This is a genomic window from Colwellia sp. KU-HH00111, from assembly GCF_040362745.1.
Lineage (GTDB): Bacteria > Pseudomonadota > Gammaproteobacteria > Enterobacterales > Alteromonadaceae > Colwellia.
In genome coordinates, this window is record NZ_BAABWO010000003.1 from 1 (window position 1) to 57,671 (window position 57,671).

General features: G+C 37.5%; 49 protein-coding genes and 1 tRNA gene (1 of these 50 running past the window's edge). 9 read left to right on the forward strand and 41 right to left on the reverse strand.

Annotated features, from left to right (window positions below):
- Positions 1-20 precede the first annotated feature (20 nt).
- The 6 genes from ABXG98_RS07090 to aroG all read right to left on the reverse strand — a co-directional run bounded on the left by ABXG98_RS07090 (position 21) and on the right by aroG (position 6,614).
- Complete coding sequence (locus ABXG98_RS07090) at positions 21-425, reverse strand: hypothetical protein (RefSeq protein WP_353538006.1); 405 nt, start codon at positions 423-425, stop codon at positions 21-23.
- Between the two features lie 726 nt (positions 426-1,151).
- Positions 1,152-1,242, reverse strand: a tRNA-Ser gene (locus ABXG98_RS07095).
- Between the two features lie 156 nt (positions 1,243-1,398).
- On the reverse strand, positions 1,399-3,477 hold the full coding sequence (locus ABXG98_RS07100) for a transglutaminase TgpA family protein (protein WP_353538007.1): 2,079 nt from the start codon (positions 3,475-3,477) through the stop codon (positions 1,399-1,401).
- Between the two features lie 3 nt (positions 3,478-3,480).
- Positions 3,481-4,482, reverse strand: a complete 1,002-nt coding sequence (locus tag ABXG98_RS07105; protein WP_353538008.1) for a DUF58 domain-containing protein — start codon at positions 4,480-4,482, stop codon at positions 3,481-3,483.
- Between the two features lie 11 nt (positions 4,483-4,493).
- Positions 4,494-5,474 (reverse strand): AAA family ATPase, encoded by a 981-nt coding sequence (locus ABXG98_RS07110; RefSeq protein ID WP_353538009.1) that lies wholly within the window; start codon positions 5,472-5,474, stop codon positions 4,494-4,496.
- Positions 5,475-5,558: 84 nt separating this feature from the next.
- On the reverse strand, positions 5,559-6,614 hold the full coding sequence (gene aroG / locus ABXG98_RS07115; RefSeq protein ID WP_353538010.1) for a 3-deoxy-7-phosphoheptulonate synthase AroG: 1,056 nt from the start codon (positions 6,612-6,614) through the stop codon (positions 5,559-5,561).
- A 196-nt stretch (positions 6,615-6,810) separates the two neighbouring features.
- Here aroG and add point away from each other — a divergent pair, with 196 nt between their 5' ends.
- The 3 genes from add (at position 6,811) to deoD (ending at position 9,000) form a co-directional block, all read left to right on the forward strand.
- Positions 6,811-7,809, forward strand: a complete 999-nt coding sequence (add, locus tag ABXG98_RS07120; RefSeq protein WP_353538011.1) for an adenosine deaminase — start codon at positions 6,811-6,813, stop codon at positions 7,807-7,809.
- A 76-nt stretch (positions 7,810-7,885) separates the two neighbouring features.
- A complete protein-coding gene (locus ABXG98_RS07125; RefSeq protein ID WP_353538012.1) occupies positions 7,886-8,056 on the forward strand; it encodes a XapX domain-containing protein in 171 nt (56 codons plus the stop codon).
- A gap of 239 nt (positions 8,057-8,295) precedes the next feature.
- Complete coding sequence (gene deoD, locus ABXG98_RS07130; RefSeq protein WP_353538013.1) at positions 8,296-9,000, forward strand: purine-nucleoside phosphorylase; 705 nt, start codon at positions 8,296-8,298, stop codon at positions 8,998-9,000.
- Between the two features lie 96 nt (positions 9,001-9,096).
- On the opposite strand, the gene ABXG98_RS07135 is transcribed toward deoD, so the two are convergent.
- Positions 9,097-11,364: a TonB-dependent receptor gene (locus tag ABXG98_RS07135; protein ID WP_353538014.1), complete on the reverse strand. Its 2,268-nt coding sequence runs from the start codon at positions 11,362-11,364 to the stop codon at positions 9,097-9,099.
- A gap of 76 nt (positions 11,365-11,440) precedes the next feature.
- A complete protein-coding gene (locus ABXG98_RS07140; RefSeq protein WP_353538015.1) occupies positions 11,441-12,709 on the reverse strand; it encodes a phosphopentomutase in 1,269 nt (422 codons plus the stop codon).
- 165 nt (positions 12,710-12,874) lie between these two features.
- Here ABXG98_RS07140 and udk point away from each other — a divergent pair, with 165 nt between their 5' ends.
- The 4 genes from udk (at position 12,875) to ABXG98_RS07160 (ending at position 16,506) form a co-directional block, all read left to right on the forward strand.
- Positions 12,875-13,513 carry a uridine kinase gene (udk, locus tag ABXG98_RS07145; RefSeq protein ID WP_353538016.1) on the forward strand — a complete coding sequence of 213 codons (639 nt, stop codon included), beginning with the start codon at positions 12,875-12,877 and terminating at the stop codon, positions 13,511-13,513.
- 62 nt (positions 13,514-13,575) lie between these two features.
- The gene (locus ABXG98_RS07150) at positions 13,576-14,820 is read left to right on the forward strand and encodes a NupC/NupG family nucleoside CNT transporter (RefSeq protein ID WP_353538017.1); all 1,245 of its coding nucleotides are present in this window, start codon (positions 13,576-13,578) and stop codon (positions 14,818-14,820) included.
- 23 nt (positions 14,821-14,843) lie between these two features.
- Positions 14,844-15,647, forward strand: a complete 804-nt coding sequence (gene deoC, locus ABXG98_RS07155) for a deoxyribose-phosphate aldolase (RefSeq protein WP_353538018.1) — start codon at positions 14,844-14,846, stop codon at positions 15,645-15,647.
- A gap of 277 nt (positions 15,648-15,924) precedes the next feature.
- Positions 15,925-16,506 carry a thymidine kinase gene (locus ABXG98_RS07160; RefSeq protein WP_353538019.1) on the forward strand — a complete coding sequence of 194 codons (582 nt, stop codon included), beginning with the start codon at positions 15,925-15,927 and terminating at the stop codon, positions 16,504-16,506.
- 48 nt (positions 16,507-16,554) lie between these two features.
- Here the strand turns inward: ABXG98_RS07160 and ABXG98_RS07165 are convergent, their stop codons facing one another.
- The 3 genes from ABXG98_RS07165 to ABXG98_RS07175 all read right to left on the reverse strand — a co-directional run bounded on the left by ABXG98_RS07165 (position 16,555) and on the right by ABXG98_RS07175 (position 19,799).
- On the reverse strand, positions 16,555-17,211 hold the full coding sequence (locus ABXG98_RS07165) for a sortase domain-containing protein (protein WP_353538020.1): 657 nt from the start codon (positions 17,209-17,211) through the stop codon (positions 16,555-16,557).
- Positions 17,205-19,412 (reverse strand): marine proteobacterial sortase target protein, encoded by a 2,208-nt coding sequence (locus ABXG98_RS07170; RefSeq protein WP_353538021.1) that lies wholly within the window; start codon positions 19,410-19,412, stop codon positions 17,205-17,207. The genes ABXG98_RS07165 and ABXG98_RS07170 overlap by 7 nt, the downstream gene beginning before the upstream one ends.
- Positions 19,413-19,538: 126 nt before the next feature.
- Positions 19,539-19,799, reverse strand: coding sequence for a DUF5062 family protein (locus tag ABXG98_RS07175; protein WP_353538022.1), 261 nt, complete (start codon positions 19,797-19,799; stop codon positions 19,539-19,541).
- Between the two features lie 172 nt (positions 19,800-19,971).
- Here ABXG98_RS07175 and ABXG98_RS07180 point away from each other — a divergent pair, with 172 nt between their 5' ends.
- Entirely contained in the window at positions 19,972-21,087 is a 1,116-nt protein-coding gene (locus tag ABXG98_RS07180) for a DUF3083 family protein (protein WP_353538023.1), read from the forward strand.
- Between the two features lie 95 nt (positions 21,088-21,182).
- Here the strand turns inward: ABXG98_RS07180 and ABXG98_RS07185 are convergent, their stop codons facing one another.
- The 30 genes from ABXG98_RS07185 to ABXG98_RS07330 all read right to left on the reverse strand — a co-directional run bounded on the left by ABXG98_RS07185 (position 21,183) and on the right by ABXG98_RS07330 (position 56,418).
- Complete coding sequence (locus ABXG98_RS07185) at positions 21,183-21,452, reverse strand: hypothetical protein (protein ID WP_353538024.1); 270 nt, start codon at positions 21,450-21,452, stop codon at positions 21,183-21,185.
- Positions 21,453-21,509: 57 nt separating this feature from the next.
- The gene (locus ABXG98_RS07190) at positions 21,510-21,911 is read right to left on the reverse strand and encodes a SpoIIAA family protein (RefSeq protein ID WP_353538025.1); all 402 of its coding nucleotides are present in this window, start codon (positions 21,909-21,911) and stop codon (positions 21,510-21,512) included.
- Positions 21,912-22,043: 132 nt separating this feature from the next.
- Complete coding sequence (locus tag ABXG98_RS07195) at positions 22,044-22,523, reverse strand: hypothetical protein (RefSeq protein WP_353538026.1); 480 nt, start codon at positions 22,521-22,523, stop codon at positions 22,044-22,046.
- A complete protein-coding gene (locus tag ABXG98_RS07200; RefSeq protein WP_353538027.1) occupies positions 22,523-23,335 on the reverse strand; it encodes an NlpC/P60 family protein in 813 nt (270 codons plus the stop codon). Before ABXG98_RS07200 ends, ABXG98_RS07195 begins: the two co-directional genes overlap by 1 nt.
- Before the next feature lie 71 nt (positions 23,336-23,406).
- A complete protein-coding gene (locus tag ABXG98_RS07205) occupies positions 23,407-24,099 on the reverse strand; it encodes a transposase (RefSeq protein ID WP_353538028.1) in 693 nt (230 codons plus the stop codon).
- A 131-nt stretch (positions 24,100-24,230) separates the two neighbouring features.
- The gene (locus tag ABXG98_RS07210; protein WP_353538029.1) at positions 24,231-24,473 is read right to left on the reverse strand and encodes a hypothetical protein; all 243 of its coding nucleotides are present in this window, start codon (positions 24,471-24,473) and stop codon (positions 24,231-24,233) included.
- A complete protein-coding gene (locus tag ABXG98_RS07215) occupies positions 24,460-29,031 on the reverse strand; it encodes an RHS repeat-associated core domain-containing protein (RefSeq protein WP_353538030.1) in 4,572 nt (1,523 codons plus the stop codon). The genes ABXG98_RS07210 and ABXG98_RS07215 overlap by 14 nt, the downstream gene beginning before the upstream one ends.
- An 84-nt stretch (positions 29,032-29,115) precedes the next feature.
- The gene (locus ABXG98_RS07220; RefSeq protein ID WP_353538031.1) at positions 29,116-30,225 is read right to left on the reverse strand and encodes a hypothetical protein; all 1,110 of its coding nucleotides are present in this window, start codon (positions 30,223-30,225) and stop codon (positions 29,116-29,118) included.
- Positions 30,225-31,421, reverse strand: a complete 1,197-nt coding sequence (locus tag ABXG98_RS07225; protein WP_353538032.1) for a hypothetical protein — start codon at positions 31,419-31,421, stop codon at positions 30,225-30,227. Before ABXG98_RS07225 ends, ABXG98_RS07220 begins: the two co-directional genes overlap by 1 nt.
- 24 nt (positions 31,422-31,445) lie before the next feature.
- On the reverse strand, positions 31,446-31,739 hold the full coding sequence (locus ABXG98_RS07230; protein ID WP_353538033.1) for a PAAR domain-containing protein: 294 nt from the start codon (positions 31,737-31,739) through the stop codon (positions 31,446-31,448).
- Positions 31,740-31,776: 37 nt separating this feature from the next.
- On the reverse strand, positions 31,777-32,130 hold the full coding sequence (locus ABXG98_RS07235) for a hypothetical protein (protein ID WP_353538034.1): 354 nt from the start codon (positions 32,128-32,130) through the stop codon (positions 31,777-31,779).
- 4 nt (positions 32,131-32,134) lie between these two features.
- On the reverse strand, positions 32,135-33,922 hold the full coding sequence (locus ABXG98_RS07240; protein ID WP_353538035.1) for a type VI secretion system Vgr family protein: 1,788 nt from the start codon (positions 33,920-33,922) through the stop codon (positions 32,135-32,137).
- 65 nt (positions 33,923-33,987) lie between these two features.
- A complete protein-coding gene (locus tag ABXG98_RS07245) occupies positions 33,988-34,467 on the reverse strand; it encodes an Hcp family type VI secretion system effector (protein WP_353538036.1) in 480 nt (159 codons plus the stop codon).
- Positions 34,468-34,842: 375 nt separating this feature from the next.
- Positions 34,843-37,446 carry a type VI secretion system ATPase TssH gene (gene tssH / locus ABXG98_RS07250; protein WP_353538037.1) on the reverse strand — a complete coding sequence of 868 codons (2,604 nt, stop codon included), beginning with the start codon at positions 37,444-37,446 and terminating at the stop codon, positions 34,843-34,845.
- 78 nt (positions 37,447-37,524) lie between these two features.
- Positions 37,525-38,511 carry a type VI secretion system baseplate subunit TssG gene (tssG, locus tag ABXG98_RS07255; protein ID WP_353538038.1) on the reverse strand — a complete coding sequence of 329 codons (987 nt, stop codon included), beginning with the start codon at positions 38,509-38,511 and terminating at the stop codon, positions 37,525-37,527.
- On the reverse strand, positions 38,508-40,340 hold the full coding sequence (gene tssF / locus ABXG98_RS07260) for a type VI secretion system baseplate subunit TssF (RefSeq protein ID WP_353538039.1): 1,833 nt from the start codon (positions 40,338-40,340) through the stop codon (positions 38,508-38,510). Before tssF ends, tssG begins: the two co-directional genes overlap by 4 nt.
- The gene (tssE, locus tag ABXG98_RS07265; RefSeq protein ID WP_353538040.1) at positions 40,340-40,828 is read right to left on the reverse strand and encodes a type VI secretion system baseplate subunit TssE; all 489 of its coding nucleotides are present in this window, start codon (positions 40,826-40,828) and stop codon (positions 40,340-40,342) included. The genes tssF and tssE overlap by 1 nt, the downstream gene beginning before the upstream one ends.
- A gap of 249 nt (positions 40,829-41,077) precedes the next feature.
- Positions 41,078-41,857: a type VI secretion system accessory protein TagJ gene (locus tag ABXG98_RS07270; protein WP_353538041.1), complete on the reverse strand. Its 780-nt coding sequence runs from the start codon at positions 41,855-41,857 to the stop codon at positions 41,078-41,080.
- An 18-nt stretch (positions 41,858-41,875) separates the two neighbouring features.
- Entirely contained in the window at positions 41,876-43,408 is a 1,533-nt protein-coding gene (tssC, locus tag ABXG98_RS07275) for a type VI secretion system contractile sheath large subunit (RefSeq protein WP_353538042.1), read from the reverse strand.
- A 45-nt stretch (positions 43,409-43,453) separates the two neighbouring features.
- Positions 43,454-44,941, reverse strand: coding sequence for a type VI secretion system contractile sheath large subunit (gene tssC / locus ABXG98_RS07280; RefSeq protein ID WP_353538043.1), 1,488 nt, complete (start codon positions 44,939-44,941; stop codon positions 43,454-43,456).
- Positions 44,941-45,441: a type VI secretion system contractile sheath small subunit gene (gene tssB, locus ABXG98_RS07285; protein WP_353538044.1), complete on the reverse strand. Its 501-nt coding sequence runs from the start codon at positions 45,439-45,441 to the stop codon at positions 44,941-44,943. The genes tssC (ABXG98_RS07280) and tssB overlap by 1 nt, the downstream gene beginning before the upstream one ends.
- 48 nt (positions 45,442-45,489) lie before the next feature.
- Positions 45,490-46,599, reverse strand: a complete 1,110-nt coding sequence (tssA, locus tag ABXG98_RS07290; RefSeq protein ID WP_353538045.1) for a type VI secretion system protein TssA — start codon at positions 46,597-46,599, stop codon at positions 45,490-45,492.
- Positions 46,600-46,780: 181 nt separating this feature from the next.
- Complete coding sequence (locus ABXG98_RS07295) at positions 46,781-47,554, reverse strand: PP2C family protein-serine/threonine phosphatase (RefSeq protein ID WP_353538046.1); 774 nt, start codon at positions 47,552-47,554, stop codon at positions 46,781-46,783.
- A 2-nt stretch (positions 47,555-47,556) separates the two neighbouring features.
- Complete coding sequence (gene tagF / locus ABXG98_RS07300) at positions 47,557-48,270, reverse strand: type VI secretion system-associated protein TagF (protein WP_353538047.1); 714 nt, start codon at positions 48,268-48,270, stop codon at positions 47,557-47,559.
- Complete coding sequence (gene tssM / locus ABXG98_RS07305; RefSeq protein ID WP_353538048.1) at positions 48,252-51,800, reverse strand: type VI secretion system membrane subunit TssM; 3,549 nt, start codon at positions 51,798-51,800, stop codon at positions 48,252-48,254. Before tssM ends, tagF begins: the two co-directional genes overlap by 19 nt.
- A 19-nt stretch (positions 51,801-51,819) precedes the next feature.
- Positions 51,820-53,115 (reverse strand): type VI secretion system protein TssL, long form, encoded by a 1,296-nt coding sequence (tssL, locus tag ABXG98_RS07310; RefSeq protein WP_353538049.1) that lies wholly within the window; start codon positions 53,113-53,115, stop codon positions 51,820-51,822.
- 148 nt (positions 53,116-53,263) lie between these two features.
- Positions 53,264-54,010, reverse strand: a complete 747-nt coding sequence (locus ABXG98_RS07315) for a hypothetical protein (protein ID WP_353538050.1) — start codon at positions 54,008-54,010, stop codon at positions 53,264-53,266.
- Positions 54,011-54,029: 19 nt separating this feature from the next.
- The gene (locus tag ABXG98_RS07320) at positions 54,030-55,202 is read right to left on the reverse strand and encodes a lipase family protein (protein ID WP_353538051.1); all 1,173 of its coding nucleotides are present in this window, start codon (positions 55,200-55,202) and stop codon (positions 54,030-54,032) included.
- A gap of 13 nt (positions 55,203-55,215) precedes the next feature.
- Positions 55,216-55,749 (reverse strand): DUF6795 domain-containing protein, encoded by a 534-nt coding sequence (locus ABXG98_RS07325; RefSeq protein WP_353538052.1) that lies wholly within the window; start codon positions 55,747-55,749, stop codon positions 55,216-55,218.
- Positions 55,750-55,884: 135 nt separating this feature from the next.
- Positions 55,885-56,418 (reverse strand): DUF6795 domain-containing protein, encoded by a 534-nt coding sequence (locus ABXG98_RS07330; protein ID WP_353538053.1) that lies wholly within the window; start codon positions 56,416-56,418, stop codon positions 55,885-55,887.
- 370 nt (positions 56,419-56,788) lie between these two features.
- On the opposite strand from ABXG98_RS07330, the gene ABXG98_RS07335 reads away from it, so the two are divergent.
- Positions 56,789-57,671, forward strand: the 5' end (the start) of a protein-coding gene (locus tag ABXG98_RS07335) for a serine/threonine-protein kinase (RefSeq protein ID WP_353538054.1). It continues 1,088 nt past the right edge of the window; only the first 883 of its 1,971 coding nucleotides appear in the window; the start codon lies at positions 56,789-56,791; its stop codon lies off the right edge, out of view.

A 57,671-nucleotide genomic window follows, 5' to 3' on the forward strand; every position in this document is an offset into this window, starting at 1 on the left:
AGTCCCGCTTAATTGGCTTGTTATGTGTTTTTATGCGCAAATATTTGAATATAATCAATTGTTTGATTAACACTAAATTTACCGATGTTATTTAAATTGTTGTTTATTAGCTCAAGAGTTTCACTTGGTGCTTTTACGTTTAACCATTCAATTTCTTTGTAATCGTAAAAGCCTTTAGGGTAACCACTAATCAGCGACTCCATTGAACTCTCGTAATAATCAAAATTGAATTCCAAATTGCTATCGAGTCGAAAAACTCGAATTTCACTATCCCAGACCAACTTGACGGTTGCAGTTACTCCGTCCAAATCCAAGTTTGAAAGTAAGCTTAATAACTTAATCCACTTAGTATTCGACATTAATGAAACATCAAAACTTTTAATAATTGAATCAGTTTTATTTCTCGCGGAATCTAATTTATGCACAAACCTTCCGAAACACATAACGCCCAAATAATGGGCAAATAAATAGTTGGCTAAAATAGTGAGGAACGAACGGAAGCCAACTGTTATTTGTCCCTGTTGATTTGCTTGTTAGCAGCAAGGTTTATTAAAAACGCTTAAATTGCCAACAACGCAAAAATTAAATTAATGGAAGTGAGAAGCAAAAAATACGCTGCACTACTTAGCCACTAACCGTGATTGATAAACAATAACAAAAAATGCCTACCGATCAATTAAAAACTAAAATTTAACAAAACAAAGGAAGAAAAAGCAGAAAACACAATCCTTGGTTTTGGAATATTCAATTAGCCAAACACTTTAAATAATGAACAAGTAGTGCCTGCTAACAGCTTATTAGAAGGATAACCTTCATGTTTAAACATGAAGTTCACCCTGCTTTCATGAATTTTTAAAAACCTACAATACGCTAATTACCTCATTTCATCAATAACTTAATGCAAAAGCTTTCAACTGGTTGACGAGTGAAAGGTTGGTTAAATCCTTTTTTCATGCAAATTATAAATTTTTGCCCTGTGCTGTACATTAACACAGTGATAAAATTAAAAGGAATTGGTTATGGGATCTATTTTTCTTTGAAGTAAAGGGAATATTTTAACTCTACCAAAAGGTTTAGCGCTAAAACACTTAGTAGGTTTTGAGTATCAGAAAGCAAAAAGCCCGTTACTTATGTAACGGGCTTTTCTAATGTGGCGGTGAGATAGAGATTTGAACTCTAGAAGGGCTACAAACCCTTGCCGGTTTTCAAGACCGGTGCTTTCGACCACTCAGCCATCTCACCAAATATCTAAAACAAGTGTGACACTTGCCAAAAGACGGTGCGAATAATAGAGACTGTGACGTTATTTGTAAAGCGTTAATTAACAAAAACTTTAATAACTTTACAAATTAACAGTATCGAACTGGTGGCTGGTTAGATTTTCAGCAATAATTACGGTTATTGCAGTGCTTGGCTCAGTTGATCATAGCATTTTTGTAGCTGTGTCTGCTTTTTTTGATGTTGTGCTGAATTTAATGATTGATACATTAAACTCTCTAAAAGTAACGTAAATCTAGTAAAATCAGCTGATAGCGCGGGAAATTCTTGGCCGACTATTTGCGCAAAAGCCGATGGTGTTATGTTTTCAGGTTTTGTTAGTCCTTTTTTAGCCAGCTTTTTTAACAGCTGTTGATATAACGCTAACCATGGCTCAACTTTAGTGCGTGAAAACCATTGTAACCTGCCCCTATTAAACAAAATAAGTAACAGCAAGGTACCAATGAGTGAGCCAGCAATAATCGCAGCATTTTTCCAAGGCACATTTTTGCCAAACCAACGATTTAAAAGATCCGATTGTTGTGCATTTGAATAGCCTAATACCCAACGCGTCCATTGGTAGTCAAGTGCATCAAGTTTCAGTCGAAGTGTATTAAGCCAAGCAAAGCGCTTAAATTGATATAAACTGAGTAGGTCGTTATTCAAGGTTGATTGTTGCGCTAACAAGGCGTTTGACCAACCACTTTCTACACGCTGAGGGTCTACCGCAGCGGTTGGGTCTACTCTTTGCCAGCCTATGCCTGCTAACCATATTTCAGACCAAGCATGGGCATCATATTGATAAATACTTAAATAACCGCCCTGCGCAGCTGTTTGAGCATTTGAATTGTCAATAACCTTGTTGTATTCACCCCCTAAGTAGCCGGTAACAACTCGTGCGGGAACACCTGAAGCACGCATTAAATAAGTATAAGCGCTAGCATAATGCTCACAAAAGCCTGCTTTGGTATCGAAGAAAAATTGATCTAAACTATTATTGGTTAATAATGGCGGTGCTAAGGTATAAAAATATTGCTGCTCTTTAAATAGCGCCAGCACATAGTTTGATCGTTGTGTGATATTAGGAAATTGTTGTTTGAGCCTTAACGCCAGTTTCTCTAACCTCGGGTTACTCTTTGGGCTTATAGCTAAATTACGCTGCTTAATATCATCACTAAGGGTTATATCCATCGGCGCTTGTAAGAAACTTTGTACTGAGTATTGTTTTATTTGGCTCAACATAGTGCGGCTTTGCATGGTGTAATCATTCAATAACCGTAAGTTAGGATCACTTGTTGTGGCGACGGTTAATCCAAATAGCCAAGACTGAAAACTAGGCTCAACAATGACATCATAACTTATCATAGGGCCGGTTGTGCTAGGTATAAATGATGACTGGTTAACATCAGCATTTAACGTTTTTGCTCGTGACCACTTTCTACCATTGTATTTTTCTAAGGTCATTGCCCGCCAATAAAGTTCAGAATACGGCGGAATATTACTGTCTTTAAAGTCAACTCTAAAGGCCAAGTCAGTTGATAGTGCTAAATTGGCAATATCGCCAGGGCTGACTTCATCAGACAAGCCCGTTTGTGCTGATTGTGCACTAGGTACTTGCCAAAATGGAGATAATCTAGGAAAAACTATAAAGAGTACAATGGCAAGTAAGGCGCTTTGTAGCAGCAATACCACCACCTTTTTTGAGGATGTTGATATAGCAACACTCGGTGAGAACACCTGTTGCAATACCACCAAATTAAGTATGAGTGCTAGTAGCATAGTTAATGAAAATGCAAGGTTTTGTCTAAAAATCAATGCAGTTGCTAATAGAAACAATCCTAGCAGAAACATTTGATAAAAATCTTTGCGTTGTTTTATTTCAAATGCTTTTAGCACATAAGCAAAACTGAGCAAGTGGATCATACTTAGAAGTACACCATTACTGCGAGCGGTTATAGCAATGGCAATACAGCCACCAACAGCAAAAAAAGTTAAAAACCATGGTGATACTGTTGAGCTTTTATGATTAGCTTTAACGTTAATAAGCAATGCTTGCCAGCCTAAACATAAGGCTAATATTGCTAACATCCAGTGACTGATTTCCCATGATAAACTGACAATATTAATCACTTGGCTACACCATAATAACCAAGCATTTTTTTTGCTTAGCTCAAATGTTGCATTAGTGCGTTGGCCATTGCTTATTGGCTGATTAGTCATGAATTAATCATCCATGCTGGGTGAAAATTTTGCCAAAGCAAATAGACACTGGTGTTGATGAAGTTGGCCTGAACTAGGGGCAATATTTTCTGTTGGTTTACCTAAGCTCAACCCAAATTCTTGTTCACTTTTACTGTAGTGCATTACCAAATAACATAAAAAACTCAGTTTTGTTTCAAGATCTGAACTTGGCATATCAGTAAGTTTTAGCCAGCGTAAACTGCCTTGCTGGTTTTCATAATGCTTACTTAGTTTGCCTTGGCCTCTTGCAAGTTGTTTCCATGCAATGCGTGCGAGAGATTCGCCAGTAATATAATTTTTCAACTCGGCAAAATCATCGATACCCGCACCCTTTGGTTGTGCTGCATTGTCACTATTTTCAGGCTCATCTAAAGCAGACAAATAGTTTTGATGTGAGTTAAGTTTTTTGGGCTGAGGAAAAACGACCAGTTGATGAGAAAAATCTAACATTGACCAACTAACAAAAAGGCCTAAGGAATACTCACTAGACACCTTTACTCTACCAAGTTGATACACTCCCCTGCGTGATGCATAACAAGGCAGAAAAATTTGGCTTGTACCTACTGCACATTGCTCAAGCTTTACTTTATCAGCTAAAGCACCTTGCTGGGGCAAGTGAAAATTAAGATCGAAATGCGGCTTTTTCGATTGAATATCAATGGGGAAATAAGCACGTTGATTAGCAAAAGTAGACTGCTGTGCCTGCGATGAAAACGTTAATTGTGATAAATTATAAAAGCTATTTAGCATCACAGTAAGAAACAGGCTAGCTAATAGATAACAAAACAATAAAATAATATTGTTTTGATAATTTGTGCCTAATAAGAACAGTAAAATGATAAAAAACAAGTAAGCAAAACCAAACCGAGTTGGCATAATAAAAATATTACGGCTTGATAAGGTATGTTGATAATTGCTAGGCACGCGTTTACTCAGCCAGTGTTCTACGCGTTTTTTAATTATCGGGCTGAGAAAGTTCTTCATAAGTGTAAATACTAGGGGGTGCTTTTTAAGGGATTTAATACGTTTACAGATTGCAAAATTTGCTCGCTGACAGAAATTCCGGCCCCTTGCTCGGTTAATGCTAACCTATGCTCACATACAGCAGTAAAAACGGCTTTTATATCATCAGGCAGTAAATAATCACGGTTATCAATATACGCCCAAGCTTTCGCCGCAGCCAACAAGGCTTTACCAGCGCGAGGCGATAATGGCTTGCAGGAAATAGCAACGTCTGCTCCGGTCATATTCACATTATGCGTTTGTCCACGGCTCACATGGCAAAGCGCGATAATATATTCAATGATAGCATCCGATGCATGGATCTGTGCAATGGTGTGTTGCATTGCTTTTAAGTGCTCTATTGGTAAGCTGTTATTGTCTGCAGCCTCTTGTTGTGGTTTTGCTGCTTTAGTAACGCTACTTGGTGAAAGTAAAATATTTTTTTCTGCCCCAATATCAGGAAAACCAAGCGAGATACGCATCATAAAACGGTCTAACTGGGATTCTGGTAAAGGGTAAGTACCTGAATGAAACAAGGGGTTTTGAGTAGCAATAACAAAAAATGGCTCAGGTAATGGGTAAGTCCGCCCATCAATGCTCACTTGCTTTTCTTCCATTGCTTCAAGTAATGCGCTTTGGGTTTTTGGGCTAGCGCGATTAATTTCATCGGCTAATACTACCTGATTAAAAACCGGGCCTTTGTGCAATTCAAAACTGTGTGTACTGGTGTTAAAAATTGAAATACCAACAATATCAGCCGGGAGTAAATCACTGGTAAACTGGGTGCGTTGGTAACTTAAATTTAAGGTATCAGCTAAGGTGTGTGCCAAGGTTGTTTTACCCATACCGGGTAAATCTTCAATTAATAAGTGACCTTGTGCAAGTAGGCAGGTTAGTGCTAAACGACATTCGTGCGGTTTACCTAAAACAACGGATTCGATTTGTTGTAAAAACTTACTAACGACTGATTGCATAAAAAATGTCTACCTATATCATGGGGGATACCTAATGAGCTAAGTAGACGTTTTAACATGCTTTAGCACTTTTTAATAGTAATGCTACTGGCTTCGTCGGTTTAATACCGCTTGATTGAGCTGGGCTAATAATGTTTCGGTATCATCCCATCCAATACAAGCATCAGTGATGCTTTGACCATACACTCTGGCTTTTCCATCAACAAGCTTCTGGTTACCTTCAACTAAATGGCTTTCTACCATAACACCAAAAACATTATGATTACCTTGGCTAATTTGCTCACTTACATCGGTTGATACTAACATTTGATTTTCAAATTTCTTAGTAGAATTGGCATGGCTAAAATCAATCATTATTTTGGTATTTAAGCCACTTTCTGCTAACTCTTTAGTCACTTGGCTAACACTGTCAGCATCATAATTGGTGCTTTTGTTACCACCACGTAAAATAATATGACAATCACTGTTACCTGTAGTTTCAACAATAGCAGCATGACCAAACTTAGTTACCGACAAAAAATGATGCGAAGCAGCTGCTGAGCCGATAGCATCAATAGCAATTCTAATGGTGCCATCAGTACCGTTTTTAAAACCAACAGGGCAAGAAAGGCCTGAGGCTAATTCACGGTGGACTTGCGATTCAGTTGTACGCGCGCCAATAGCTCCCCAACACATAAAATCAGCCATGTATTGTGGGGTAATCATATCTAAAAACTCCCCTGCTGTTGGCAAGCCTAGCTCATTAATATCGAGCAATAACTTTCTACCTATGCGTAAACCATCATTAAGTTTAAAACTATTGTCCATGTTAGGATCGTTAATTAAGCCTTTCCAGCCAACGGTGGTACGAGGTTTTTCAAAGTAAACTCGCATTACGATTTCTAAATTGTCTTTGTATTTATTACGCAGCGCAACTAACCGTTGCCCATATTCAAGTGCCGCTTTAGGATCATGAATAGAACATGGGCCTATTACCACAAGCAGACGATCATCTTTGCCATTTAAAATGTTATGAATAGCTGCGCGGCCTGAAACCACTGATTGTGTTGCTTTCTCTGACGCTGGAAATCGTTCCAGTAATGCGATAGGAGGTAATAAGTCTTTAATTTTGTTGATGCGCACATCGTCAGTTTGATACATAGTTGTTTCTCTTTACTCTTTCTACGAGGTTAGTCGTGTTAATTAGTCTGTTCTTTACGTCTAGACATCCAAATAAATAATACCAAGGTAAATTTAACAGTGTTAAGGCGCTAATACCAGCATAATCCCATGGGTAAATAAGAAAAAAAACGATATAATTGATCCATATCTTATATAAATTAAGGAGTCCAACAATATGATAGATAACACATTGCCTCTAATGGATCTTCATCGCCATTTAGACGGTAATATTCGCCCTAATACCATTTGGCAACTGGCTGAAAAAAATCACATAGTGTTACCCACGTCAAACTTCGAGGAGTTTATCCCTTTTGTGCAAATACAGCACAGTGAATCGGACTTATTGGCCTTTTTAAAAAAATTAGACTGGGGAGTAGCGGTATTAAAAGATCTAGATGATGTAAAACGTATTGCTTTTGAAAATGTAGAAGACGCTTATAATGCTGGCTTAGATTACGCTGAGCTTCGTTTTTCACCCTATTATATGGCAATGAATCATCAACTACCGATTACTGATGTGGTAGCCGCCGTAATTGATGGCGTGAACCAAGGGATAAAAACCTTTGATATAAAGATTAATCTTATTGGCATTTTAAGTCGAACTTTTGGTGTTGAACAATGCCATAAAGAGTTAACTGCATTACTTGAACATAAACACCATTTGATTGCAGTTGATTTAGCTGGAGATGAATATAACTTTCCAGGGGCATTATTTGTTGAACACTTCAAAAAAGTGCGTGATGCTGGTTTACAAGTAACCGTGCATGCTGGTGAAGCAGGTGGTGCTAATAGTGTTTGGCAAGCAATTAATGAACTAGGAGCCACCCGCATTGGGCATGGCGTTGCTACCATAGAAGATGAGAAGCTTATGGCTTATATGGTAAACCATAATATTGCAATAGAGTCATGCCTTACTTCAAATTTTCAAACAGGTACCGTCACTGACTTAACACTGCATCCACTAAAAAGATTTCTTGATTATGGCATTAAAGCTTGCTTGAATACCGATGATCCTGCGGTACAAGGCATAGAAATAAAAAATGAATATCAAGTAGCACGGCAAGTATTGAAGTTAAATGATAACGATATTACAAAGCTTCAACAAAATGCAATTGATGTCTGTTTTTTATCATCTACGGAAAAAGCAGGTTTATTGAAAAACCAAACGTTATGAATATGTGCTGAGCAACACAAATCAGCCATGTTCTAACATTAACAATAATGTTTAAAATTAACATAGGAGAACACATATGGCAGAAGTTTTATTAGCACTAGCAACAGGTGCTTTTGTCGGTATTTTATTTTCATTTTTGAAGCTTCCTTTACCTGCGCCACCAGTATTATCAGGTATTGCGGGGATTGCTGGCATATACCTTGGTGGTATAGGGTATCAATGGATACTGACACGCTTTTTTAGCTAGAATTTTCATTAACTATCGCGGTTTTATCATAAAAACATTGATAAAGTCGAACAAACCGTAATATTAAGGAGTTTAATTTTTCTCAACGAGTTGATATTATTAATCAGCTAATTAAACAATCAGTGAAACACCCTTGATAGCAAATATTTTTGATGTTGAATTATGTCAAAACACTTAGGCTAGAAACTTACTGGTTTAACTATTTATTTTTAATTAAAGAGATTAACAAGGGACATTTCATGAGCACACCTCATATTTCTGCAAATTTAGGCGATTTCGCCGACACCGTTCTAATGCCAGGCGATCCACTAAGAGCAAAATTTATTGCTGAAAACTTCTTAGATGATGCAAAATGCGTAACCAAAGTACGTAACATGTTTGGCTATACAGGTACCTATAAAGGTAAACCCGTTTCAGTGATGGGCTCAGGTATGGGCGTTCCATCAATTTCAATTTATGCCACAGAGCTTTATAAAGACTTTGGCGTAGAAAATATTATTCGTATTGGCTCATGTGGTGCGGTACGTGATGATATTAAAATTCGAGACATTATCGTTGGTATGGCTGCAAGTACAGATTCAAATGTTAATCGGATGCGATTCAATCAGTGTGATTTTGCTGCTATTGCTGATTTCTCACTTTTACATAAAGTGGTTAATACAGCTGAACAATTAAATAAACCTGTACATGTTGGTAATATTTTCACCGCTGACTTGTTTTACACACCTCAACCCGAAATGTTTGCGCTAATGGAAAAATACGGCATTTTAGCGGTTGAAATGGAAGCCGCTGGTTTATATGGCGTGGCGGCAGAATACGGTAAAAAAGCACTGACAGTATTAACGGTGTCCGATCACATTAAAACCGGTGAACAAACGTCATCTGATGAACGCGAAAGTACGTTCAAAGATATGATGGAATTAACACTGGAAAGTTTATTGTAAAACGCAACAGCTATAAGTAAGAGTTAAAGACGAAAAAAAAGGGCTAACCATAGTGGTTAGCCCTTTTACGTTAATTAATATGGTAGTAATTAAGATTTAATAGAAGCTTGCTTTAAATTCTATACCAAAGAAACGTGGTTCATTAACATAACCCGTCAAATTATTGAAATCTATAGCTCCGGTTAACTGTTCTTCATCAAGAATGTTTCGCGCGTATATCGCAACTTCATAATCGGTTCCATCGGTAAACCATTCATAACCAACACGTAATCCGCCTTCCATCAATGAATCCCCCTTAAATTCTGTTGATTCATATAAGAAGAAGTTTACTTCACTACGGTATGACCAATCTGTGTAAACATAAAGTTCACCATCAGCAATTTCTTTAGTCCAACGTGCGCTCAAATTACCAATCCATTCTGGAGATTGAGGTAATGAATTACCATCAATGATCGCAAGGCCTTCAGCGTTTAACGGATCGGTAATTGTGCAACCACCACCACACCCTGCAACTGAAATATTATCGTCTTGTAACTCGGTATTGTTGTAACTTAAGCTAGTACCGAAAACCAAATTCTCTGTTGCCCAAAATTCTGAATCTAGCTCAAAACCATAGCCTACTGATTTATCGGCATTAAGTAATCTTGCTACGTTACCTGCCCCCCCAACTGCGGTTAATTGTTGATCATCAACAACATAATAAAAAATTGAGCCGTCTACTCTTACTGTATTTTCCGCTAGTGTTGATTTAAAACCGGTTTCTATTGATTTTACAGTTTCAGAATCAGCAGTGGTATGAGATTCTGAAAACAATAAACTACGACCTTGAATACTTGGTGAACGATAACCTTTCGCAATTCGTGCATACAGGTTAGTTTCATCAGTCCAGCGATAATTAATACTGATGTCACCACTGATTTGTGAGTCATCAACACTAGCATCTTCACTGAAACTAGGAGCGCCAAACGGTGACTCTACCAGAGTGCCATCCCAGCTACGTTCATCATCCGAATAACGAATACCTGCTGTTAAATTCATCTTTTCAGACAATTCAACATCGATTGATGCAAATAATGCCCACGCGGTAGTATCCATATTCTGAACAGCTATACCATTTTGAACACCACCACCTAAGGTATCAAAACTAAGATTATTTATGGTTAAATCTTCATTAAAATAAAAGAAGCCAATTTGATAATCTATCTTACCAAGATCATTACTCGATAACCTTACCTCTTGAGTTATCTGAGAATGATCTGGCATTCTTGCACCAGTTTCAGAAGGGAATGGAATGAAGCCTGGTCCCATATAACCATCTAAGAATGATGCCCCATATCCTCCATCAATGTCTCCTACAGAGAACATTTCGGCAGATTCATAGCCCGTAACTGACGTTAAAGTATATCGACCAATATCGTATGCTAGTTTCAAGCTAGCACCTTCCATTTCAATAGTTTGCTTGTTACGCAATGCTGCATCTTGATACACAACTTCACGGTCAAAATCGTCAACTAACTCATTAGTACCTGGTTTAATTATATTTGCTCTAAAAACACGAGCGTCAGCATCCGCATCCCTAAAATGGTAATTTAATAATGCAGAAAAATCGTCATTTGGCTCCCATAGTAATTGGATTCTGCCAGCTGTTTCCCCATAGCCACCTAACTGATCATTTTGTTCAAAGCCAGGGGCTTTGTTATCGATCCAATCATCACGATCTTGCTGTAAGAACGAAACGCGTGCTGAGAATGTATCAGATAAACCACCGCCAGCTGCTACACGAACATCTGTTGAACCAAAACTACCATAGGATGCTGAAAGTGTGGCATCAAAATCTTGTGTTGGTTTCTTTGATTGTACTTTAATAATACCAGCGGTAGTGTTTCGGCCGAATAACGTTCCTTGTGGTCCACGAAGTACTTCAACACGCTCAATGTCAAACATTGGCATACCTTTAGTTAAGGCATTTTCTAACACAACGTCATCATAGATCAACGAAACAGGCTGCGAAGCTAATAAATCAAAATCTGTATTACCTAAGCCACGAATATAAAAACGCGGAAAAGTACGACCAAAAGAGGATTCAATTAACAAGCTTGGTGATTTTGCAGATAAGGCTCTAACATCCATACCTGATGAGCCTAGTACTTCTAACTTTTTAGCAGTAAGTGCCGATACTGAAATAGGCACATCTTTAACATTTTCTGTACGTTTACGCGCAGTAACTTCAATTACTTCAATTCCAACGACTTTTTCTTTTGCTGTGTCATCAGCAGCGAATGCAGTAGCTGAAACACCAGCAAAACTTGCTAGTAATGAAGCTTGCACACAAAGAGATAGTGCATTTTGCTTAAACATTTTCATTATTGTCTCCCAAGGACGAAATATATGGTTTCTATCGTTATATGTTACTAAATTTTAAGCACTATTTTTTGTGCTATTAATCGGGCACTACTAGTTGTTGTAGAAAGCTGGTGCCATAAGCCATGGATTTTACCTGAAAAAGTGCAGCTAAAGTTTGACCTAAATCGGCAAAACTGGCTCTTTTGCCAAGTTCCACGGCTTGAATACTATGATTATAAGCCATCACAGGCACAAATTCACGAGTATGATCACTGCCCGGCCATGTTGGGTCGCAACCATGATCAGCCGTTAAAAATAATATATCATCTTCAGCCATTTGCGCATATATTTCGGGTAATCGTTTATCAAAGTGCTCTAGTGCCTGTGCATAACCAATGGGGTCACGGCGATGACCATAGTCTTGGTCAAAATTGACGAGGTTGGTGAAAATAAGGCTGTTAGCTTCTGCCGTTTTCAAATGGGTTATGGTGGCATCAACTAATGCATCAATACCGGTTGCTTTCGTTTTCACACTTATGCCTTGATGAGCGAAAATATCAGCGATTTTACCCACACTGATCACCTGCCCGCCTGCTTGAGTTATTTTGTCGAGCACTGTCGCTTCTGGCGGCAAAACTGAATAATCTCGTCTATTGCCTGTGCGGGTAAAAGTGCTAGTATCATTGCCGATAAACGGTCTTGCGATAACACGGCCAATATTTAAGTCGCTGTCTGATAGCAATTCCCGTACTTGTTCGCAATAGCGATAAAGATTGTCTAAACCAAAGTGATGCTCATGAGCGGCAATTTGAAATACGCTGTCGGCTGATGTGTAGCAAATCGGTAGTTTCGATTTGATATGCTCTTCGCCATAAGCATTAATAATTTCGGTACCTGAGGCGTGGCAGTTACCCAATATTCCATTTACCCCAGTTTTATTTGCAATCTCAGAGATTAAATCATCAGAAAAAGACTGTTGTTTATCATTAAAATATCCCCAGTCAAAAAGCACTGGCACCCCAGCCATTTCCCAATGACCGCTAGGGGTATCTTTACCGGTACTAATTTCAGCCATATAACCAAATGCTCCTTTGGTTGGCGTGCAATAAAACTGATCAATTGTCTTATCTGCATTGGCTAAGTCTTGCGTAAATGCTTGCAATTGTTCAGTACTCGTTGCTTGCCTACTAATTTCATGTAAACCTAGCGCACCTAAATTAGGTAAATGAATAATTTTATTCTTTTCCTTAAAATAGTGTTTAGCAATATTGATAAAGGTATTTGCCCCTACATCACCAAATTTAACTGCATCATCAGCATAACCGACTCCAAAGCTATCAAGTACTAGAATTATCGCTCTTGTCATTAAATGTACCTTAAATTAAAAATAAACATGACCACTTAGTCAACTTGTGCTAATTTAATGCTTTTATTATAATTAGCCAAGTCATATTTGCGTTAATTATCGTTAACCAGTATAGACTCTATCTATTTTCCAAGGCGCTGAGCTCAATTTTCAACGGATTTATCAATGACACAACCAAGTAAAACGACTGTAATTGCAATTGCAGGCGCATCGGCATCAGGAAAATCACTTTTTGCTCAAACCATTTATCAAGAATTATTATCTGAGCTAGGCCCCGATGGTATCTCAATTATTAAAGAAGATTCTTATTATCGAGAACAATCTCATTTGACCATGGATGAGCGGATTCAAACTAATTATGATCACCCTAATGCCTTTGAACATGAGTTGCTAAGCGCTCAACTCAATACGCTCATTACTCAGCAACACATCAACTGCCCCGTTTATTGTTATAAAACTCATACCCGCACAGAACAAACCGTTACAGTAAAGCCCACTAAAATAATTCTTGTAGAAGGTATTCTATTATTGTCTAACCCACAATTACGTGATTGTTTTGATATTAAAGTGTATATGGATACTCCGCTCGATATTTGTCTAATAAGACGAATTGAGCGTGACACCAAAGAGCGAGAGCGAAGTTTAGAATCTATTACCACACAGTATTTAACTACCGTTCGCCCAATGTATTATCAATTTATTGAACCTTCAAAAGCATGGGCAGATCTGATTGTTACCCGCGGTGGCAAAAACCGAATGGCAATAGAAGTATTAAAAGCGAAAATCAGACAGTTATCTCAGTAATCATTACTTGTTTTAACAATAATAAAAACCAGAACTAAAACTATAAATAATATGAGGTTACTATGGACCTAACAACACTTCGCGGTTTACTGGGTATTGGCGTGCTACTCACTATTGCGATCTTACTTTCAAATAAACGACAGGCAATTAATATTCGTACTGTGGGTTGGGCGTTTGCCCTGCAAGTAGGTTTAGGCGCGTTTGTACTTTATATCCCTTTTGGTAAAGATACTTTAGCTTCAATTTCAGGTGGAGTTCAACAAGTAATAGACAGTGCTAATGTGGGTATTGCCTTTTTATTTGGTGGCTTAGGCACCGACGCTATGTTTACTAATGGCGTTGGCTTTGTATTTGCGGTGAGAGTATTACCGGTAATCATTTTCTTCTCCTCCTTAATCGCTGTTTTATATTATTTGGGTGTTATGCAATGGGTGGTTAAGATTATTGGTGGTGGATTACAAAAGCTACTAAAAACAAGTAAGCCGGAATCGCTATCGGCTACGGCTAATATTTTTGTTGGTCAAACAGAAGCCCCGTTAGTTATCCGCCCTTATATTGCAAATATGACCAAATCTGAGCTATTTGCCATTATGGTAGGTGGGTTAGCATCGGTTGCCGGCTCTATTTTAGCCGGTTATGCTGGGTTAGGTATTGACTTAAAATACCTTATTGCCGCCTCCTTTATGGCTGCTCCTGGTGGTTTGTTAATGGCTAAAATCATCATCCCTGAAACTGAACATGAAAAAATTGCGAAGGAAGTTGTAATTACTGAAGATGCAGGAGAAAAACCTAGCAACGTAATTGATGCGGCAGCCTCTGGCGCAGCATCTGGCTTAAAGTTAGCGGTAAATGTAGGTGCTATGTTACTCGCGTTTATTGCGCTGATAGCATTGTTAAATACTTTGGTGGGCGGTACTGCCAGTTTACTGGGTTTTGAAGATATCACCATCGAATGGTTTTTAGGTTATATCTTTGCTCCTATTGCTTATATTATTGGTGTTCCTAGTGAAGACATGCTCCATGCGGGCAGCTTTATCGGCCAAAAAATAGTAGTTAATGAATTCTTTGCTTATGTGAATTTTGTTGAAATCAAAGATTCTTTGAATGCATCAACTCAGGCGATAGTAACTTTTGCCCTATGTGGCTTTGCCAATTTATCCTCTATCGCTATTTTACTTGGAGGTATTGGCTCGATGGCACCGAACAGAAGGCACGACATAGCAAAATTAGGCATGAAAGCCATGCTTGCTGCTACTTTAGCTAATTTAATGAGTGCGGCAATTGCTGGCGTATTTTTATCTCTTTAACCATCACAATTTAAAACACAATTATGACCTCTACAACACAAAAACAAATTGCAAAACAAGCCATTAGTTTAATGGATTTAACTAGTTTAACTGATACAGAAACAAGTGCGGATATCGCTTCTCTTTGCCAACAGGCAAAATCACAAGGGGGTAATACTGCGGCAATTTGTATTTTCCCACGTTTTATTCCTCTGGCTAAGCAGTTATTAGCTAAGCAAGGCACCCCTGAAATCAAGATTGCCACTGTAACTAATTTTCCACACGGTAATGATAATATAGCGATTGCGGTAGCTGAAACTAAAGCTGCTGTAGCTTATGGTGCTGATGAAGTTGATGTGGTATTCCCTTATCGCGCATTGATCAGCGGAGATGCCCTAACCGGTTTTGAATTGATTGAAGCCTGTAAGAAAGTTTGCCCAAAACACGTATTATTAAAAGTAATTATTGAAAGCGGCGAATTACAAACAGCTGAGTTAATAAAACTGGCAAGTGAAATTTCAATTCGCGCAGGTGCAGACTTTATTAAAACATCAACCGGTAAGGTCAAGATCAATGCTACGCCACAAGCAGCAGAAATTATGCTTAATGTGATTAAATCTACCAACAAAGCTACTAGCAACACAGGTTTTAAAGCGGCTGGCGGTGTGGGTAATGTTGAAGATGCACAAGTGTATCTCGATCTAGCAGCCAATATTCTAGGTGAAAGCTGGATTAGCACAGCACATTTTAGGTTTGGTGCCAGTAGCTTGCTGAAAAATTTACTGTTAACCCTAGATGATAATGTTCAAAGTACTAATGACAGTGCTAACTCTTCTAATAGTTATTAGGGTCTGTTGACCTTTCATGTTTAAATTTTGTTCGAATTAAATGCTTTTTGATCGCGGCGCTAGGAATGTAGCATAGTTATTCTATTTAAATTCCTCGCAACAAAGAGCAAGAAGCATTTAAACGAATCCGTAGAACAGCGTTTATTAGCCATTTCTAATGTGTTATCGCTTATTAGAGTAGAACAACTACACGACATAAGCTCTGCCTTGTATAAAAGGCTAATAAACTGCTGCAAAAATAATCAGCAAAGATCAACAGACCCTAAGCGTATTAACTATGGCACAACTCTATTTTTATTATTCATCGATGAATGCGGGCAAATCGACGCATTTATTGCAGTCTTCTTATAACTACAATGAATGTGGTTTACGTACAATACTTTATACCGCGCAAATTGATGATCGGTATGCAAAAGGTAAAGTATCTTCGCGTCTGGGTATTAACGCTGATGCAGAGTTATTTACTCAAGAAACTGACTTACTTGCCCAAGTATCTGAAATGCAAACCCATGAGAAAATTGCCTGTGTATTAATTGATGAAGCACAGTTTCTGACTAAAACCCAGGTAAAACAATTAACGGATATCGTTGATAGCTTGCATATTCCGGTTTTAGCCTATGGCATCCGCACTGACTTTTTAGGGCAAACCTTTTCAGGTAGTGCTGCTCTACTGGCTTGGGCAGATAAACTTGTTGAGTTAAAGACCATTTGTCATTGTGGTCGAAAGGCTAACTTTGTAATTCGTCTAGACAGTGAAGGTAAAGCTGTCACTGGGGGAGAACAAGTTGAAGTCGGTGGAAATGAGCGCTATCAAGCCTTATGCCGCCAACACTTTAAAGGCTTTGTTGCGCTAAAGTAAAACAAATTGGTTAGCTGAAGCTTTTACTTTTACTTCAGCTAATTAACGTTAAACTTGTTTTAAATGAACGACATACCTTAAGTCTCCTTGATTACTAACAGCTGAGAAAGGGTAACACGTAACCAAATACAGCTGTTTTTTGTAACTCAGTTGGTCTGCTCCCTCGCTAAGTTCACCGTTAGGTATCAACAACTGCTCAGTACTGCTATCAATAATCGTTATGTTGTCTACTTTAAAGGTATATTCAATACCTGAAACAAAACCTAGCGTAACCTGATCATGCAGAGATAAGTCTGCTAAAATAGCAAAGTGGCTGTCATTATGTGCTGAAACCACATAAAAGTCAGACTTTTCGCTATCGCTAAAGTGAACATCGCCTTGGTAAAGACCAGGGCCAAATGCTAACGCTTGCCCTGAATCATTATTTACCACTATCTGTTTTAAGTTAAAGCGATCAAAACTAAGTTGCGCAACTGGGTAAAAATCTGCCCATGACCAAGGTTTACGCTTTGGCGATAATTGATCACTAAATGCGTTTACTTGTTGCTGCCACGTGGTTTCAAGTAAGTATTGTGCTACGTGTGCTTTTAGTAAAATGTAGCCGCCTCGAGCTCCACTAATAAAAGCAATACACAAACAAATACACATTAAATAATTCAATCCCTTTTTTTTACCGCCTCGCATAACAGACACGCTTTTTAACATGTTTTATCAACTCGCATTGTAATCAGGTGAATAACAAAAGCGATGCTAACAAGCAGTAAACTCATATAAAAATATCCCGCTAAACCTAAGGCAGTTTTAGCTAAAGGAATTGCCTGTGTTGAGCCTTTAGGCATTAGATTTTTTACGCCTGTAGTGGTTAAAGGTAAATTACCTTTGCGACTTACTTGTTGCTCAACCGCTACAAAGCTAGTAAAAGGACTCACTAATTGGTGCTTCAATGCTAAACGGGTAATGTTAGATGTTAACTGGCGTGCTTGCTCTGCTGATGTACTTCGCCGCTTTAACAAATTTAAATGCTTAATTTTATTACGTGCCCACCATTGTGAAATACTATTATCTACTTGCTTATTTTTCATCAAATGCGCTTGTTGTGAAGAGTTATCGATTTCAATGGTCTCCAACCATTTAGCTTGGGCTAATTCACCCGATATTCTTATTAAGGGAGATAATGATTGATGTGGGGATTTTAGCCAACGAGCACTGATTACTAACGGCTCACCCGCATAAAGATCGGGTAGCTGCTGAGGAAACATTTCTACCGAGCTTTGTGGCCAATTCACTTGAATGTTGGTCATTAATGGTTTGCTGATCTGACTAAATAATTGTGTCATTTGCTGTTGTACTTCACTGATATTACCAATATATCGATAAGTGCCGCGCCCTACTTTTGCCGCTTGTGTCATAAAATAACCATTGGGTGCCGAGCCAATACCTATAGTATGTAAACGGGTATTAGCGAGGTTATTCTCAATAAGCAATAGTAGTTCATCTTCATTGCCAACGCTGCCATCGGTGATAAAAACAACTTGTCGATAACTGCTTTTATTATGAGGTTGCTCTATAGATTGCTTAGTCGGTGTTACTGCTAAAGCACGAGCTATCGCAGGATACATATTGGTGCCACCGCCTGCGGTAATCTCTGACAGCCATTTTTCTGCCGTTGCAATATTTGTTGTACTAGCTCGTTTACTTTGGCTGAATAAACTATCACTGTGACTATCAAAGGCAATAATATTAAAACTATCGGTTGGTTTGAGCAGAGCCAATGCCGTTTTTAGCGCTTGTTTAGCTTGCCTGATTGCCACTCCACCCATCGAGCCAGATCTATCTATGATATAAACAACCTCTTTATCTATCGCCTTAACTTGGGATGCTTTAGGCGGCATTACCATTAACAAACCATAATGGTAATCGTCATCAGTGGCAGTTTTTGTTTGGGAAAAAAAGGCAGCTTTTGGCGTGTTACCTTGTGATAATTGCCATTGCAGCACAAAGTCTTGGTCAAGTAATACTTTTTTATCCGCCAGTGTCACCGCTAGACCCTGACTGGCTTTACCATCATTGAACTGTTGAGTAGGCACTGAGTACTGTTTAATGGGGTGATAGAGACTATTGATCTGCGCTATGGGTAAACCTGTTTGTAAATTAACATCGAGACTGACGGTTTGCATGTGCAATTCAGTGTTATTAACCCGCATTTGCAAGGGCGTGATTTTATCTGCATCTGGGACGCGTGTATTAGCGACAGCCCAGCCATTTGTATCTAGTTTTCTGGTGTGGGAGGGTGTGGGGATGTATCTTGGCGTTAACGTGAGTGGGATCCTTAAAGAAAAAATTTCATCTTTGAGTTTCACTGATTGCACATAGCTAATATTAACCTTAATGGTTTCACCAGGAGCAATGTTAGCAAGTTTAGTGGTAAATAAATTAGGTCGTTGTTGGCTGACTAAGCTGGCTTTTTTACCTTGTTGCTTGGCTTTTTTATACAGCTTTAGTGCTTGTTGCTTTTCTTTGATTTTACCAACAATGCGTCTTTCACCAATTTCCATCACCATTGAATCAACCGCTGCATCATTAATCAATGGAAATACATAGACCGCTTCTACAAAGTCATCACTGGTATTTTTAAAGCTTTGGCTAAAGTTAACACGCGCTAATAAGCCGTTAACTTGCACTTGATAATCACTGTTTTGTGTTAATGCAGGAAGATAACCTGCTGTATGTTTAAAATACAAACTTCCTGAACTAATATCCTGATAAGGAATACTTTTAGTCGTTGTATTGGCTGAAGTGACAGATTGGCCGTTGACTTGACTGACGATAATAAAATTCAACAAGACAAACAGGAGAACACACAAATAAAACAGTTTGGTGTTAGTTGTTTTATAAAAAGGTATCATGATAAAGCTCTATGGTTAATAAAACTTTAGCATGAAGGGTAAATCTGTTTTTAGTGCGCTTGAATTATGGCAAATTTATGGCAAAAGATGACAAAGTTATAACCAGTATGTTTGCCTTAGTGTTAATTATTTAAGTAAAGTATGATCTTCAGGCAATTTTTTAGCTATCCACAAGGCTAATTTATGCTTCATGTGAGGTTGATCTTCACTATCAACCGGTAATGGTTGTATAAGCTTATCATTTACTAATAATCGATACAGGCTCTCTACTTTATCTTTTGCAGAATTGGTGGCTGAAAAACTATTATAACCTCTATTAACAGCATACTTTTCGCCAATAACTAAGGCTTTTTTAAGTAATTCGGCTTCATTTTTCAATTTTTTCATTTGTCTTCGACCTTGAGAATAAACTGAGCTAAAGATGCTTTAAATAATGAAATAAGTCAACCACCTAAGTTGAGTATTAATATGCAAGCAAAATTCATTTACATCATCTTTCGTAGATGGTAGTTTTATTACAACACAATCTCTAATTTGATACTCAATTGCAGGTAGCATTATGCCTTTATCTCGGACACGAAGCACACAGCACAAAGTTTATATCCCAACATCAGCACGTGAAAACCAATACTTGATGGCTAAATTTGTTTTAACAGATCAACTCATTGAAAAGTTTGGTAGTTTAATCGATAATGACGCCAGTGAACCTTATGCTAAACTATACCAAGCGTTAGCGAAAACCTTCTTTAAAATCAATGATGAACTTAATATAGAAAATGCCCAGTTTATTGCCAATGATAAGTTTGCTCGTGTTCGATTTAGCCCAGAAAAATTAGTTTCACAAACCCAGCAACAGCTTTTGTTTCTATATAACCCACAATACCATACCAGCCAAAATGTATTCACTGATGGTAGTAAAAGAGTCAAGAAGATAGCCCTGTTATTTTTAGCCAACGGTGATGAAATTAGACTGCAAGCCGCAAATTTTCATAAACAAGTTCAACAAGCTATCACTAAATTCAGTGAAGAAATTGGCATAGAAAAACAAATGGTACGTGTTTGTGATCATCAGCATTTAACCTACGACTTATTTGCCAAAAGCAAAGGTATTGAAGGCACTCAAGTACACAAATTCCGTTCTATGACTAACCGTTATTTAGCTGATGATCAGAATTTACCAGAAAATACCGATGCGTTAACTTATGCTGTGGTTGATCTTCCCGTTAACCGACGTGTTCGTTCATTGGTGACAATTGATGAGAATGAGCCCGCTTGCTACAATGAGCTTTACAATTTAGTAGCTGATGCATTTATTACTGCTGCAAAGAATCAGAACTTATTTAATGGCGCTGTTATTGCCAATGGTCTGGTGCCAATTGTGCGTAGCGCTAAAGATGAAAATGTGATCGCTGACGGCGAATTGCTCATGTTGGGTTACAATCCTTCCCTTTCAAGCGGCGGATACACATGTAAATGGGATGCAAATAAACTGGTAGATACCATACAATTAATTTTTGTTGCCAGTGATCAAAATAAAAGCTCTCATGGCTATGGTAAGTTTGTTAATCAAATAGAACAAGCGCTACGTACCTTTGCTCAGCAGCTTGATTTTGTTACCGACAAAGAAGAAATGTTAGTAAGATTACACCAACATATTGGTTTTTACTTAGATTAGAAAGTCTTTAATACTACTTGAGCTCGGCTTTAAGTTGATAGTATACATGCTATCACCACACAATTAGCCGAACTCAGGTAAATATCCGCTCATTTTCAACTAGTTTTTACTTTTTGAAAGTAGGAACTCAGTTTAATTAAACCTGATTCAAGCTCAAACTTTTGTACGCTAACATTTTTAAACTTGGCGGCATTGTTGAAATGCTTACAAATCATAGTGGCCATTCCTTCAAAACCTTGAGGTGAGGTGTCGGCTAACTCTATTAGTAAATCAGATACTTTCGGCCAATGCTCTTCTATAGCACTAGGTGTTTTGTATATAAATTCCATTAAGTCAAGCAGTTCTCTACGGTGTTGTGCTTCCATTATACATTCTCCTTTTTGTTATCGTATATTGCTGTACTGTTAAAAAATTAATATCGGTTATAGAGCTGAATCATCATTACGGTTTTCAATCCAATTTATAGCTGCCATTCTTGTTTCAAAGTAACGTATGTCACCCGCAACAAGCCAATTTCCAGTATTACTTAAGACTTTTTGCCAGTAATGGCTACCAAAAATGGCAATACGATCTACTTTATCGCTGTGCTTTACTCCCATCATAAAATCCTTCCATGCTGCTCCTAACGTCCACCCTTCAAACTGGGTTATATCAATGAGTATTTTAAAACGTGGTGACTGTTGTGCCTGAAAAGTCGAGGTTATTATTGGAGTTACCATGAGATAATCTTCAACAGACAGTTTACCTATGGCTTTACAAGCTAAAAAGTAGCAACCCTCATTTTGTTTTATTGATATGGTTAAACTATGATGATTAGTCTTCATACTATAATTCCCTCAAATATTAATTTTGGGTATCTTTGTATTATAGTTGATAGTTCACCAATACTGCCTTGTACTGCAAAATTATTAAATAATTTTTAACACTTTGGTTATTTGTCGCAGTTATTAGTTAGGTTAATCACACCAATTACCTGTTGTTGACATATCAAGTACGGCTTTCACATTTTCAGTTAGCCAATTGTTGATTGTTTCACTTGATGAAAATTGAGAGCCTGTTCCTGGCCAATAATACGTTCCTTGGTTATCTTTACATAAAGCAATATAAACGGGGGCATTACCTATAATTGATTCTTCGCCTTTTTCAACAAACATTTCATAGCTAATTGTTTTGTGTGCTTTACCTCTATAGGTTGCTAATACATTTGCAAAATAAAGATGCTTATCAGTCTCATCATCTTCACTTATTATTTCAACGTCTGTAATTGTTACTTTAGCAAGATAATGCACATGCTTAATGGCTTCTTTAAAACCATTAAGCTCCATATTTGTTGCGTCTGTTGCTGTTGTTATATTTTCTGCAGCGACAGTTGTTGTAGCGATAGATGAGCATGAAAAACATGACAATAAAAGTAATACTAATGTTGTATTTTTCATTATTCTTCACTTCCTGCACTTAATGCTTTTTTAGTGTAAATAGGTAACGTTTCACACGATTCATCAAAGTCTGCTGGTACGACAAATGTTTTCCACACGTCTTTATTATATTTAGTCACGTTCACACTATTGTTTTGATTGCCACCTAACATGAAAAGCGAATTACCATCAGCACTTTGACCAACAACAAAAGCCACATGTCCCCCACCCTTTCTGGTTTTGATGCCAATAGAGCCGTAAAGCGGTTTATCTATTTTTTTACCAAACGTTGCCCACTCTTTCGCTCTAAAGGCATTTTTAACTGGCTCATAATGATGTTGTTTCATTACCCAAGAAACAAAAGAACCACACCATGCGTTTACACCACCTGAATCGTCTTTCCCCCAAAATTTTGACGCCTTGAAATAGGATAAAATACGCGGATTTGCCTTGGTACCGGCAACCTCACTCTCACCTAGTTCATTAATTGCTGTTTTCATCCATACGGCATAAGTAGCAGGCATTTTTAAAATGGCATCGGATCTAACACTTAAATTAATAAGCTTTTCATTAATTTTTCGATGGGTTCGTCCCATAGGATCTATTCGGCCATCAGGACGCAATTGACCAAGTATTTTACTTTGAAACAGTTTAATCGCGGCTATGGTTTTAGCGCTTTCAAGGGGCTCATTTATAAGGCCATCTACGTTTATGACTTCTGTCGGAGGGATCAGTGCTAATAATGTATTTAAAGCAGTTTGCACCGCTTTAACATCGTTTATATTGTTTGTTCCGCCAAGCCCGACAGATTCGGTGATTTTCAGTGTTGACATTGTGATTTCCTTTTCAAATTAGTATTTGGGTTGCTGCTTGATGTTATTAATAAAATGGGGTCAGGTACAGTTTATTTTACCTGTTTTTTTGGGCGGCCTCTTTTACCCTCTGTAACTCTGCGCCCACTCAAAAATTCGATATTTTCTTTAAATTTATCATTCCCTAATGCAAGCCCTTTTACAGCAGAGTCATGAATATTTGTTAACAATTCAACCGTAATATGTTGCTTAAACAGTTCTCGATAAGCTAACTGCCTTTCATTAGCTGTGACGCCTAATTCATCATATTTGGAATGAGTAGTACATAAATCTGCGTGTTTTCCTAATGCATTAACTTGATAACTAGACCAAGGGTAATAAGCAGGCTCAGCTACCATTAAAGCTCTGACAGGATTTAACTCAATATAACGATACACATTAAGTAAGTAGAAATTATCTTGGACTACGCATGACTTAAACCTACCTTCCCATAACGTGCCACTTCGGCCGTAGGTATAATTAAAATATTGAACATATCGCCTGCCTAAATTTTGCATTAGCCGGCTTATTGCTTTTGGTTTAGTGGGTGTGCAAAGTAAATGTACATGGTTTGTCATTAATACCCACGCATGCACTTCAACACCAGCCTCAATAGAGTAGTCTTTTAACCAATGTAAATAAGCTGTGAAGTCCTGATCAGAAGCAAAACATGCTTGCCTATTATTGCCTCGCTGAATAATATGCAGTGGAATATTTGGGAGTTCTACTCGGGGTAACCTAGCCATATATCTTCCTTGATACTGAATTTAATTATACAGTAGACTATTATTTAATGTGTACCTGACCCCATCTACCACATGACCCCACTTACCAAGAAGAATCTTCTGGGTCAAGCAGCTTTAAATGTTGTTTAGTTTTAATTTGGTCTTTTTGATGGAATAATTATTCTGTTTTCATATAAAGATTTATCTTTCTTAAAGTTCTCAACTAATACATTAATGAATTCTGGTTTTTCTTTTAATTGTTTAATTTCTTCATCAATTAATTTAACACAAATATCTATCTCACAAGGACCTCCTGTAAAATACGTTAAATACCATGTTCCATCATCATCTTCCAAAAGAAAATAAGAGTATCTTTTTGCGCTAATTATTATCATTTTTTGCTCCTAATGTAGCTTCATTCATATTAAGTTCTTTGTATTCTCCTTTTGGAATACTATCCGTTACTCCTTCATCATGGCCAGTGGGTAATTGCCCTCCAGCCAGCCATAATTCATTTGCTCCCTCTTCATTTCCTGAAGGAATTCTCAAATTCACTGATTTAGGATCTGCTATTTCAATAACAACCATTTCCTGTCCCTGCCATGTACCTCCAGGAATTCCAAGCTCTGTTTCAATCATCCCCATATCACCATTTGTTCGAGACAGCATTTCATTAACTTGTTTAGTTGCCATGACAAACTGACCATCATCCCTACCGACGGGATCCCTACCGAATGCATCTAGCGCCCATTTAGGAGCAAAATAAGAAGCACCTCCAGAAAACTTATCTAAATGGGCATCAATATAAGATTGTGGTAAGTATGTTGATGGGTCAGGTCGAGTACCTTTGTCCATCGCTTGTACTTCTTTCACTTTTTGATAGCTTTGCGCTGCATCAGAACTATTGACAAAGTGACCTTTGGTTTTTTTTTGAAAACTATTCCAACTATTTTCCTTACAACTCAAACCAAACGGATCAACCCAGTTTATAGGATTAGGTGCGTATTGATACGGATTAATCCCACCCACCAAGCCTATCGGGTCTTGGTTGATAAAGCGCTGTTGTTTCGGGCAATAATAGCGAAAACGATTATAATGTAAGTTTGATTCTTCATCAAAATATTGCCCTTGAAAACGTAGTGGGTTTTCAATTAGGTTGGTGAAGGTATTCTCTTCACTGTCCTCATTATTATTTTCTTGCTGGCAACCAAACACATCACTGTTATTGCGCCACACTTGGGTTGCATTAGTGTCAGTTAAACAAATCGGCGTGCCGAGTTGGTCTAGGTGATAATAGTAAACTTTACCTTGCTTAATTAATGCTATCGGTAAAAAGGTGTCGGGTTGATACACAAACCAAGTAAACTTGCCGTTTTGGTGTTCACCAATGAGTTGATTGTTATCCCAAATAAAATCAATTCGGCCCTGCTCGGTTATTTTGGCGCTACGTCTGCCAAGGGCATCGTATTCGTAATGAGTTAGTTTGCCATTATGGTTAAGCTGTTTGAGTTGATTAAGGGCATTGTAAACTCGTTGTTGTTTATTGCCTTTACCCCATAATGAAATTTGGTTGCCACAGTCGTCAAAATAGTAATCGGTTCCTGCAAAACGGTGTAGTTGGTCGTTTATGACTAAGATATCATTCTGGCTATTACCATTACTGCTACTGTCATTATTACTCGCCGCCTTATCAGCCGCTTGAGCATTATTAGCTGTACTTTGTGGGTTACCAAAGGCATCCCATTGGTAGTGTTCTTGATACACTTTATGTGTTTTATCGATTGGCCTTAACACATCAGCATTATCAAGGCTGTGGTTATTGATAGCCTCGTTATTGCTCACTTGTTTAATACTCGTTGAGATTAACTGGCTCAAGCTGTTATATCGAAAAGTTTTAGCTAGCTGTGTTTGTGCTAATGATGGGGCATTGCTTTTAATATCTTGTTGATGACCAGTTTTCTGCTGCAATGCCGTTAACTGATGTTTACTGTCGTATTGGTAAGTACGAATTTCGGCAAAAGCGAGTGACTCATCTTTACTCGCTAACCATTGTTGGTCTGTTAAACGTGAATACACATCATATTGCTGTGTTAGTTCAATGCCATTACCTAAGCATTGTTGAGTATTCAGCCCTGCATTATTGTATTGTAAGGTGACTAATGATTGAGTACTAGCATGCGCAGTAGTGTCCTTATTTTCAGCTTCTGTACTATTTTTTAACAAGCTTATTTTGCTTAATTTCCCCTGCTCGGTGTAGTCATAACACAGTTGACTGCCGTCAGGTAATTGTATGCTTTTACGTTGACCTAGCGCATTGTAGTCATAGTTAAGTTGCCAAAGACCTTGTTCGCAAGTGCTTAATTGCCCGTTTTGATGATAAGATAAATTAACGGTACGCTCACTATTGTGTGCACGTATTAAACGCCCTATTTTGTCATATTGAAAATAGTTGTGTTGATTGTTAGTTGAACATCTTTGCTCCTGAACCTGACTTTTACCCTGATGTTCTCCTCGACTTTTGCCGTGTCCTTTATCTTGAATTAACGCTTGGCTTGCACTTTGCTCAATAATTCTCCCTAAACTGTCGCGTTTTAGGCGAATAAAACGTAAGTCGCTGTCATTAACACTAGCTAATTGGTCGTTAGCATCATATTTATATGTTTGTTTTCTACCATCAAAGCCAATGAGTTCTACGGGCTTTTCAGTAGGGCTATAACGCAGTTTATATTGTGCGCCGTCACTTCGGGTGATTTGAGTTAAATTACGCTCGTTATCATAGCCATAGCTAAGCCAACTACCATCAGAAAAGGTTTTTTTACTCGGTTGTGACAACCCTTGGTATTGGTATAAGGTCAGCTCAGGGGAATTTTTCGCTTGGTGTTGGCTTTCGCTTTTTTCCTGCACACTAGTTTCTTGCACACTTAACAAACGGCCTGCATTATCGTATGAAAAGGCTTTAACTGTTTGATGCTCAGGCGCTGATTGTGGGTAACTGCGCTGCTCACTTACCTGGCCATTGCTGTTTCTTTTATATTCTGTGACTAATCCTTGACGATTAATTTGTGCATTTAAACGCCCTAAGTTATCGTAACTAAAACGTGTTAGATTGTTCGCGACTTGCTTAGCTAATAGCTCACCGTCAATGCTCCAATGGTATTGTGTTTTTATGCCTTGTGTGTCTGTTTCACTTTCAAGAGTGCCTTGCTCGGTATAACGATAACTGTGTTTTCTTCCATCTGGTGTGATGATAGCAAGTAAGCGACCTGTGGCATCATAATGTCGTTTATGATGTTGCCCTAACGCATCAATGGTGGTGATTAGTTTACCCAAGTTATTATAATGATAATGGGTTGTATTGCCCAAGGCATCCGTTTTGGTACAGAGTTGACCTTGGTCATTATAGGTAAATGTTGTGCTGTTTCCTTGTGCATCAGTAATTTTACATTGCCGACCTAGATCATCATACTCGGTAACTGATGTGTCACCATTATTATTGGTGAAGGCGGTAAGCAACCCTTGCGCATTATGCACAAAACGCTCAGTGTGACCAAAGCTGTCTGTAGAAGTACTTACCTGTTCATTGGTTTCATCATTTACTTGGAAAGTAAAGTGATAATGATAGTTGTCATTATCACCCCATTGCTCAATACATTGCCCTTTTGCCCCTTCGCCTTGCCATAAGAAGTGGTGGCTAAAACCAGACGCACGTGTTCGACGAGAGATCAATAAGTCTTGTCGATATTGATAGTGCTCCGTACTTTGTTCGCTATTAGTAGCACTCACCATAGCTTGTGCATCATTGTACTGATAATGCGCTAGTAGCGGTGCTTGTAGTATTTTTTTATTTTCATCATTGAGTATGTAGGCAGCAATTTTTGTTAAGTTGCTTTGGTGATTATATTGCAGCGCAATACCACGTTTAGGACTATTAGATAAAAAGGTTAAACGTTGTTTGTCGTCATACGTTAACTCGATACACTGTCCTAAGTGATTACTGATGCTTTCTAATAACCAAACAAACTTATTTTGTTTTGCATCTTTGGCTTTTTTATTGACTTGTTTTAGCTTTTTACCTGATTCAGTTGTAGGCTCGATAAGCTGCTTTTTGAAGGTCCAATGACTCTCATCTGGCTTAATCAACACCTGCTTGCCGTCAAGTTGATGGAAAAGTGCTAAGCCTGATGACGTTTGATAACTTGTTTGTCCTGGTTTTACTTGATCAAAGACATGCACAGCACCGTCTTCATCAACTAATTCAAACCAGTGCTTACCTGCTTTTTTAGGCCCAACTTTGGGACCAGGTTGAAAATGCGCGTTAAGTTGCGCACTAAAATTATGGCGCCAGCCATAACCTAATCCCACGTTATTGCCTATTTTACTTGAACGATAGAGACGCCGCCATGTAATAGGTACTAAACCATGGTAGGTAAAATCGTCTAAACTGAGGATTTCTTCACCACTTAGCAGCGAAACAGGATCACTTCTGCATGCTTGCTGGCTAATAGGAACTTCAGAGGGGGTATTATTACTTGCACTACCACTTTGCCCTACGTTACTAGTTTGTTTACCTTGGTTACTTGGTTTAACCACGGGGATTTTAGCCTTACTGGTAGCACTAGCTTTGGGTGATGCTTCTTCTGTAGAATAATGCAACTGCGTTACTGGCTCTTCGCCATAGACATGCAATAACTCTTTGCTAATAGCATCTTTTAGTTTTGGCGCTACTTGGCGGGCTTGATGACTAACTGAAATACCCACTTGTCGCAATAATGCACGAGCATGGGTAAGCGCGTTAACATCTTTTGCTAAATGAGGGGAAATTTCATCCACCAGAGTATTGGCTTTACTGCCTCGTTGTGAAACCAATGAGTAACCACTAGGTGCCCCTGCTTTTCGAGGTAACACCACAACACGTCGGTTCCGTCCTCTAAACTGAAAATATTGTAAACTCATGCTATCTAAAGCCCTTCTGTCCGTGAATCTTTCTATGCTTATTGTTACTGCTCGGTAGCCTTATCTGTATTAACTTGCAATTAATCATGTGTTATTCCATGAATACATTGCAATGCCTTGATGCAGGTTATCTGAAACTTCGAGCTGTAACGTATTACCTTTTATAAAATTGTTTTTATACCCTGTAACTATATGTAAAAAATTGTATAAGCCAGTGTTACTTCCTAGTTCTCCGGTGAAAAATGCACTTTGAGTGATCTTAGTATTTACATCAACGTGCCCTGCTAGCGAAATATAAGCATCAAGCCAAGATTTTTGCAGTGTGTCATCACCATTACCGGGTAAATACAACTGTTCAATAACCGCAAGTGCTGCTGTTTGAGCTGTATTTTTAGGGAGAGCGGCAGCACTCTTTATAAATAGTTGCTGTGTTGTGCTAACGCGTTGTTTGCTCGGTGCTAACATGCTCTGTGCAAAATTTACCGTTATCCCTTCTTCGGTATTATCTACAGGTGATAACTGCGCAAATATTGCTCCCTCAGAAGGGATAATACCTTGGCTACATTGTGCCGTGATCAACCTATTTTGTTCATGCAATGTTGGGATATCAAACAGTAGGCTATCAACGCTAATCAAACTAATCGTCCCAGTCGCATTATCATCAGTCTGTTGGCTAAAAAAGGTGTTAGCTGAAGCTAATGCGATAGGAAAAGCAGCCCTACCATAAGGAAATAATTGGCTTTGTGGGTGTTGAAATAATTCAGGCAGTGCTAGTGTTAGCATTTTTACAAATTCAGCAAGCGCCATATTTGCATTATTAAGTTGTGCTTGTTCATCTGTTGGCACATGTATTTGCTCAACAAACTCTGGTAGTAACAAAAATACCGGTTGATTTGTGGGCAAACTAATACCTGAATGATTGATTGATGACATCAAATGTGACAGTAGTTCAATACAACGTGTCGCTTTATGTGCTTGGTTAGATTTATTGGTAGCACCTTGTTTATCTGTTTGCACAAACTGTTGACACTGAGCGAGTGTTGGATCTAATGACGAATGAAAGCATGCTAAATATTGACTGTCATTATAGCTGTGTGTGGTTTGTTCCGGTGCCACTAAAGGTAAGCTTAATGCTTGCTCTGATGTTAATGCCGCACCAATAACTAATGTTGGGGTATCTATTTTATACTTCATTAACAAACTTCTAAAGCATGCGGGTGATTGACATAAGTTTGGTTTGTAAAATGTTGCTTGTATAACATGGCAACATAACGATGCCATTGGCTCCCTAACGTAACCACTGAATCAAGTGTATCTATCGATAGGCTTTGGCCATTAAGCATGCGGCTAATCTTGTTAATTGATTTATCATTAGCATATTTTTCTCTGTTATCAAAACCTAATAACAAGGATTGCTGTTGTTGCCAAGCATTAAGTAGTTTTGCACTGTAGTAACCAAGATTAGTCGTTTTTTGTGCTGAATCACTGTCAAACTGAACATCTAGTGGAATAAACGCATCAAGCTTTTCACCCAAAACCAAACGCAACGCGTTATGTGCATGAGTGGCAAAGGCTGGTTGTTGCAAATACTGAGTAATGAAGGGGATAAACTTGATATAACCACTCAGCGCCATTGCATAAATAACTGATTCAGTATGTAACTCTTCTGTACTTAACTTATTAATAAAAGCAGTTACTTGCACTTCATCAAGTGAGCTAACAAAGATATCAAATAGTGTGCTTTGTAGAAGATCATGAGAAATTAACTGCTCGGCAATAGCATCAATATTAACGTCGTTACCAGAGAGAATATCAATATATAAGCGAATTAATGGAGATATTTTTACGGGGGGGTCAACATTGTTTGTGTCGTCAGGTAAAACTACTGACAAATAGGTATTCAGGGTTTTGCGTTGATATAAATGTAATAACACCGACACCAATAAGCTAGTTTTTCCGTGCAGGGCTAAAGCATTATTTTGAGCACTAAGCTCAAACCCCATGATGCTAATGAAATCGAAATTATAACTTAAGTGTTCGCCAAGCATTTCAGCTACTTCAAGCGCAATTAATTGCAGCCACGGTTTTTTATTAGCGATTAACAAAGGCAATAATTGGGGCTGTTTTTCTGGGAAAACCATAAGTTTCAATGATAATAGAGTAATAATCTCTGTTTTGTTTTCAGCTGTTTCAGTCGCTAAATATGCCATAATATCAGCTGTTGTGCGGGCGTTATACAAGCCATAAGCATAGTTATTGTCAAGCAAACGCGTTAAAGCTAACAGTTTTTGCGTATTATCAACATTGTTTTGTTTAAAACTACAAAAGTTAAAACGCAGCAGTTCTCGTTGCTTCATTAAGTGTGACAATTCCATTTTTAATGCGTCCATAAACCATTTACTCAAAAATGATGATTATCCACCAATTAATACGGTAGGGTTGCCAACAACAATTTTACCGCCATGGGCGGTACCATCACCCAAACGAGCCGCAGGTTTGCCATTAATAGTGACTGAGCTTGAGCCCGCATTAATAGAGTCTGGAGGACCTACGCAAACCAAAGTGTCTCCTTTTCTAGCCGCGGGTAAACTGCCAATTAGAACATTTGGCGACCCTACCACAATAGGACCACCAACATGTGGAACAGGCCCTGGGTTTACTTTGGGGCAAACATGCATATGTGTGATAGTCGAAGCTGGCATACCCATTCTTTATTCCTTATATCTTTACTTATTAATTTGTTTATTAACTTTTATCAAGTGGTATCAAGAGTAAATTACCCAACGCAAGTTCATTGGCAATAAATTTAATACATTCAGCAACACTTTGGTTTGCATGTTGATATTCATCATAAGCTAAGTAATCAAACATACGATTCATTATGTTTTGCTCATTTTTCCAAGGATGTAAATTTTGTAAAAACTGTTCACCATAAGTCGTACTAACTAGAAACTCTTTTAATGGTGGGTTCAATAATGGATCTTTGGGTTTATCTTGTGGCCGACAAGCTAAATAATGATAGCCAAATTGACAAATGACGTAGAACCCCTTGCATAAATAACCTTGTCGACCTATACCAGGGTAATTATAATAACTCATTGTATTAATTCAACTTTATCTGAGCAGCTTTAAGCGCTATAACAGTGCCATTAACTTTGATGTTAGTACCATCAATAGTGATAGCTCCATCGCTAGTCATTTTGATTGATGCGGCACCTGTTTTAAATTCTATTTCGCTACCCGCTGTTACTTTGAGAACGTTGCCTACATCTAACGTATCATTATTTGCAATAGTCGTTAGCCTGTCATTATCTATGGTATCTTTTTGATCATTCTTTACTTTGAGCTCATGATCTTTTTCTGCTTGCAAAAATAATAGCTCTTTACCTTTGTCATCTTCAAAACGTAATTCATTAAAGTTGTCGGCACCACCATTCTTTGTGCTATGAGATTTAATGCCACTTTGGGTTTTTTTGGCCGGCAATGCATAAGGAGGCATTAAATCAGCATTATAAATAGCACCACTGATAATAGGCTGATCAGGGTCTCCGTTGATAAATTCAACTAGCACTTCTTGGCCTACTCGGGGGAAAAAGAATGCACCCCATTTATTTCCCGCCCAATTTTGAGCAACGCGTATCCAGCAAGAACTTTTGCTATTAAATTCACCTTCTCGATCCCAATCAAATTGCACTTTAACTCGACCATATTTATCTATGTGTTGTTCGTCACCAGGATCTCCAGTTACAACGGCTGTTTGCACTCCATGAATTAAAGGCTTATGAATCGTAACCGCTGGCCTATAAGGTGTATCTTTTGGAACGCATTCAAAATCATTGGTAAATACGTTATCTGCAGCTGACTGATTGGCACCAGATTGGTTTGGCTGGGTTGCGCTCGTTCTAATTGCTGTTAATAAATAACTTTTGCCTTTGTATGAACTATCTTCATGGTCTTCAAAGGTAAAAAATTTAGCAATAGTAAAGCTTCGACAATCACTTTGACCACTGCATTTATGCATGTCTTTTTGTAATGCTTCTAATTGGGTATTTGCATAAGGCTGCGGACGTTTGTTGAATTCGGACTCACCGAGGTAATCAAAAATTTCCAAACTAGCCTGCTTGGGTAAGCTTGCAGTGGTTTTATTGCCGCTTGGGTATAATGTCGGCTGCTCGAAGTCATATCCTTTTTGCTGATATGCGCCACTTACCATGCTTAAGCCGCCCTGCCAATGCGAAACATGAGGTTTTGATAAGTGACCTGAAAAACACCTTACTTTGGCTTCAGCACATTTTTTATAGGCGGTTATGTCATCGGCAAGCACTAGGGTGTGCGCTGCACTACTATGTTCAAAAAAGTAAAAAATACCTTCTTGTTGAAGTAACCTAGCAACAAAATCTAAATCAGACTCTTGATATTGAACACAATATTCGTATTTAGGATAGGATTTCATTGTTTTATTCTGAAAAGCAACACCATGCTGACCAAATAAGTCGGATACAATATCAATAACAGACAAATTTTGATAAATTCGACAGTTACTTCTTTTTTTCATGAAAGCAGCGGCAGGTACTATGATCGCTTGATAGTCTATATAGTTTTCAACATCATCAGGTGCGGCTGTGCGTATACCTGTTGATTCGATATGACTAACAACGCCATGATAATAACGAATGGCACCGCCACTTTCTGCATTTCTTAATGAAACACAGACATTTTTTCCAACCAAACCATCAAGAGAAATAGTAGTACCAACGGTAAACATAGAGACAGTAAATGCATAAAGTTGTGAAATTGCTTCAGTTGCAGAAAGATGTGTTAAATAAAGTGTATCTTTACCTAAAGGTGTAGATATCGAAATAATATTATTTTTTTGGGTAGATTTTTGCATTCCTTGCCTCAATAAGTTTAAAAAAGCCTTAAGGGAATTACCCCTTAAGGCTTAGGTAACAAAAATTACATTTGTTGACCTTTAACGCCGCTGTAACCGTATCTAAGCGCTGCAGTAACATTATTTTTGTCATCAGTTGGCGTAACCGCCATCATCATTTCTGTGTAGCTAATGGTAATTGTTTCAACAGGACGATCACCCTGAATTGAAACACTATAGCTTGAAATCATGGCGTCAGTTAATTCAATTTGCATGATTTCTTCAATTTTATCACCTTGCTTAGTGATGTAAAAAATTGCTTTTTTGCCTTTACCGATAGTTGCTTCTTCAAATAAATATGTTGATGCATTATCTTGTAATTTAGTGATGGTTACATCACCAAGGCGGGTTGAACTTGCTTCACGATCTTGTGCTGTACCAGTATATGAAGAAAGTTCGCGGCTAACATTCCAATCAACAGAAAGTACAGTGATTTTATCTTTGTATCCTTCAGCCGTAGTTTCGCCTTTAATTCCTTCATAGTCCAAGTATGTATTTGCTTGCATTGTTAATGCTCCTTTGCATATGTTTTATCCGTTAGTGGATAGGCTTATTTAATGTAAACATAAATTGTTTAAATTAAATTTAATAGAATGTAAACGTTACATTCTATTTCCTAAAAGAGCTTACATCCATGTACAAAATAGTAGGAATAAAGTTCGCTTAGGAAATAGATAAGCGCCTTAATTTCAAAAGCATTATACTTAAAAACAACAACAACACAACAATTAAAGTTGATTTTTATTCAATTATTTCAATACTTTACCGCTTTTTTTGAAAAACAAAAAACCAGATAACCATCATTTAAATGGTTACCTGAAATTGATAGTAGTATTAAAAGTATTAGTTGAAATTAAACTAGTGTCTCGTGATCAATAAACCTAAACTTTGTAGGTAAACTCATCTTTTTTGACATTAATTTCAACATTTTTAGTACTTGTATCATTTGACATTTTATGCAGAATCTTTGTCGATAACTCAGGGAGCATAATATTTTGCAAAATATTATGAATATTACGTGCTCCTGAGCCCGCATCTTGACATAGACCAACTATTTTAGTGACGACCTCCTCGCTGTAACTAAATTTAGCCAAATGATGGTTGTTTAACCTAACTCCAACACGAGCAAGTTGTAATTTGGTAATGTCATTCAACATGTCGTCTGTCAGTGGAATATAAGGAACAACATTAATACGACCTAAAAATGCTGGTTTGAAATAAGTCAGTAAATCGTCCTGTAATGCCTTTCGTAGCCCTGTAACCGAAGGAGCAGTTTTTTCATCTTCAAACAATTCCATGGTCGTGCTGGTACCTGCATTTGAGGTCATAATGATTATGGTATTTTTAAAATCTATATCTCTACCTTCACCATCTTTTATTGTTCCTTTATCAAATACTTGATAAAAAATATCTTGTACACCTGGGTGCGCTTTCTCCATTTCATCAAGTAAAATAACACTGTAAGGTTTACGACGAACGGCTTCGGTTAATACCCCCCCTTCACCGTATCCCACATAACCTGGAGGTGAGCCTAAAAGTAACGACACCTTGTGTTCTTCTTTAAATTCAGACATGTTAATAATAGTGATATTGTCTTCGCTACCATACACTTGCTCTGCCAAGCTCAATGCTGTTTCTGTTTTACCAACCCCGCTAGGTCCGACGAGTAAAAACACCCCAATTGGTCGTTTTTCGTCCCCTAATTGAGCTCTGGATATTTGCACTGTTTTAGCAATAAGATCAAGCGCATGGGGTTGTCCAATAATCCGCTTTTGCATGGTTTCTTTCAATGACAAAATCATGTCTATTTCATCATTTTGCATTTTACCAACAGGTATACCTGTCCAATCAGAAATAACCTCAGCAACTAGTTGTTCATCAACTTGCCAGTGCACCATGGGTTGTGTGTTTTCAGCTAACTTAGCCTTTAATTTTTTAAGTTCGCGTAATTTATCTTTACTATCGTTAATATCGTCTTGTTGTAGCTCAGTTACTAATGTTGCAACATCCTTCACTAACCCTAATTCAGCTTGCCACTGTTTAGTTAATGGCACTAAAGCTTTTTGGGTCTTTTTAAGTTCTTTTTGCAGTGTTTGTAATTGTTTTTTATGATCTTCACCTGTTTTTTCTTCTCGTTTTAAAAGAGTAATTTGTGTTTGTATTTGCTGCTCTTGGCGTTGAAGGTTTTCTACAACACCAGGTGTAGATGCTTGACTCATTGCAACTCTAGCACAGGCTGTATCAAGCAAACTTACAGCTTTATCTGGCAGTTGGCGGCCACTAATGTAGCGATGAGATAATGTTACAGCTGAACATAATGCTTGATCTGAAATTACAATTTTATGATGACTTTCCATCACTGGAAGCAAGCCACGCATCATAATAACTGCCTGTTCTTCACTAGGCTCTTCTATTTTCACTACTTGAAAACGTCTCGTTAGTGCCGCATCTTTTTCGAAATACTTTTTATACTCAGCCCAAGTTGTGGCAGCAATCAACCTAAGCTCACCCCGCGCTAATGCCGGTTTTAGAAGGTTTGCGGCATCATTTTGTCCCGCTTGGCCGCCACTACCCACCATGGTATGTGCTTCATCAATAAATAAAATGACAGGATGAACCGCGTTTTTCACTTCATTGATAAGCGATTTCAAACGATTTTCAAACTCCCCTTTCATGCCTGCTCCAGCTTGTAATAATGCAAGATCGAGGACATGTAGACGAATGTTTTTTAATGCCTTTGGCACATCTTGCTCAGCAATTTTAAGTGCTAAGCCTTCAACTACTGCTGTTTTTCCAACCCCTGCCTCTCCCGTTAAGATAGGGTTGTTTTGCCGGCGACGCGTTAAAATATCTATCATTTGTCTGATTTCATTATCGCGTCCTAAAATAGGGTCTATTTTGCCCATTTCAGCGTCTTTAGTTAAATCTTGCGTATATTGATCAAGGCTAGGTGTTTTACTAGATTTAGCTACACCATTAGGGCTATTTGTGGCTGAAATTTCTGTTGATTCAGAGGACTTAGCTGATAATTGCGGCCATGCATTTAACAATTGTGCTGCATCTATTTTAAGTAGCTGCTTTGCTGGGCGTGTTACTAATGCACTTAACGATTCATCATTTAATAAAGTATAAATAAGGTATGCTGAACGAATTTGGTTATCATTAAATTCAATTGTAGTATTAAGCCATGTTTGTCTTAACAAGTTAACAATGTGAGGGGAAAGACTTGGCGCTGCACTGTTACCCGTTTTTAGCTTTTCTAAACCTTGCTGTAATTCACTACTTAAGACAGCTTTTTCTAAAGAAAAACTCGACATAATTAATTGAAAGTCACCTAACTCTTTTTCAAGTATCGCAAGTAACCAATGTTCTATCTCTACAGTAAACTGACTGCGGCTGTGACATATACTTGCTGCCGACTCTAATGATTGTCGACAAGCTGGAGATAATTTTTCTACAAGTTTACTTAAGGTCATTGCTGACATAAAATCTAGTCCTTTATTTTTAATGTAAATGTTATTTTAGGTACATTACTTCTTCGGTTATAGCCTTAAAATTTCTAACTATAATGGGAGTAAATATATTTTTTGTTTATTACTTTCTCTTGTTACTAAACCACAGCCTAGCCCTAAAGGTATTGCGTGTTTAGATAATTGAACTTTAGGTATATCAGGCTCTTTTACCTCTAATTGCATTTTATATTTGATGGTACTACCAAGATATTTTCTAATTAATTTCTTCAATAGCTTGTTTTCTGTTTCACTAGGCAATAACAATTGCATACTTTGGTAAGACTTAGGTTTGAGAACAATGCCAATAGCAGAATTTATGTCCCATACTTTACTTCCTATGGTTGCATCCTTACCTAATGACGCATATTGACCTTCTGGTGTTTTTCTCCCTCCTAGACGAGTTCTGTCTGTCGGTGCAAGTTTATGCCACTGACCTTGAAACTGCTTGATTGAAACTTCACATTGGGTAAAGTCCTCTATCAGCTGCGTTAGCCCGTCTATTGTTCTAATGCTTTTGTTAAAAATTCCAGCATAATATTTCATTATGCTTTCATTACCTGAAAGCTGGTCAAGCACTTCGGTATATGAGTCAGTTGCTAACTGTTGATCTTTTTGATAATTGATCGCAAAACGATACTTTTCCCAAGCGCGATAAAAAAGTGAAATAAGGCGATGATTAAACAAATCATAAAAATCTCTCATGCCAGTGTCTTTCATTTTCAACCTAGCTAATACGAGTTCACTATAATGCTGAGGTAACACACCACTAGCACCTGTTAAACCCATAAATGAAACATTCATATCGACTGAAATTTGTTCCTGATCATTTGTTTTTTTTGCTTCAATTTTACTAATTGATTGCCCAGGAAAGCCAAGATGTTGATCAACTTTAAACCTCACAAGTTCATTTTTAGGCAAGCTGTCGTACCCTACTTTGTTATGTTGAGATTTACTCGTAGCAATTTGCTGCTGTAACAAAAACACGGCTTTATAAAAATCAAATTCTGTGGGATTTTCAATTAATGTTTTTACACTCATAGTAATGGCGCCTTACCGGCTCTACTAGGCCAAGTGTGGCAAATTCCGTCATGATTTTTAAGCTTTACACTTAAACGAGTAAAGCTATTAATTGCCGCAAATTGTGCAAAAAAACGTTCTAAAATAGTACAAAAGAAATAGACGCCACTAGTTAAGTAATGTTCTTTTGCAAACGTCAAGAGAATATCGTTACCTGTACTAAAACCGACTAATCCTTTTTGATTAACACGCGCTGTAGTGGTTTTGATTTCAATATCAACTATATTATCAATTAGTGTTTTATTAGCCGGTGAACTTTTAAAATCATATAGCTTTAATACTTCTTTTAATTTATGTAATGCATTATCACCACTGAAACTATCTAACGATAAGTGACTGATAAGTTGCCACCTTGATGCATCACCCAATAATGCTCTAACAGGTAATGTAGGTGCTAATAAACACTTTACATTTTTGATAATATCAGCTCGTTCAGGGATAAACATTTTAGGTTCACCTGTACCAAAAGGCAGATGCGCGGGTAAATTTCGGTTACTACATTGCGCTTTAATACTTAGGAGCCAAGAACCATAGTCTTCATCCGCAGTAAAGCCTTTAAAGTGGTGATCTACTAATGATAAATATAACTCAGTACCAAATTCAGCATAACCTCCCGCCCAATTCGATGCTTCACGACGCGCATTCCAAAATAAATTATTTTGATCTAGGTAAGCAGGATGTGCTTCACCATAGAATGGTGTAACGGTAGTTTTATTATCTTTAGGATCAAAAGCGATCACTTCTTTGATATTAATAATTTCAGCAACCTCTGCATCTAAATACCGTGGTGAAAGCTTATATTCATATTCTGATGACTCAACCCTTACTGGTTCTAGTTCTTGTTCAAACAGGTTAATCACAGGGACACAACCAAGTAAAAAATTATTTACATTGATTTGTTTCTCTAGATCCTCTGCACTTTCTTTCAAATAAAAATAAATTTCAAATTTATCATCAATATTTGCCCAGCAACCTTCAAGATCATCAATATCAAAAAATAAAAATTTTTCCGGAAAAATAAAGTTTTCAACTAATAAACGATAACCAGATAAGGTTTTTTTACTATAAGGGACTACCTGTTGTTCATCTTCAAAACCGACAGCTTGTAAGTGCCGTTTTTCTAAATATTTGATGTTATTACTGTCACCACTTTTGGCTATTGCTAGGCCAATACAGTGCTCAAATAATAATTGATAAAGATGATAGGTTTGATGAGCTTGTCCATTTAAAAAAAAGCGAAGCTTAGTTAAACCTAAATTGGCCATAGTCACATCTTCAAATTCACCTTGTATAGTGAGTTTTACAATAGCCTTCGGTCTCGTGTGCCAAATAGGCTCTGGCGCTTTGAAAGGGGCATTTTGAAATTGAGCATTAACCACTTCAACTGGCCATAGCATGGTGTCATAGCAAGTTTTAAAATGACAAGTTTTCATGCCCTCTACTTGCGTATCTACCTTAGTATCTTTAGGTAATAACACACCAGTGGTTGAGATGTTCTCTGTCACCATTTTAATGACTGTCATTGATGGAATTGGTGCTTGATAATCAGGATACAGCTGTCCAATCAAAGCCTCAGTTAACTCTGGAAAACTGTCGTCGAGTTTTTGTCTTATCTGGGCTGTTAACAAAGAAAACGCTTCGATTAAACGAGATACATGAGGGTCTTCAACATGCTCATCGCTTAAACGTAATCGGCCAGCCAACTTGGGATAGTTAGCTGCAAACTCAGCCCCCATATGACGTATAAAAGCTAGCTCTCTATTATAATATTTTAATAAATCTTCATTCATCAGATTGTCTCAAGTATTTTAAGGCCCAAATTTACGGGTTCAACTTCTGAGTCAAAGGTAATATATTCAGGCTCTGGGTCGGCATAGAGTAATGCGTTAATACGTAGTCTCATGACCCTATCTAGAGGCTGTTCGTTATTAATAGCTTCAACATCTACTTCAATAAAGCGAGGCTCAAAACGTTTGATAGTATCTGCTACTTGTTGACATAACAATTGCCTGCCTTCTAAGCTAGCAACTGTCATACTTGAAAAATCATGAAGGCCATAGTTGAGTAATGAGGTATCTAATTCTTGAAAGTTTTCAGGCCAAGAGAGCCATTGAATTTTACTATTAAGTAAGTTTTCAAGGTCACGCCTAACATTTGCCCGTAACTGTTTTAAATTAAGGCCTTTGTTTGCTTCTTTTGGATCGGGATCACTGGGAGATTCATCGATCAGCCTATCTAGGATTGAGGCTTGAATTAGCTGTTGGTTTGTTATACGCACAGGTTTTCCAAATATCTTCCATAATACTTATTAATTAAGCCTATCTTAATTAAGTCATTAATAAATAACCTAATCAGTGAGTGTATGCTTAGCTAATAATATAAATCCTTCATTGAGATTTATAATACGGGTAAATTATAAAAATGTTAAGTACAAATTAATGACGCGTAATTGCGATATTGTTAATAAAACTAGAAACGCGTATTTCATTAATTAATACTTCTATACGGGTGATTCTTTTATATAAAACTAGCAACTCAGCGTTCTAAAGTCTGACATTGGCATTGCTTGGTCATTGACAAACCACATTTTCTGACCAACTCCGGTTATAACCTCAGTTGTGATCTCTTGCCAATCGGTTTCTCTTCCTAGTTTTTCTGCGTCGGTTTCACTATTAGCATATACCAAGGGAATATGTGCTTCTCCACAAGGTCCATCTTTTATACTCAATTCAACCCTTCTCCATACTTGTTCGATTAAGGATTGAACAGGCTTGAAATGGATGTAATCAATGTTTGATAACTGTGCGATATAATATTTTCCGTCGGTACCAAATATTTCAATAAAACCGCCTAGTGTATCGTCTAAATCGCGTATTTCGGCAACATCGTGCTCGTTTAGCTTAACTGAAACTTTTGGCCGTTCATTTTCAAGGATCAAACTAGTATTACTTAGGTTTTGTTTGTCATCCTGATTCATTTCTACTCGTAACTTCATAAACGCTTCAATGTGTGCATCTAACTCGGTAAACACACTTGGTACTGATTTTCCAAGTAGACAATCTTGTCGACTTTGCTCGGCTCTGATCAGTTGCCTTAAATTTGATGCACCAATCAAGTAGTCAGGGTGCTTTTGCACTATATTGTTTAACTGCTTATCAGCACGTTCCAGTTCACCATTAATGCAAAGTAGTTCGATTAAACTACTCTTTAAACTGACATTGAGCGGATCTTCTTTTAACTGTGTTTCAATATAACTAATACAGTCGGTTAGTTTTGCTGCTTGAAGCATTTCTTGAATTTTTTTCATTATAATTCCTTTTGAGCGTTAATCTTTTGGAGTTAACTCGGTAACTAATTTTATACTTGAAACCATTTGGTCTAACTGAAAATGAGGTTGTAATTGTACAGTTGAATAGTAATGTCCTGGCTTTCCACGCATTTCTTTAACTTTCACCTTTGCACTCTGTAATGGATATTTACAGCGTACCTCATCAGACGCTGTATCTGATGCCGTAGTATATTGATGAAGCCAATTTTGTAGTTCTCGTTCACATAATTCAGCGTTGTTATAGGTACCTATTTTTTCTCGTCCCAATACTTTTACGTAATGAGCAAACCTTGAAACGCATAATATGTACTGCAACATAGACGATAATTTTGCATTAACGGTTGCAGCTAAAGAATCGTATTCATCAGGTTTTTGAGTAGATGAGTTACTATAAAAAACTAAATGTTCACTACCTGGTATCGCGGATAATGGAATAAAACCACTATCTGATAGTGCTTTTTCTGCACGGTCACTGATTAACAAGTTAATTGGCGGCTTTGATCTTCCACGATATAAATCAGTTGCGTATTGACACACGGGTAAATCACACACTAATCCTTTATTTATTTTACCCGGCTGCATTCCTCTAATTTGTCCGAACCAAGCAGACTCAGCAAAAGCACGAATGAGAACACCACCAAAAGCGAATGCAGAATTGCCCCATAAATGATCTTTTTGTGGGTTTTTAATTATTTCTTTGAACTGAAATGCTTCGTTGCGGCTACCATCATTTTTATAGGGCGTTCTCATTAACACATACGGCAGTGTTAATCCTAAGAAACGTGCATCATCCATTACACGTAATGAATTCCATTTGGTATACTCTATTTGGTTAAAAGTATGAGTAAAGTCTAGATGTGATACTAAATCAGAGAAATCATCAGCACCAAAGAATGACGGATGAGCTGATGCTATAAAAGGTGCAAATGCCGCAGCCGCAGTTCGAGAAATTTCTTTAAGCGTATCTATATCGTTTGTTGATATCCCTTTTTTATTTCTGTGCGATATTTGATAGTTACCAATGATTACACCAAAAGGCTCTCCCCCTGACATATCATATTCATTATTATAAATAAGCTTAAAAAAGTCACTTTGATCAAATTCAATTGCTTTGTTGATATCTTTGGTTAAGGTTTGCCAACTACAATCAAGCACTTTAATTTTTATCTTTTGATTCTTATCGTTATTTTCCTTTTGAGTGACTAAATAAGACACACCACGCCATGCAGACTCGAGTGCTTGAAATTCTTTATGGTGAATAATGCAATTAACTTGATTAGAAATCTGTTTGTCAATACCGGCTATCGCTTTTCTCAACAGACTAAGTACTGTGATTCTGTCTAATTTTTCAATGTTATGACTTGAATTTTCAAGCCATAACATTAATGATTTGGTCACATTGGTTTCACGCAAAAAACGCTCAACCAAATGCTTATTATGAATTTGTTGAGTTGACGGTTTACTGGCGTAATTAATAGCTTCTTCTGTGAATACTTCATCTGCTACAAATGAAATTGCTTCCTGCATCATACTAATATCTTGTCCTATCAACCCATTAACTCAACGTATTATCAATTAACCAATACTAGGAATTTTAGCTACCAAACGTAATGACGCGGTTAGCTCTTCCATTTGTAACCAAGGGCGTAACCATGCAACCGCATTGTAGGCTCCCGGTTGGCCTGGGATCTCTTTTACCACTACTTTAGCATCTGCTAATGGATATTTAGCTCGAATATCTTGACCACCACCTTCTGAAGCATTAACAAAAGACAAAATCCAACGGTTTAACCAAGCTTCAACATCATCAGATTCCATAAAACTACCGATTTTATCGCGAGCCATAACCTTGAGGTAATGTGCAAAGCGAGAAGTTGCCATTAAGTATGGAAGTCTTGCTGAAATTGCTGCATTAGCTGTGGCATCATGACTAGAGAAAATCTGTGGCTTTTGACAGGTTTGTGCACCAAAAAACACAGCATAATCAGTATGTTTATAATGGCATAACGGTAAGAACCCTAATTTACTAAGTTCTGCCTCACGACGGTCAGTAATACCAATTTCAGTTGGACATTTAAGATCAGGATCACCATCGTCACTAGTGAAAATGTGGGCAGGAAGTCCTTCAACTTTACCTCCTCCTTCTGCACCGCGAATTGCGGTACAAAATCCATATTTACTATATGCTTGTCCCATATTAGTTGCCATTACATAAGATGCATTCATCCAACAGTAACTATTATGATCGGCAGTTTTTGAGCGTGCACCTGTTTCGTCCAACTCTAACTCTTCGTAGCTAAATTCTTCAACTGGCTTGGTGGCTTCACCGTAAGGAAGACGAGCAAGCACTCTAGGCATGGTTAACGTAACAAAACGAGAATCATCACTATCTCTAAATGAGCGCCATTTTGTATACTCTAACGATTCAAATACTTTTTCCAAATCACGAGGTTTGCTTAATTCTGTCCAGTCATCAAAACCAAATAAAGAAGATCCTGACGCTGAAATGAACGGGCAAAAACCAGCCGCCGCAACATTAGACATTAATGATAATGTTTCTATATCTTCTGGATGATTACTAAACTCATAATCTCCAACAATACAACCGTAGGGCTCGCCACCTGGCGTACCAAATTCAGCTTCATATATTTTTTTAAATGTTTGGCTTTGATCAAATTCAACCGCTTTACTTAAGTCTTTATGAAGTTCTTTTTTGCTTAAATTCATAATACGTATTTTTAAGGTTTCATTTGTTTCTGAATTTTGAACTGTGTGATGAAGACCACGCCAACTTCCTTCAAGTTTTTGAAATTCATCATTATGCATAATAGCAGCAAGTTGCTTTGAAATAGTTTCATCAATTGCTTTGATTGCTTGGTTAAAGGTAATGGTAAGATTTTTATTCCATTGCACTGTACCTTTTAGAGCTTCTTCAGTTAACGAGCGAATAAGCTCTTCGGCACGAGAAGAATCTGTTTGCTTAGTGGCATCAATGGCTTGATCTAAAATAGAAAAGCTAGCTGCTTCGGTAGGTTGTTCTAAAGTTTCGGCTTCCGTGCTCATTATTCTGCTCCTTGAATATCTAATTCATTCGCTAATTTGTCTAAGCTTGTAGTATTACTTAATACATCTTCTAAAATATTTTCTAAATCTTCACTGCGATCAACTTTTGTCATCAAATCACGTAATTTATTGCGTGTTTCCATTAATTTTTTCAGCGGGTCAACCTGATTAACAATGGCTGCTGGTTCAAAGTCATTTAATGAATGAAAATCTAAGGCAACTTTTAATTCAGAGTCATCATCAACTAAGGTATTATCCACGGCAATTTCTAGCTTGGGATTCATACGATTTAAAACATCATCAAAATTATCACGATCAATTTGGACAAATCGACGATCTTTTAATGGTTTTAAGTTGGCTGTGTTATGACCAGAAAAATCTCCCGTAATACCAATCACAAAAGGGAGCTCTTTTTTTACAACCGCTCCTTCTGTTTCTATGTCATAGGTAATATGAACACGGGGCTTTCTAACTCTTTTTAATTTATCATGTATACTCATGAGATTTCCTTTCATTTATTAAATTATGCAGCGTTTATCTGCTTTACGTTATGATTTTTCTTCTGTTTTTATTCCAGATAATTTGAAAAAGCCGTTACGTGCTTCACCATCCTGAATGAGTTCTTGCAGTAATTCGGGAAGAGAGAGTTCACTCCACCTTATCACTTGCTCTATAGCATAAGACATTGGCGAATGAGGCTCTGTTTTTCGAAAAAAGCCAGCAATAGAACCTAAGTTTTCTATGGCTTGCACTCTAGAGCTTATTTGTTGATGTATGCCTTCTTCAGCCTCTAAACTAATGTCGCCATTATTAGCGTTTGTATTTATTTCTAACAATTTATTAGCTTCTGCTGACTTTTTTAATGCTTTTTCAGCTAGTTGTTTGACACATATTGAGCAGGCTTGCATGGCTTTACTTATGTAACTTGTGGGTTGAGGAGCACCACCCATAGCAGCATCCATGACGCTGGACAAACGATTAAATGCTGTTATAGCATTTTCAATATTCTCATTTAGTTCGATAAAATAACTATCAGGTGTTTCCTTAATCGCGATATTTACATCGTCCAAGGAGACTGCGCCTGCTTCAATTTTTTTGACTTGTTTCTCTTGATCTAATCGATTGACTTCAAGTGCTTGCTCGTATTGCCAAGTTGAATATGGCCCTTGAGATTGTCCTTTGATTATAAGAATAGATTTTATTGGTTGTATTAATGAGCCTTCACTTTCTATACCGTTCAAGCCGATAAGCGGCGCAAGTCGTTCTGATAAGTCTTTTGGGTCTGGAATGGGATACAGGTTATGCCAGTATTGCTCTATTAGTTCAGATGCTACGGTGAAGCCAAGCGCTAATCCTGCAAAACCATGTAATCGGCAGAGTGCCTCAATTAACCAAGCGACAAACTCTAAATCTTTGCAGCTATGTTGTAATTCGTAGGGGATTTTTTCAAGAATAGGTCGCCAATCTGATGCAATGGCTAAAACATCATCGTCATCAATTAATGCTTTACGTTCTTTGGCTCTAGCTGCGTTTCGAATATCTTTTAGGAGATAGTATGTTGATGTGGGAGAAATGTCATCTCGGGGGTTTAAACCTGTTTCTGATTCATCAGATATAGGTAAAACAACATCATCGAGTTTAAAAAGTAGCGCAGCCAAGAAAAGTCCTTATTATTTTCATAAATCCATTTAACTGATTTGTTATAACAAACCAACGAAGCAATGATAAACCAAGATGAGAATAGATAGCAACAAAAGATTCTACTTTTACTAAAATTTTAAATATCAATATCTTTTCAACATTGCATGAATGACCTTAACCAATAGTTAGCCGTTATTACTAGGTAAAAACAGGAATTGTTGCATCATCATTATCGTAAATAGCGCTACTCTCAGCTAAATTATTTTTCACTATTATGCAAGTCACATTATCACGTGCGTTACGAACTAAAGAAGCATGCATGAGCGCCATACCTGCATCGATGATATTACCCGGTTGTAATGCTTTCTCTATTTCTATATCACTGACTTCCTTATTTAGACCGTCGCTGCATAATAACAAAACATCTCCCAACTTAAGCTCTTCGGTTATCACATCCACGTCTAATTTTGCATCTACACCTACAGCACGCGTTATAACATTGGCTAGCGGATGACTTTCAGCTTCTTCTTTGCGAAGAATACCTTCATCAACCATATCATTAACTTGGCTATGATCTTTAGTGATCTGTTGTAATTTATTATCTCTGAGTAAATAGCCACGACTGTCACCTACCCATAACAGTGAATAGTGGTTGTCATTTACCCATAACACGACTACTGTGCTACCAACCACATTGCCTGAAAACTGGGTTTCACTCATACGTTGTAATTTTTGGTTACTTTCTTGAAGTGCATTTTTTAGTGTATCGATGTCTAGTTGATCCATTGTGCAGTGCTCAACTGCTTGCTGAATGGTATCAATAACCAATTGGCTTGCAACATCACCTGCAGCATGACCACCCATGCCATCAGCAACAACCCAAATGCCTAGTTGTGGCAATTCCAAAAACGCATCTTCGTTAATTTTTCTAACCGTACCACGATGGGTTTGGGCATGACTTGAGAGCGGCATACTTAATCCTTTATTTTGCTAATATTCCAGTTATTTTCTTGCCATTGGCCATTTAACATTGCTGCAAATTGACCTACCTGAGGTAAACCTTCAGTGACAATAAGGCAAGGTTCTACCAAGGCAGACCCTAACGTCCACCACAAGCTATAACGCCCATAATGATGGGTATATTGTTGATGTAATAAATCAACAAGCTTAGGTGAAAACTCGCCTTTTATTACCCATGCCTTTTTTAACTTGTCTTCAGATTCATAATTCTCTGTTGCACTACTTGGCTCACAAAGATCAATAACGTAATCATTTAGCTGTAAACACCAAGTATCAAGTTCAAATTCATCTTCAAGCACAGCTAAAATAGTTTCATTAAACTTTTCAGACCAAGTATTTTGATACCAAGCATCAAGTGCTGAGTGCTTATGCTCAAATGCTAGGGTAAAAGGAAAATGTCGATTGACTTGATCAATACTAGGAATAATTGTGCCTAGTACAGCTGAATCACTACAAATGCCCGGCGAAAGTGAAAAGTGCCAAATAGGGCTAGTTAAATAACAGTTTAACCAATCATCTTCAAGTTGCTCCTTGCTCACAGCTAAAACCGCTTGCAGCCATTCATTCCAATGTTTTAAAAAATCATCACTTAAATTGTTTTGTATGAAATCACCTTTGCATGGTATTTTCCCACAAAATCCGATGTTGCTTACAGGGTTGTTGGACATGAAAAGCGCTCCATATTAACCATCCAAAATGGGTTATTTACACTGTCAGCAATAAATCTTAGGTTGGCGTTATATCCACTTAATGTGATTTTCAATAACCCATCGTTTTTGGTTTCTGGTCTTTGCTGGCCTAAATCATCTAAAAACTTGAACAGAGACCATTCGCCTGTATATTTTTTATTCATTGAACGTCCACCGTTAGGCGGAGTAAACGCTATACGTGTTTCACTATTCGCACTAGTGCCGGGCCATATAAATTGCTCTTTACGGGTTGGACCATGGCGATAGTTTAGCTGCTGACCATCAATTTCGAGCATAAACTGACTGACATTGCGGTCAAGATATTGAGGCTCAAGACTAAAATCAATACTTGGCTGTTTGTTATCTAATTCAAAAAAGGCTTCTCTAATCACATGTGCCCTTTGATACATAACTAATATATTGTTACTTATGCCAATATTTTTGGTAAAGCGCCAAGGTGATTTGCTGGTGTCTACATGTGCAGCTAAATACTTAGTCCAAAACTTATCTAACGTTCCACCATAAGCAAAAAAACGACTAAAGTCTTTTAGTCTGACTTCTCTTGTAGTCGAACGATTAAAAGGATAACGACCTTTAATCGCTCTTCTATATTCTGCAAGAACCTTCGACTTCCAAATGCCATTTAAACGTTGGTTTTGGTTAACCTGAGCAAACCCTTTGGTTCGAACAGCAATAGGTAAAAGCCAATCAGATAGCGGAAAAGGGAGGTCTGAAACTTGGGAGCTCAATTTGCCACCCAGAGATAAAAACTGGCTTTCTAATTGTTGATTCATTTGAGCCACAGTTTGTTGTCTGGTTACAGATACTTTATCGATACTGCGATTAATAAGTCTTATCGTTCCTTGTATTTCATCGAGCTGTTTAATGTCTATGGTTAATAAATCAGTAAATGCAAATTCAACTTCCTTACCAGGCAAGTCAACTTCAATATCCAATGGTTGCTTTGGCAATAAACGAGTAATTCGTGATTTTTTTGACGAAAACAATACACTTGAGGCACTTTTTGCAACATCTGTTGCTGCCTTAGCATTTTTTGATAAAGGTATTTTGGTTAATTGGACATTCTTTTGTACTGCTGCAATGATACTTTTAATAGGTGCATCAGGGCTTGCTAATGAACGAGTGATCTCTGCTCCATCATCTAAAGAGTCTAGCGTTTTAATGGTTAAGTCACTCAGGAAGTCTTCCCAGTAAAAAATGTAATCTCGAATATATTTTTCTTCTAATTGCTCCGTTATTTTTAATTTTGTTTTATCGTCAAGCGCATTAAGATCATCACCATAAACCCAACTATCTTCGATCAATCGTTTGATAATTCTATTTTTTTCAATGCTGAAAATGCCATGAAAGCCATTATAGGTATATAACCCAGGAATTCCCTGATCAAAGGTGCGTCCACTTTGAAAAGCAAACCCTTGTAAACTGTCAAAACTCAAAATATCTATTAATTTAAAATCAGGAATACTTGAATCAATAAAATCACTTTTTAATCGCTGGTAGGCGCGTTCTACTAGCGGCAGCATAGTTAACGTTTGTCTCGCGCTCAAAACCACTGATTCATTATAATCACTACCCCGAATTCCGTTTTCTAGTAAAGTAGATAAATGCTGATTGAGATCATTTCTGATACTTGTATTAATTGAACCTGGTATTGCTCTGTCAACGTAGGCTGAAAACCAAATTTTAATGTCTTCCTCTTGATAATATTGAGGGTTAAATAACATTAAATAGGTCTTAAGTGTTTCATATACATAGTTTAAATGTGTTGAATTATTTAACATTTCTTGTGTTAATGCTTTCGTTACGAAAGGTAATAAATAGGCTTGCAAAGCTCTTTCATAGGCTGCACTTGCCGGTTGTTTTAATTTATCACCTTGGTAGAGTCCCAAAGTATGAGCATCTTCACTTTGTTCATTGTTATAACCCACAGGAAAATTTCTGAGTGCGCTTAGCCCTTTTGTTAGGGTGATTACTTCAGTTTGCGCAGTTAAACCGCCTGAGGTTACTTCTTGATAGGTGGTTAATGCTTTTTTTGTTTCATCAACCAATTGACTATTCCACGCATAACTTGACCACCAACCATAGCTAAAGAATATGGTCACTAACGATGCTAACACAATCGAGCTGCGTCTGATCAAAAGGCTCTGCTTGTCATGTTGACGATTAGTTGAAGCCAAGTTTTTTTCCGGGAACACAACATCTTCAAGCAACCGCTTGATAAAGTAACTACGTTGATTCTTTACTTCACAACTTTTACTTTGTGGTTGAGTACCCGTTGCCAGTGTTGACGAAAGATGATCAATTGGCGTGCCCTCTTGCGTTGCACTGGTGAGGTAAACACCACGTAACAACGGTGCTTCTTCATAAGCATTGGGAGAAAATATTTCCTTTAGAAAGTCATCGGCAGCACTTTGTAATAAACGTAGTTGTTTTGGAAATTCATATATTGCGGCTCTGCGCTCAAGATCTCGTTCATTTTTTAGTCGGGTATTAATTCTGCTATTAAGGCTACTTAATAAACCATGAAATTCCTTATTAAAACTACTAACAATGCTTTCTTGCTCATCTTCTATAGTTAATGGAAAGGTAACTCCCCAAATTTGCTCGCAATCTTCTTTTGCAAAATCATCAAAAAACTCATTAAAACCAGCAATTAGATCAGATTTTGAAAATAGAACATAAACAGGGAACGTCATACCAAGTTGGTTTTGTAATTCTTGTAAGCGTTGTTTTATCGCCCGCGCATGTAAATTACGTTCTGTTTTCGTTTGGTTTAATAATTCAGACATTCCCATACTGATTATTACCCCATTAATAGGACGTAAAGGTCTAAATTTTTTTAATAAACCTAAAAAACCTTGCCATGCACGAGCATCTTTTTTTGCATGGCTATCTTGTGTGGTATATCTACCCGCAGTATCAATTAACACCGCTTTATTGGTAAACCACCAGTCACAATGACGTGTTCCTCCTACACCTTCAATCATGTCCACGCCCATTTTTTCTTTCAATGGGTACTCTAAACCTGAATGTTGAATGGCCGTAGTTTTACCAGAGCCTGGAGGACCAATCATGATATACCAAGGCAATTCATAAATATTTTTATTATTGGCAAACTTAGTCGCTTTTAGTATATCAAGGGCTTGCAACATTTTTTTATGGAGTACATCTATCTCACTTTTAACGGCTTCATCAGTTGAGCTTTCTTCACCGCCCTCTTCACCATTAATTAGGTTATTCACCATTTCTTCACTTTGTTTTTTATCTTTCATTTTGCTGGTGAATTTTATCGCACCCCAAACGATAATAATAATTAACAACAATATGATACGAGCAGATATCGTTATTAAAGGTTCATAACCGGCAATAGCAATCAAGGGACCACCAAACCAAATTAAAAGGGCTAAACACGTGAAGCCGAAAATGGTAATCACTGTTTTGGACTTTAAAAAGGTGAACAATTGATTCGCTTTTTCTTTAAATGACATAACAATTCCCTGTGAACAACTAAAATAACAAGTCTATTTCTATTCGACGATTTAATGCTCGATTTTGAGCATTACTGTTTTCAAACCTAGGCTGCGACTCTCCAACGCCTTCAGGCCATAAACGCCCTTTTAAAGAAGCATTATTCGCAAGATAATTACCTATCGACGTTGCTCTGGCTAGCGAAAGGTGCCAATTAGACGGAAACTTGGTGGTAAAAATAGGTTCATCATCGGTATGGCCTGTAATTAATATTTTTCCTTGAGTACTTTCTAGCGTTCTAGCAATTTTTGCCAATATGGCTTCAAAGTCGGCTCGGGGTTGAGTGCTACCCGAAGAAAACAGATCGCCAGCGCCTATTCTGATGCGAACACGATCAGACAGTTGTTCAACTTCAAGTAAGTTTCGAGATATTTCGGTTTGCAATAACTGCTGCAAAACTAAAGCTTCATCACGACTCAGATTTTGCGTTTGTGAATTGTCGTTTTCATACCAAGGAACTAAAGAAACCAGCTCTTTATAAACCGTAGATGAGTAATTATTGATGTTGTAGCTAAATGCCATATAGATAAAAAGTAATACAACACCAAATAACGCACCTATAACCCACAGTGGAAATGGTTGTTGAAATTCATCATCATATATTACTTTGTCTCGCCAATTTGGTGAAAGCTCACGATGTAATTCTCCTTTAAAAGCCTGAACACTGTGGTACGCTTTATCTCTTAAATCTTCGAGTTTTTGTTCTCCCTGTGTTTCAACTTTCATCTTCCCAACAAAGCCAAGCGTTAAGCAAAGGTACATTAACTCTATCAACTGGTGTTTTTCAGCTGGGTTTTGCAGTGCGCTTTCCAAGATTGTGTAAAAATATTCCCCACCAAAGGTTTCATTATGGAACGTTGATAACAGACTTTCAGAAGCCCATACACTGTTGCCACCCCATGGCGTATTTAAAACCGTTTCATCTATAAAACTGCATAAACAATAACGTGCGGATTGAATATCTTCAGTAATAACATTTTCAGTACGAAGTGATTGTTCATAAGCTTTTATTAAGTCAACACATCGCAACCTTAGCGTATTTATATCATCGTTTTGTTTTGACGTTTTAAGCTTAATACAAGTAGATAATAGTGTACCTGCATTATCAACCAATGGATTGTTAGACATGGTTAACACCGTATTATAGGCACGACTGTCTACTTTCTTCTCACTGACAACCGTTTTAATTCCTTCCTGTGATGGAGCACTATCGGCTTTATTATGCAGGCTAGCACCTTTTCCGGGCCTAGGCTTTAGTATTGTTTTATCATTCACCGTAATATTTATCCTTAAATTAATAGCCGGTTTCCATTGAGAATTTGTTATAAAAACCGTTGAATTCTATCGTAAAAACATCCATAAACACGCTATCGTAAGTGTGGAGGTTTGTTGCAAATGCAATTAGTTATGATTGTTATGATTGTTATGAACACAACCAATAAACCAATACATTTACGTGGCTTAAAGCAAAATAGACATAACAAAATATCCTCGCTATATCTATGGCTTCATGTTTGTTTTCTTCTTTGTAACCATAAACAAAGAACACCACCAATGGCATACCAATAAAAGTACCCAGTAGAAACCACCAATAATGGTCGCTATACCAAGGTAATATTAGAGATGCTGGTATTAAAAATAGAACAACAAAAAGAGAAACTTCATCTTTGTTTTGTCTAGCTGGTAGGCGGTCAAATAAGGTGGCAGATAAAATAACAGCGATGAGTGCCCCATAGGTTAAATATGGCCAATGATTTAAAGCCGCTATTGCCGAATTTATTTTGAAAAGCAGTAAATCTCCATTGGTATAATATGCGAAATCAATTGATACGAATAAATCCCCTAGATAAGCGACTAATTGATAAAGCCCATAACCAAATAAAGCTAAAAAAACACTGCCAATGCTGTGGTTTTTCATGAGTTTTAGATCAAATTCAACCCATCGGTATTTATGAGCCACAACTTTTAAACCTACACCGTATAAAACTAACAGCATTAACATTATTAATGCATATACAAATTGAGACGAATAAAATAGCGCTAATAAGGGCGTAACAGCTATAACTAACTCACTGTTATGCTGACATTTTTCATGACCCGTTTTATAGTCACCATAAATAATGACAGGTATAAATAAAAACAATACTAATATAACGAGGTATAAATTCATTCACTTTGACCTAAAACCGCTACATAGCACTATTAATTGCTTCTCTTACCGAGCGATATAACACCCCTAATGTTTTATCAAATACCCATTTTATAACGTCATAGGTGAGCTCTGTTAATTTGTAGGCGGCCTGCCCTGCAAATACCAACATATGACCGAGTAAGCCTGCTACTTGTTTACCGTACTTAACCGACGCTTGTGCTACTTTGACTAATGTTCTAGAGATGAGATCATAAAAAGTCAGTGCTGAACCTACCGTCGCCTGTGCCATAATAGCGCTATAATAACCAGCATCTTTCAACAAGGTAATCAGCGCGGCACTAATTTTATCGGCCCAATAGGCACTGTAAGAAGCTTGATTGCGGTTATCATAATCAAGACGCACTGGCGTATTTAAAAAGTTATCAGAGCGCTTTTGTAATACTCCCCAATCATTATTGTTTGCAGATTTTACATAACCCGGATTACCATTAGTCCCCATTTTATGCGCGCTAGGACTGAAGCCCTGACCACTATTTAATCGATATTCGCTGCCATTATAAGGCGCATGAGCGAATGGCCAAAGGGGAACATTAGGCACAGGATCAGCACCATGGGTACAACGAAATATATTATCAACTCTCGCGGTTGTTTGAGCTGAAAAACCATTTAGACCAATTCGTGGTGAGCCAAAAGTATACAAATTAACCGGCATGCCATATTCACTTTTCAGCCAGTCAGCTGTTAACCCAGCTAAGGCCCCTCCTAAACTATGACCGACACAATGCACGGTACCAATAGTGCCTTGTTTTTTTGCTTGGGTGATATATTGCTGAAAAGCAGGTTTCATGGTGTTAAAGGTTTTATTAAAGCCAGCATGTACACTCGAACCAGTTGTTGAACCCGTTAATCCCACATGGGCATCAGTTATGCCATCACGTAAAGAGGTTGTGCCCCTTATTGCAATAACATGATCTCCTTTATATACGCCTTTTCCTTGACCAAGCAAAGCAAAACCAGTAGTTCGGTGGAAAAGGTGTGAAAAAAAGCCACCTGAGACCCCTCTTACGGGTCCGTTGGATAGATCGAAATCGAAAGAAGAATCTACTAATTGACTAGCGGCAACTCTATATTTTCCTTGTTTATTCGCGGTTTTAATTTGATATGAAAGCTCAGCTAGCTCCGAAGCTAACTTTGGAGGTATATTCAACATAATAGATTCCTTTTTATTTGTTTTTCCATCTACATATACTCAATACGTTATGAGTAAATTCGGGGTATTCGTAATTTATAAAATAATTTTTTTCTTCCTGCATTGTAAGATCACAATTTAGTTGTTGAAGCTTATTATAAATATTTTTATGAGCCTTCCCTTCAGTAACCGTGTACCAAAGTAAATACTCTTTATCTTTATAATTAAGGTCAACCGTCTGAAAAACTCGGGTTTCATCTAACATTTGACCTGGTAGACGAGAGCGTATGATCTGCTCAGGAAAATAAAACTCACCATCGTTATTAGTTTTACTTTGATCAGATATCTCATCCGCATAAGTAAGTGTTCTATTAATAACCACGTTTTTAATTGGTTTTCCTGCAACAGTAATGCGACCATGAATTTCAGGTGATAAATAAACATCATATTTTTTAAATAAACCAAACATAGAGGTGGCTGCCTGTGTCGAAAATAAAAAAAGAAGTACAGAAACAGCAAGTATTGCAATAACGAGAAGACGTTTTTGATGAGAGAAAGCAAAGTTCATAGTCGTCCTTGATTACCTTGATATTCCTTTATTTTTTAAGCTACTGCTTAATAGCAATGTATTAGCATTACAAATGCGAGAGTAATATAAAAGAAAATTTGTTTTGATTCAAGCACTAGTTAAATTCGAATTTATTTACCAACGACAAATACTGTGTACTAAATAACCATCTTGTGGGTACTCAACACTGTCAAATTCATGTTCTTCTTCTGAATTAGCCAAATCACAGTGTAATTTTTTCATACGTTCCGTTAATGCTTTATTAGGTTCAATTCCAATGGCCTGCGTATACCAGAGCATGTAATCTTTATCATTAGCTTTAGCTACGATAACCTGCCTAATTCTCGACTCATCAAACATAGAGCCTGGTTTTCTTGAACGAATATTTTTCTCATCAAAAGAAAAACGACCCTCATCGTCAGTTAATGTTTCGTCAATCAACTCTTTATCATCACCATAGGTCAATCCTCTAAAGACTTTAAGGCCGACAACAGGCTCGCCGTTATTGGTGATTACGCCGTGAACTTCGGGTGATAAGTGAACATCATATTTTTTAAATAAACCAAACATAGTGGTGGCTGCCTGTGTCGAAAATAAAAAAAAAAGAACAGAAACAGCAAGTAATACAATAACGAGAAGACGTTTTTGATGAGAGAAAGCAAAATTCATAGTCGTCCTTGATTACCTTGATATTCCTTTATTTTTTATGGTACTGCTTATTAGCAATGTTTTAGCATTACAAATGCAAGAGTAATATAAAAGAAAAATTTTGTTGATTCAAGTACACTACTGATTCAAAACGTGTTTTACAGAGCTAATTCGTTCGCTATTTTTAGTGCTTAGCTAAATGAGTCTGTGCCAGTAATATTCTATTAATCCTTAAAAAAGCACAGTCATCTCCATATTATTTTTTAAACTAATGGTATTTTATATTGAATTTTTTTTATTTAAGTAGCAAAATATCGCTCGTATTTATATAGGTATATTAATTGGTTTTTTCTGCCGTTACCTATTTTTCTTTAAAGGACTAATGTTAATTATGGACAATACTCATTCTAATACTTCATCTCTAGATAATAAAACAGTGCTTGCGGGTGTTTCACCTAAAAAAGCAACTAAGCCCCTAAATATTATTGGAAAATGTCTAAAAAACCGTTATTTAATAGAGTCACAAATTGGCTCAGGTGGGATGAGTGACATCTATCGAGCTAAAGACTTGCATCTTGAATCAGCGGGAATAAGTGAGCCTTATGTAGCGATAAAAGTTTTGCTGCATCAGTTTTCTTCAATTCCAGAGGCAAAAGAAATATTAGTTAAGGAGGCGAGAAAAACCCAACAGTTATCCCATCCTAATATTATCCGCGTATATGATGTAGATTCATATGAAGACTTTCATTTTATCGTAATGGAATGGTTAGATGGTGAAACACTTGATCAAGTAATAAAACGCTCTAAACCTGTGGGCGTTCCTTTTAAAGGTGCCACGATTCTAATTCAACAAATTGGAGAGGCGCTTGCTTATGCACATAAAATAGGCATAGTCCATACCGATTTAAAACCATCGAATATTATTTTAACCCGTCAGGGCATCATTAAAATTTTCGATTTTGGTGTCGCCAGAGCATTACAATTAAATTTTGATAAATATGCTGTTCAACATAACGAACACTCATCTCCTCTTAGTGGTTTTACACCGGCTTATGCCAGTTATGAACAACTAGAAGGTGATCCGCCTTGTGCAACTGATGATATTTTTTCTTTTTCTTGTATCATTTATGAGTTGCTTTCATCTAAACATCCGTACCAACGAACCGCCGCTAATAAAATCGATCTTAAAACTACACCGTTAAAGAAACCTGGTCACTTGAATTGGCTTTTATGGCCAACATTAAAACAAGGATTAGCTTTAAAAAAAGCACAAC

Bases quoted from the DNA above. Each gene is read 5' to 3' on its own strand.
- ABXG98_RS07100 (WP_353538007.1), bottom strand. From the start codon at position 3,477: ATGACTAATCAGCCAATAAGCAATGGCCAACGCACTAATGCAACATTT.
- ABXG98_RS07105 (WP_353538008.1), bottom strand. From the start codon at position 4,482: ATGAAGAACTTTCTCAGCCCGATAATTAAAAAACGCGTAGAACACTGG.
- ABXG98_RS07110 (WP_353538009.1), bottom strand. From the start codon at position 5,474: ATGCAATCAGTCGTTAGTAAGTTTTTACAACAAATCGAATCCGTTGTT.
- aroG (WP_353538010.1), bottom strand. From the start codon at position 6,614: ATGTATCAAACTGACGATGTGCGCATCAACAAAATTAAAGACTTATTA.
- add (WP_353538011.1), top strand. From the start codon at position 6,811: ATGATAGATAACACATTGCCTCTAATGGATCTTCATCGCCATTTAGAC.
- ABXG98_RS07125 (WP_353538012.1), top strand. From the start codon at position 7,886: ATGGCAGAAGTTTTATTAGCACTAGCAACAGGTGCTTTTGTCGGTATT.
- deoD (WP_353538013.1), top strand. From the start codon at position 8,296: ATGAGCACACCTCATATTTCTGCAAATTTAGGCGATTTCGCCGACACC.
- ABXG98_RS07135 (WP_353538014.1), bottom strand. From the start codon at position 11,364: ATGAAAATGTTTAAGCAAAATGCACTATCTCTTTGTGTGCAAGCTTCA.
- ABXG98_RS07140 (WP_353538015.1), bottom strand. From the start codon at position 12,709: ATGACAAGAGCGATAATTCTAGTACTTGATAGCTTTGGAGTCGGTTAT.
- udk (WP_353538016.1), top strand. From the start codon at position 12,875: ATGACACAACCAAGTAAAACGACTGTAATTGCAATTGCAGGCGCATCG.
- ABXG98_RS07150 (WP_353538017.1), top strand. From the start codon at position 13,576: ATGGACCTAACAACACTTCGCGGTTTACTGGGTATTGGCGTGCTACTC.
- deoC (WP_353538018.1), top strand. From the start codon at position 14,844: ATGACCTCTACAACACAAAAACAAATTGCAAAACAAGCCATTAGTTTA.
- ABXG98_RS07160 (WP_353538019.1), top strand. From the start codon at position 15,925: ATGGCACAACTCTATTTTTATTATTCATCGATGAATGCGGGCAAATCG.
- ABXG98_RS07165 (WP_353538020.1), bottom strand. From the start codon at position 17,211: ATGTTAAAAAGCGTGTCTGTTATGCGAGGCGGTAAAAAAAAGGGATTG.
- ABXG98_RS07170 (WP_353538021.1), bottom strand. From the start codon at position 19,412: ATGATACCTTTTTATAAAACAACTAACACCAAACTGTTTTATTTGTGT.
- ABXG98_RS07175 (WP_353538022.1), bottom strand. From the start codon at position 19,799: ATGAAAAAATTGAAAAATGAAGCCGAATTACTTAAAAAAGCCTTAGTT.
- ABXG98_RS07180 (WP_353538023.1), top strand. From the start codon at position 19,972: ATGCCTTTATCTCGGACACGAAGCACACAGCACAAAGTTTATATCCCA.
- ABXG98_RS07185 (WP_353538024.1), bottom strand. From the start codon at position 21,452: ATGGAAGCACAACACCGTAGAGAACTGCTTGACTTAATGGAATTTATA.
- ABXG98_RS07190 (WP_353538025.1), bottom strand. From the start codon at position 21,911: ATGAAGACTAATCATCATAGTTTAACCATATCAATAAAACAAAATGAG.
- ABXG98_RS07195 (WP_353538026.1), bottom strand. From the start codon at position 22,523: ATGAAAAATACAACATTAGTATTACTTTTATTGTCATGTTTTTCATGC.
- ABXG98_RS07200 (WP_353538027.1), bottom strand. From the start codon at position 23,335: ATGTCAACACTGAAAATCACCGAATCTGTCGGGCTTGGCGGAACAAAC.
- ABXG98_RS07205 (WP_353538028.1), bottom strand. From the start codon at position 24,099: ATGGCTAGGTTACCCCGAGTAGAACTCCCAAATATTCCACTGCATATT.
- ABXG98_RS07210 (WP_353538029.1), bottom strand. From the start codon at position 24,473: ATGATAATAATTAGCGCAAAAAGATACTCTTATTTTCTTTTGGAAGAT.
- ABXG98_RS07215 (WP_353538030.1), bottom strand. From the start codon at position 29,031: ATGAGTTTACAATATTTTCAGTTTAGAGGACGGAACCGACGTGTTGTG.
- ABXG98_RS07220 (WP_353538031.1), bottom strand. From the start codon at position 30,225: ATGAAGTATAAAATAGATACCCCAACATTAGTTATTGGTGCGGCATTA.
- ABXG98_RS07225 (WP_353538032.1), bottom strand. From the start codon at position 31,421: ATGGACGCATTAAAAATGGAATTGTCACACTTAATGAAGCAACGAGAA.
- ABXG98_RS07230 (WP_353538033.1), bottom strand. From the start codon at position 31,739: ATGGGTATGCCAGCTTCGACTATCACACATATGCATGTTTGCCCCAAA.
- ABXG98_RS07235 (WP_353538034.1), bottom strand. From the start codon at position 32,130: ATGAGTTATTATAATTACCCTGGTATAGGTCGACAAGGTTATTTATGC.
- ABXG98_RS07240 (WP_353538035.1), bottom strand. From the start codon at position 33,922: ATGCAAAAATCTACCCAAAAAAATAATATTATTTCGATATCTACACCT.
- ABXG98_RS07245 (WP_353538036.1), bottom strand. From the start codon at position 34,467: ATGCAAGCAAATACATACTTGGACTATGAAGGAATTAAAGGCGAAACT.
- tssH (WP_353538037.1), bottom strand. From the start codon at position 37,446: ATGTCAGCAATGACCTTAAGTAAACTTGTAGAAAAATTATCTCCAGCT.
- tssG (WP_353538038.1), bottom strand. From the start codon at position 38,511: ATGAGTGTAAAAACATTAATTGAAAATCCCACAGAATTTGATTTTTAT.
- tssF (WP_353538039.1), bottom strand. From the start codon at position 40,340: ATGAATGAAGATTTATTAAAATATTATAATAGAGAGCTAGCTTTTATA.
- ABXG98_RS07270 (WP_353538041.1), bottom strand. From the start codon at position 41,857: ATGAAAAAAATTCAAGAAATGCTTCAAGCAGCAAAACTAACCGACTGT.
- tssC (WP_353538042.1), bottom strand. From the start codon at position 43,408: ATGATGCAGGAAGCAATTTCATTTGTAGCAGATGAAGTATTCACAGAA.
- tssC (WP_353538043.1), bottom strand. From the start codon at position 44,941: ATGAGCACGGAAGCCGAAACTTTAGAACAACCTACCGAAGCAGCTAGC.
- tssB (WP_353538044.1), bottom strand. From the start codon at position 45,441: ATGAGTATACATGATAAATTAAAAAGAGTTAGAAAGCCCCGTGTTCAT.
- ABXG98_RS07295 (WP_353538046.1), bottom strand. From the start codon at position 47,554: ATGCCGCTCTCAAGTCATGCCCAAACCCATCGTGGTACGGTTAGAAAA.
- tagF (WP_353538047.1), bottom strand. From the start codon at position 48,270: ATGTCCAACAACCCTGTAAGCAACATCGGATTTTGTGGGAAAATACCA.
- tssM (WP_353538048.1), bottom strand. From the start codon at position 51,800: ATGTCATTTAAAGAAAAAGCGAATCAATTGTTCACCTTTTTAAAGTCC.
- ABXG98_RS07315 (WP_353538050.1), bottom strand. From the start codon at position 54,010: ATGAATTTATACCTCGTTATATTAGTATTGTTTTTATTTATACCTGTC.
- ABXG98_RS07320 (WP_353538051.1), bottom strand. From the start codon at position 55,202: ATGTTGAATATACCTCCAAAGTTAGCTTCGGAGCTAGCTGAGCTTTCA.
- ABXG98_RS07325 (WP_353538052.1), bottom strand. From the start codon at position 55,749: ATGAACTTTGCTTTCTCTCATCAAAAACGTCTTCTCGTTATTGCAATA.
- ABXG98_RS07330 (WP_353538053.1), bottom strand. From the start codon at position 56,418: ATGAATTTTGCTTTCTCTCATCAAAAACGTCTTCTCGTTATTGTATTA.